Origin of the sequence: Sphaerisporangium sp. NPDC051011 (assembly GCF_040653595.1) — a bacterium.
Lineage (GTDB): Bacteria > Actinomycetota > Actinomycetes > Streptosporangiales > Streptosporangiaceae > Sphaerisporangium.
Window position 1 is genome coordinate 1 of record NZ_JBFAGG010000017.1, and the last position, 41,500, is coordinate 41,500.

The following is a 41,500-nucleotide window of genomic DNA, read 5'->3' on the forward strand; positions in this document are numbered from 1 at the left end:
ACGATGGTCCAGCGGACGAAAGTGCTCGCTCACCAGCGGCTACCAGGCACCGAGTCTGCCCGATCAGCCGACCCGGTAGCTCCCATTAGCGGGCGCGGCGCTCGGCGGACTCGACGACGTTCGTCAGCAGCATCGCGCGGGTCATCGGGCCGACGCCGCCCGGGTTGGGGGCGAAGAACCCCGCGACGTCCTTGACCTCCAGGGCGACGTCACCGGCCAGCTTCCCGTCCAGGCGGGACACGCCGACGTCCAGGACGGCCGCGCCCGGCTTCACCATGTCGGCCGTGATCAGCCCGGGCACCCCGGCGGCGGCCACGACGATGTCGGCCCCGCGCACGTGGGCCGCGAGGTCATGGGTGCCGGTGTGGCAGAGGGTGACGGTGGCGTTCTCGGTGCGGCGGGTGAGCAGCAGGCCGAGGGGACGGCCCACCGTGATGCCCCGGCCGATCACCGTGACCTCGGCGCCCTTGATCGGCACGCCGTACTCCTGCAGGAGCGTCACGATGCCGCGCGGCGTGCACGGCAGCGGCGCGTCCACCATGTGGACGAGACGGCCCAGGTTGACCGGGTGCAGGCCGTCGGCGTCCTTCGAGGCGTCCATGCGCTCGATCAGCGCCTGGGTGTCGAGGTGGCGGGGCAGCGGGAGCTGCACGATGTACCCCGTGCAGGCGGGGTCGGCGTTGAGCTCGTCGATCGCGGCCTCGACGTCGGCCTGGGTGGCCGTCTCCGGGAGGTCCTTGCGGATCGAGGCGATGCCGACCTCCGCGCAGTCGCGGTGCTTGCCGGCGACGTAGATCTGGCTGCCCGGGTCCTCGCCCACCAGGATGGTGCCGAGGCCGGGCGTGACGCCTTCCGCCGCGAGCCGGGCGACCCGCTGCGCGAGGTCCGCCTTGATCTTCGCCGCGGTGGCCTTACCGTCGAGAATCTGCGCGCTCACAACTCGCCATCCTTCCATGCCGCCCCCGCGCACCACGCCCTCAGGGGTTCCGGCTCGTTCCCCGGCTCCACGCACCCGGCCGCGCGCGCACGCCCCGTCCCCCAGAGAGGTGCGGCCGGCACTGCCGAGAACTTCCGCCTGCCAAGGATAGTTTCCGGCGATGCCCGCCCCAACCTCCGCCGACCGCCGCCCCTGGTGCCGTCACGGAGGCCGGGTGATCTCGTGTGCGCGGCGCGCCCCCACCCGCTCCCGGAGAGGGACGGCCCCTTCGTTGCGGTGCTCACGGGGTTTTTGGATGCTTGAACCATGGAAAGCGTGAATCCCCCGCGAGGTCGCGAGCTGCTCATCGCTGCCAGGCACATCGCGGTCGCTCTTGGATACAACGTCGCCGACGTCACGGAACTCGCCGTCACCATGGGCAACGAAGGCCGCCGTGACTGGCCCACCGCCGACCTGCTGCTGACCGCGCTCGCCGAGCTCGCCCTGCGTGCCCCCGGCCGCCGCGAGATCGTCGGCCCCGCCCAGGCGAGGGAGACCCTCGGCGTCCCCCGCGTCCACCGTCTCGCCGGACTGCCGGACGACCCCCGGAAGTAGGGGGACGACCGGCAGGTGCGTGGATCAGTGGAAGAAGTGCCTCGTGCCGGTGAAGTACAGCGTGATGCCCGCCTTGGACGCGGCCTCGACGACCTCTTCGTCGCGGATGGACCCGCCCGGCTCGACGACCGCCTTCACCCCGGCGTCGATGAGCACCTGAAGCCCGTCCGCGAACGGGAAGTACGCGTCCGAGGCGCCCACGGAGCCCTTGGCGCGCTCCCCCGCCCGTGACACGGCGAGCCGCGCGGAGTCGACCCGGTTGACCTGGCCCATGCCGACGCCGACCGTCGCGCCGTCCGCGGCGAGCAGGATCGCGTTCGACTTCACCGACCGGCACGACTTCCACGCGAACGCGAGATCGGCCAGCACCTCGGGCGAGGCCGGGGACCCGGCCTTCAGCTCCCACGTGGACGGGTCGTCGCCGGGCGCGTCCACGCGGTCCACCGTCTGGACGAGCAGCCCGCCGTCGATGCGGCGGTACTCGGCGGCGCCCGCCGGCCCGGCGGGGCAGCGCAGCAGCCGGATGTTCTTCTTCGTCGTCAGCACCGCGAGCGCCTCGGGGCTGAACCCGGGCGCGACGACGACCTCGGTGAAAATCGGCGCGATCTGCTCGGCCAGCTCGCCGGTGACCTCGCCGTTCACGGCGATCACCCCGCCGTACGCGGACATCGGGTCGCAGGCGTGCGCCTTGCGGTGCGCCTCGGCGACGTCGGCGCCCACGGCCAGCCCGCAGGGGTTGGCGTGCTTGATGATCGCGACGGCGGGCTCGGAGAAGTCCCAGGCCGCGCGCCAGGCGGCGTCGGCGTCCACGTAGTTGTTGTACGACATCTCTTTGCCGTGCAACTGCTCGGCGCTCGCGAGTCCGTCCCCGGACGCGGTGTACAGCGCGGCGCCCTGGTGCGGGTTCTCGCCGTAGCGCAGCACGGCGCCGCGCGTCCAGGTGGCGCCCATGAACTCCGGCCAGCCGCCCTCCTCGGGCGCGTACACGTTGGCGAACCACGAGGCCACTGCCGTGTCGTACGCGGCGGTGTGCGCGTACGCCTGGGCGGCGAGGCGGCGGCGCTGCGGCTCGGTGAACCCGCCCTCCTCGACGGCCCGCAGGACGTCCCCGTACGCGCGCGGGTCCACGACGACCGCGACCGTGCCGTGGTTCTTGGCCGCCGCGCGGATCATGGCCGGGCCGCCGATGTCGATCTGCTCGACGCAGTCCTCCTCGGACGCGCCGGAGGCCACCGTCTCCTGGAAGGGGTACAGGTTGACGACGACGAGCTGGAACGGCTCGATCTCCAGCTCTTCGAGCTGCTTGACGTGGGAGGGGTTCGCCCCGTCGGCCAGCAGGCCGGCGTGCACGCGCGGGTGGAGGGTCTTGACCCGGCCGCCGAGGCACTCGGGGAAGCCCGTGAGCGACCCCACCGGGGTCACCGGCACACCGAAGGAGGCGATCTTCGAGGCCGTGCCGCCCGTGGACACGATCTCGACGCCGGCGGCGTCCAACGCCAGGGCCAGCTCCTCCAGCCCCGACTTGTCATAAACGGTGATCAACGCGCGCCGGATGGCGATGCGGGTCACTTCGTGCTCCTCCCTGTGTCCGGGTGGTCCGGCACGCCGGACGGCCCGGATGTTGCGACTGGCTCAGAGACTCTCACGCGCCCCGGCCCTTGAGCGCCTCCGTGCCCTCCCACCGTTCCGCGTCGCCGGCGGGCCGGCCGAGGCGGACGTGACGGCCGGCCATCGTCCAGCCGTACCGGGCCATGCGGCCCACGACGTCCACGAGCAGGCGGCGCTCGACGACCTTGATGCGCTCGTGCAGCGAGTTCTCGTCGTCACCATCCTCCACCGGGACGGGCTCCTGCGCGATGACCGGGCCGGTGTCCACGCCCGCGTCGACCAGATGGACCGTGCAGCCCGTGACGCGCACGCCGTACTCCAGGGCCTGCGGGACCGCGTGGGCGCCGGGGAAGGCCGGCAACAGGGCGGGGTGGGTGTTGACGACGGGGAACGCCTCCAGCACCCGGGGGCCGAGGATCTTCATGAACCCGGCGGACACGACGAGATCGGGGCCGTACGCGGCGATCCGCTCGTGCAGGGCCTCGTCCCACGCGGCGCGAGTCGGGAAATCAGGCACTTTGACCACGAAAGCGGGCAGACCTGCGCGCCGCGCGCGGGCCAGACCCTCGATGTCGTCGCGATCGGCGCCGACCGCGACGACATGGGCGCCATAGGCTTCGTCAGCGGTGGCGTCCATGATGGCCTGTAGGTTGGTCCCGGAACCGGAGACGAGGACCACGAGCCGAGCCGACAGGGCTGCACTCCTTCGGGGCGACGTTGACGGTACGGCTGTCAGCGTATAGGCCCCGCCACGCTCCCCAACGCAGAGGAGGTCAGGTGCTACCACCACCCGCCGAGACTTCGGGGGTCGAGATCGGGCGCCGGGCGCTACTGCTGTCCATCGGCGCGCTGGCGCTGACGTTCCTGATACCGGTGATGGGCCTGGCCCTCGGCGTCTTCTCCGTCGTCGTCTGCGTACGGGCCTGGCGGGCGCTCTCCCGCAAGAAGGGCTCCGTGGTCATGCCGGTGCTCGGGACGCTGGTCTCGCTGGCCTCGATCACGCTGGCGGCGTCGGTGACGTGGCTCCAGTCGTACTTCAGCACCGAGCTGAGCACCTACGCCGAGTGCATGAAGGGCGCGGGCACCTCGACGTCCCAGCAGGTCTGCGTCACCGACCTCCAACGCGGCATGGAACGCAAACTCCCCTTCATGCCCAAGGGCAGCATCCAACTCCCCTTCCCTCCCTGATCCCGCCCGGCCGGGCACGGTCCGCGCGGCTCATGATCGCGCGCGGCGCGCGAGTACGGTGGAAACCGTCCGGATGAGGCCGCCGCGCGGGACGTGGGGTTTCCCGGGCGCGAGCCGGACCGGCGGCGCGGACCTGACCTGGTACGTGTGGGATGTCGGCTCAGGCGGGCCAGGAGGCGGAGGAGCCGGTACAGTCGCGGTGCCCTGTGCCGTCCTCGGGGCGAAAGAACCGAGGCACGACCGCGTGGCCGAGACCGGAACGCCGTACGCCCGTGCATTCGAAGGAGAAGCCGTGAGCGCCTGCACCCACATCAGCTTCGTGCAAAACGTCGAGCCGCACACCGACCTCGGATGCGAGGACTGCCTGGCCACCGGAGGGCGCTGGGTCCACCTGCGCACCTGCCTGACCTGCGGGCACGTCGGCTGCTGCGACTCCTCGCCCAACCGGCACGCCTTCCACCACGCCGCCGGCGACGGCCACCCCATCGCCGAGTCGTTCGAGCCCGGCGAGGACTGGGCCTGGTGCTTCGCCGACCAGGTCCTCTTCGAGCCCTCCCCCAGCGGCAAGGGCGCCCGCGCGCACGTGTAGGCGCCGCGGACCCGCCTGTCGCGGTACCAGGCGGGCGGGCCGAGGTGTCGTGGTCCCAGGCGCGTAGGTTTGCCTGTCGCGGTACCAGGCGCGCGGGTTACCTGTCGCGGTCCCAGCCGCGTGGATCTACCGTCGCGGCCCAGGCGCGGGGGTCTACCTGTCGCGGTCCCAGGCGTAGGGGTCGACGTAGATGACGTGGCCGCCGCGGTCGTCGGATTCGTCCACGATGTCGCGGCGCGGGGGTGGGGTCTTCGCGCGGGGCGAGGTGGACGGGGCGGTGGTGGCCGAGCCGTGCTCGTCCGACCAGTCGGCGCGGATCACCGGGATGGGCCCGGTGTCGCACTCGGTGGCGTCCATCCAGTGACCGGACGGCTCGGGGGCGGGCGGCGCGGCCGGTCTGCCCCTGGCCGCCACGCTCGCGACCTTGGCGAGGGCCTCCCCCGCCCTGCGTACGGGGGCGGGCTCGGCGCGCGCCGCGTGGTACATCAGCCACCAGTTGGTCAGCCCCGCGGAGATGCCGGCGGCGACGCCGACCTCCAGCGCGACCGACAGGGCGACCTCCCAGGCGGACGGGCCCACCGCCGACAGGCGCGCGCCGCCGAGCGGACCCCCGGCGAGGGCCGCGAGCAGCGCCGCCGACAGCCCCGTGGCCAGGCCGCAGACGAACCCCCACAGCGGGGCGGACTCCAGTTGCGGGGTCGGGGCGACGCGCGCCACCACCACCCCCGCGACCGCCCCCGCGAGGAACGGCACCGCCAGCACGCTCATGATCCAGGGGGACGTGACCCCGGAGTCGGGGAGGGCGCCGAGGATCGGCAGGGCAGGCACGCCGCCGAGCTGGACGCCGGTGGGCGCCACGAGGGTGCCCGTGCCGAGGGCGAAGCCGGGGCCGCTCAGGTAGGCCATGCCCCAGACGACGAAGTTGAACAGGTACAGCACCTCGACGAGCAGCAGGAGCAGCCCGCCGACGAACCCCGGCGCCAGCACCCCCGACAGCCGGTGGATCTCGCCGAAGTTCATCACGACCGCCGTGAGGACCAGCACGAGCCCGGCGGCGAGCAGCGTCGAGAGGGCGACGGCCGTACCGGCCACGACCGACCGCGCGCGCTCGGGGAGCAGCCGCAGCATCGAGCGCCAGGGCCCGATCGTACGCGCCGTCGCCAGCGAGCCCGCCACGAAGGCCAGCAGGAAGTGGCTCAGCAGCGCCTCGCCGACGAACGGCTGCGTCACGTTGTTCTGTGCCACCAGCGCGATCACGCCCGCCAGCAGCGCGTACGGGGCCGCCAGGGAGATTCCCGCCTGGGCGATCAGGACGAGCTGGGCGCGGCGGCGGGCGTTGGCCAGGTCCTTGGGGCTGCCCTTGGGCAGACGGGCGGGCAACCTGAGACGGAGGTCGGCGTCGCGGGCCATCCAGATGGCGGCGCGGTAGAGCAGGGCGGCCGGGAGGGCCATCAGGCCGAGCGGCAGCAGGCCGACCCGCCCGTTCGGGATGGCGAAGCCCGTGTGGTGGGCGGCGAGCCAGACCTGGCAGGCCGCGCGGAAGACGCCCGGGAGCCCCTGCCCGAAGGCGCCGCGCGGGGCGGCGATCCACCCGATGAGGGTGAGCGTGGTCAGCACGGCGAGGCCGACCCCGAGCGTGGAGGCGGCGGCGAGCATCCCGGAGACGGGCAGCGGGCGGCGGGTCTCGTCGTCGTCGCCTCCGCCTCCCGTGAGGGGGAGGCGGCCGAGGACTGTGCGGGGAGCCGCCCGGAGCTGATCGAGAAGGGCCGTCACAGTAGTCGATGCTCTCAGGCCCCGGGGCACCGGCGAGCGTAAGGCGACCGCGTGTCGCCCGCTTTGTCCCGCAGACGATCACCTGTCCGGTCCAGGCGAGCACCGTACGGCGGGTCCGCGCCACGTCCCGCGCGGCGAGCCACGGCCTCCCATGCCCTGCGGAAAGCGCCGGACAACGGCCCCGGAAACGCAGAAACGCCCAGCGGGGAGCCGGGCGCTTCTGATGGTCACCGGTCGTGAACGGTGCTCCGGTGGGCGTTCAGAGGGAACGCATGACCTCACGCATGAGGCGGGCGGTCTCGCTGGGGGTCTTGCCGACGCGGACGCCGACCTTCTCCAGCGCTTCCTTCTTGGCCTGCGCCGTCCCGGCCGAGCCGGAGACGATCGCGCCGGCGTGGCCCATGGTCTTGCCCTCGGGGGCCGTGAAGCCCGCGACGTAGGCGACGACCGGCTTGGTGACGTGCTCATCGATGTAGGCCGCGGCGCGCTCCTCGGCGTCGCCGCCGATCTCGCCGATCATCACGATCGCGTCCGTGCCGGGGTCGTTCTGGAACGCCTCCAGCGCGTCGATGTGCGTGGTGCCGATCACCGGGTCGCCGCCGATGCCGACGGCCGTCGAGAAGCCGATGTCGCGCAGCTCGTACATGAGCTGGTAGGTCAGCGTGCCCGACTTGCTCACCAGGCCGATGCGGCCCGCCGAGGTGATGTCGGCCGGGATGATGCCGGCGTTGGAGGCGCCGGGCGAGGCGATGCCGGGGCAGTTCGGGCCGATGATGCGGGTCTTGGCACCCTTGGAGATGCTGTAGGCCCAGAACTCGGTGGTGTCGTGCACGGGCACGCCCTCGGTGATGACCACGGCGAGCGGGATCTCGGCGTCGATCGCCTCGATGACGGCGGCCTTGGTGAACGCCGGAGGCACGAAGATCACGCTGACGTCGGCGCCCGTGCCGGCCATGGCCTCGGCCACGGTGGCGAAGACGGGCAGGCCCACGCCGTCGAAGTCGACGGTGGTGCCGGCCTTGCGGGGGTTCGTCCCGCCGACGACCTTGGCACCGGCCTTGAGCATGCGACGGGTGTGCTTCGACCCCTCGGAGCCCGTGATGCCCTGGACGATGATCTTGCTGTTCTCGGTCAGCCAGATTGCCATTACGCACCTACCGCTGCGAGCTCGGCGGCCCGCTTGGCCGCGTCGTCCATCGTGTCCACCAGTTCGACGCGGGAGAGGCCCGCGTCGGACAGAATCTGCCGCCCGAGGGTGGCGTTGTTGCCGTCCAGCCGGACGACCAGCGGGTGCGTTACGGCCTCGCCGCGGTCGGAGAGCAGCTTGAACGCCGAGATGATGCCGTTGGCGACGGCGTCGCAGGCGGTGATGCCGCCGAAGACGTTGACGAACACCGACTTCACGCTCGGGTCCGACAGGACGATCTCCAGGCCGTTGGCCATGACCTCGGCCGAGGCGCCGCCGCCGATGTCGAGGAAGTTCGCGGGCCGCTGGCCGCCGTACTGCTCGCCGGCGTAGGCCACGACGTCCAGCGTCGACATGACCAGGCCCGCGCCGTTGCCGATGATGCCGACCGACCCGTCGAGCTTGACGTAGTTGAGGTCCTTCTCCTTGGCCCGGGCCTCGAGCGGGTCCTCGGCGGCCTTGTCGGCGAACGCCGCGTGCTCGGTCTGGCGGAAGGAGGCGTTGTCGTCCAGGGTGACCTTGCCGTCGAGGGCCTTCACCTGGCCGTCCTGCGTGAGGATCAGCGGGTTGACCTCGACGAGCGTGGCGTCCTCGTCGACGAAGACGGCCCACAGCTTCTCGATGATCTGGGCGGCGCCGTCCAGCGCGGCCTCCGGCAGGCCGCCGGCCTGGGCGATCTCGCGGCCGCGCGCGCGGTCGACGCCGGTCAGCGGGGAGACCGGGATCTGGGCGACCTTGTCGGGCGCGGTGTGGGCGACCTCTTCGATGTCCATGCCGCCCGAGGCGGAGCAGATGGCGAGGAAGGTGCGGTTCGCGCGGTCGAGCAGGAAGGAGAAGTAGTACTCCTCTGCGATCGCGCTGGCTTCTTCGACGAGGACCTTGTGAACGGTGTGGCCCTTGATGTCCATGCCGAGGATGCCGGTGGCCTTCTGCTCGGCATCGGCGACGTCGTCGGCGACCTTGACGCCACCCGCCTTGCCACGGCCCCCGGTCTTGACCTGGGCCTTGACGACGACGCGACCGGTCAGCTGCGCTGCCGCCGCCCGCGCTTCCTCCACGGTGTGCGCGACGATGCCGCGCGGCACCGGGATGCCATACTCCGCGAAGAGCTCCTTCGCCTGATGTTCGAACAGGTCCACGAGGGTCCGTCCTTGCTAGTCCGGCTGACTTCTTCTCTACGTTGAGGACCAGACCCCGGGGACCCGCGCTCTGCCGCTCTGCCGGGAAGCCTGGCCTCAGAAGCCTAGCCGCCACCGGGATGTGGGGCGCCCTCCGGGGGGCCTTTACCCCCTCGACTCATGTAATGCGATACGGCAAATTTTCCTAAATTTCGCCAAACCGGGTTGATGACGGCCGCGTCCCGCCCGGTCCGTGGTCCGAGGACGACGCCGTCGGACGCTGATCGCCGGACCGCTCCCCCTCCTCGCGAGGCCGCCACCGCCTGGCCCGTCCCCGGGTCGCCGCCCTGCTCCCGACCTGGTGCCCGCCCTCCCGCCCGCCCTGGTCGTCGGCCTGGTCGTCGGCCGGTGAGGTCGTCGCGTCACGATGGGCGATTCGCACATGCCTATATTTCGCCCGGTGGTCGTCATTTCGTCTAAAACACGTCTATATCAGGGATTCCGTGATATCTACATGATCTCGACTGGCGAGAACGCCGGGACCCTCCACCACGGGACAGGGTCATACAACAGGAGGAACCCCTCAATGAGGCGAATGATCGCCCTAACCGCGGTCGCCGTGGCCGCGCCCGCGCTCGCACTGACCGTGCCCACCACAGCGCACGCCACCCCCAGCACCACCACAGTGAAGTCCGCCCTCGCGCCGGCCGGCCCGGTCGACGCCCTGCGGCAGCAGTTCGCCACGAAGGGCTCCGTCCGGATCAGCGAGGACGTACGGATGGCGTTCGACGGAAAAGTCGACCTGCGCTCCCGCATCGAGGGCGTCGTGCGCTTCGGGAAGGCCGGCCCCGACGCCGTCGACCTCAAGATGACGGGCAAGGCGGGCAAGACCGTCGACCGGATGCAGGTCATCACGGTCGGCGGGAAGACGTACATGAAGAGCCCGATGTACGACGACATTCTGCCGGCGGGACGGAGCTGGGTGCGCACGACCGGCGGCGTGTCCACCACCAGCGCCAGCACGATCGACATCCTGCAGCCGAAGATCCTGAAGGCGGTGCTCGCGCACACCACGAGCAAGGCCCCGGGCGGCACGATCGACGGCGCGCGCACCGTCCTGCTGCGCGGTTCGATCAAGCTGAGCGACCTGGCCAAGGCGTCGCCGGACGTCGCCCCGCTCGCCAAGATGTTCAAGACGGGCAAGACCATCAGCCTGCCCTGGAAGCTGTGGGTGGGCGCCGACCAACTGCCGCGGCGGTTCCAGTCGACGTTCACGCTCTCGGGCGGGGACGTGATGGGCGACATGTCGACCGCCACCGACACCCGCTTCACCGCGTGGGGCGCGAAGGTCGTCATCAAGGCTCCCCCGGCCGACCTGGTCGTCGACGAGAAGGACCTGACCGAGGAGCTTCCGGAGCTGCCCAACTTCTCGACCAAGGTCCCCGGACTCGCCTCCCGTGAGGGCTGACCTGGGAGCTGACCGCCCGCGCCCCGGCCGTCCGGCGAAGGACCACCGCTCCCTGCGGTGGATCACCGTGACGGCCGTGGTCGCGGCCGCCCTGGCCGTCCCCACGGCCGCGACGGCGAGCACGCAGGCGGCTCCGGCCACGCCGGTCGGCACCCTCGCCCGGCTCCTGGCCAAGGGCTCGAGCGTCAAGGTCACCAGCCGGTACGCCACCACGTCGAAGGGCACGACGGACGACTGGAGGGAGACCGGCGCGCTGCGGCTCGGCCGCTCCGGCGTCGTCGCCTCCGACCTGACCGGCCGGTACGTGAACTTCTCCGAACGCAACCGGGCCGAGGAGCAGGCGAAGCCCCGGCGGTACGTCACCTTCCCGAAGGTGGAGTACGGGTCGGGTCCTCTCTGGGAGCCGTACCTGCCCATGGGGAAGACGTGGGTGCGCTTCACCGGCAAGGACGCCGCCGCGCCCGGCCTGGCGACCCTCGTCGACATCTTCGAACCGGGGGTGTACCAGGGGCTGCTCGCCACGACCTCGGTCAAGCGGGACGGCGGCAAGGTCGGCGGGGCCCCGACGACCCTCTACGAAGGCGCCATCCCCTTCGGCAAGCTGTACGCGCTGGCACCGTCGCTGCACACGCCCTATTGGAAGCCCGACCGGGCCAGTGCCAAGGTCAAGGTGCGGTGGAAGCTGTGGCTGGGCAAGGACAAGCTGGCGCGGCGCCTCGTCACCACGTACACGCTGGACAAGGGCTTCCAATTCGCCTGGAAGAACGTGGTCGACACGAGCTTCTCGTCGTGGGGGGCGAAGGTCGCCATCACCGCGCCGCCCGCCGATGATGTGGTCGACTACGACGACCTTGGGCCCGACGTGCCGCAGGACCTGATCACGATGGTCCCCAGCGCGGCCTCCCGCAAGCGCTGACGGCACGGGGATCGACCAGACGCGCATGGCGTAGAGGCCCGGTGAGCAAGCTCACCGGGCCTCTACGTCGCACGGACCGTCGCCACGGCCCTTGACCGGCTCGGCTCAGAGCTTTTCGATCGGCGCGTACGCCAGCAACAGCGTCTTCTCGTCGCCGGAGCCAAAGTCGATCTTGACCCGGGTCTTCTCGGCCGCCCCCTCGACCGCCACGACGGTGCCAAGACCGAACGTGTCGTGGGTGACCCGGTCGCCGGGGCTGAGGCTGGGGATCACCCGCCCGCCGGTCTTCGCGGGCGCGGCCGGCCTGCGGGACTCGCGGACGGTGGCCGCGGCCCACGCGGTCTTCTTCGGATCGCTACGCCAGTCCAGCAGGTCGGACGGGACCTCGGCCAGGAACCGGGAGGCGGGGTTGAACGCGGGAGACCCCCACGAGCTGCGCACGGCCGCGCGCGAGACGTACAGCCGCTGCTGGGCGCGGGTGATGCCGACGTAGGCGAGGCGGCGCTCTTCCTCCAGCTCGCGGGGCTCGCCCAGGGAGCGCATGTGGGGGAAGACGCCGTCTTCCAGGCCGGTGAGGAAGACGACCGGGAACTCCAGGCCCTTGGCGGTGTGCAGCGTCATCAGCGTGACGACGCCCTGGTGGTCCTCGCCTTCGGGGATCTGGTCGGCGTCGGCGACCAGCGAGACCTGCTCCAGGAAGTCGACCAGCGTGCCCTCGGGGTTGGCCTCCTCGAACTCCTGGGCCACGGAGATCAGCTCGTTGAGGTTCTCCAGCCTGCTCTCGTCCTGGGGGTCGCCCGAGGTCTCCAGCTCGGTGCGGTAGCCCGTACTGGTCAGGACCTCCTCGGCGAGCTCGGACAGCGGGAGCTCCTTGCCGCGCAGGTCTTCGAGCAGCGCGACGAACTCCTTGATCGCGTTCAGCGAGCGCGTGGCGAGGCCGTGGGCCTCGTCGGCGCGGCGCAGCCCCTCCCAGAAGCTGACACGCTCGCGCAGCGCGAACGCCTCGATCATGGCCTCCGCGCGGTCGCCGATGCCGCGCTTGGGGACGTTGATCACGCGCCGCAGCGAGACGGTGTCGTTGGGGTTGGCGAGGACCCGCAGGTAGGCCAGCAGGTCGCGGACCTCCTTGCGCTCGTAGAAGCGCACGCCGCCGACGACCTTGTACGGCAGGCCGGTGCGGATGAAGATCTCTTCGAAGACGCGGGAGGCGGCGTTGGTGCGGTAGAAGACGGCGACCTGGCCGGGCGTGACGCCCTCGTCGTCGGCGAGGCGGTCGACCTCCTGCGCGACGAACATGGCCTCGTCGTGCTCGTTGTCGGCGACGTAGCCGATGATCTTGGGCCCGGCGCCCTGGTCGGACCAGAGGTTCTTCGGCTTGCGGCCCTCGTTGCGCGCGATCACCGCGTTGGCGGCCGACAGGATGGTCTGGGTGGAGCGGTAGTTCTGCTCCAGCAGGATCGTGCGGGCCTGGGGGTAGTCGCGCTCGAACTCCAGGATGTTGCGGATGGTCGCGCCGCGGAAAGCGTAGATCGACTGGTCGGCGTCGCCCACCACGCACAGCTCGGCGGGCTCCACGGCGCCCTCGCGGCCCTCGCGGACGGGCTCGCCGTCGGCGGTGCGGGCCTCGGCCATGCCCACCAGCTCTCTGATCAGCATGTACTGGGCGTGGTTGGTGTCCTGGTACTCGTCGACCATGACGTGGCGGAAGCGGCGGCGGTAGTGCTCCGCGACGTCGGGGAAGAGCTGGAACAGCGTGACCGTCAGCATGATCAGGTCGTCGAAGTCCATCGCGTCGGCCTCGGTGAGCCGGCGCTGGTAGGCGCGGTACGCCTCGGCGAGCGTGCGCTCCAGGTGGGTCTGCGCCTTGTCCTTGGCCGTGTCGTAGTCGACCAGCTCGTTCTTGAGGTTGCTGACCTGCCCGGAGAACGAGCGCGGCGGGTAGCGCTTGGGATCGAGGTCGAGCTCGCGGCAGACCATCGCCATCAGCCGCTGCGAGTCGGCCTGGTCGTAGATCGAGAAGCTGGACGAGAACCCGAGCCGCTTGGCCTCGCGGCGCAGGATGCGCACGCAGGCGCTGTGGAACGTCATCACCCACATCGCCTTGGACCGCGGGCCGATGAGGCGGTCGACCCGCTCCTTCATCTCTTTGGCGGCCTTGTTGGTGAAGGTGATCGCGAGGATCTCCTGAGGCTGCACATGCCGCTCGGACAGCAGATAGGCGATGCGGTGGGTGAGCACCCGCGTCTTCCCCGAGCCCGCACCCGCGACGATCAGCAGAGGGGCCCCCTCATGGACGACGGCGTCACGCTGCTGCGGGTTGAGACCGTCGAGCAGGGGGTGGTCTACGGCGGGATTCGCGGCTCGGGTGGACACCCCACTAGATTATGGCGCTCCACCGACAACAGACGCCGCTTCGGCGACCCCTGCCGCCCCTGATTCACCACCGGATCGGCTCGATAGTGCCTGCGCTCATGCGAGACGCTGGAAATATCGGGTTGATGCCGTTTGTGACCGGCGTAGCGAACGTAGGAGGATCATCGTGACCGCACTTGACGATGCCGAGGTCAGCACCGTTCTCGTGGTGACCGCTCACCCCGACGACGTGGACTTCGGCGCTGCCGGGACGGTGGCCACGTTCACCGACAAGGGGATCCGCGTCGTGTACTGCGTGGTGACCGACGGCGACGCGGGCGGCTTCGACCGCGAGCTGGACAACGGCGGCATGGCCGAACTGCGGCGCGCCGAGCAGACGGAGGCCGCCAAGCGGGTGGGCGTCAGCGATCTGCGGTTCCTCGGCTACCACGACGGCACCGTCGAGCAGACCCTGGGCCTGCGCCGCGACATCGCGCGGGTGATCCGCCAGGTGCGTCCCGACCGGGTGATCACCTCGAGCCCCGAACGCAACTACGCCCGGATCCAGCCGAGCCACCCCGACCACCGCGCCGTCGGCGGCGCCACGCTGGACGCGGTCTACCCCGACGCGCGCAACCCGTACGCCTTCCCCGAACTGCTGAACGACGAGGGCCTGGAGGCGTGGTCGGTCAAGGAGGTGTGGCTGACGGGCGGGCAGAACGGCGACCACTACGTCGACATCACCGAGACCGTCGACCGCAAGATCGCCGCCCTGCGGGCGCACGTCAGCCAGACCGCGCACGTCGCCGACGGCATCGAGCAGTTCGTCCGGGGCTTCCTGGCGGCCAACGCCAAGGCGGCGGGCCTTCCCGAGGGCCGCTACGCCGAGGGCTTCCTGGTCGTCCCCACCGGCTGACCTGTTCGGGGCGCGGCGGTGTTCTGGAGGAGGAGGGAGGAAGGGGTGAGGAACGAGCCCCTTCCGAGTGACGACGGAAGAACGCCGCCTAAAAGAGCGCCCCGGACCGCCGTGCCGGAGGCGCGGCAATAGGCACAGCCGCCCCGGCGCGGGCGAGCCGGCGCGCGGCCCGTCCGGCGACGTACCCCAGCGTGTTGGTGGCCAGGTGCAGCAGCGCCGGCGCGAGCAGTCCGCCGCGCCGGCGCAACTCGTGGAACGCCACCCCGGCCAGGCCCGTGGCGGCGACCGACCCGGCGACGACGCGGACCGCCCCCGCTCCCTGCCGCGCGGAACCCGCCTCAGACCCCACGGAACCCGCCCCGGGCCGCGCGGAACCCGCCTCGCCCGAGGCGAGCCGGCCGAGGGAGGGGTTGGCGGACGCCATGTCCAGCGAGGGCAGGACGTGCCACAGCCCGAACAGCGCCGAGGCGCCCGCGACGGACGCCACCGGGCCGCAGACGCGGCGCAGCGCGGCGGGCAGCACCCCGCGGAACGCGACCTCCTCCAGCAGGACGGTGCCCAGCGGCACCTGGACCAGGACCTCCTCGGCCAGGCGGGCCCGGGAGAGCCGCAGCGCGCGCTCGTCCAGGAACAGGGGGCGGGTACGCGGGGTCAGGACCCCGGCCGTGTAGACGACGGCGACGGCGGCGGCCAGCACGCCGCCGATCTTCGCGCCCCGGGTGGGGTCGGTGAAGCCCATCTCCTGCCAGGTGAGGCCCGCGCGCCGGGCCAGCGCCACCAGCGTGCCCGCGGCCACGGCCGAGGTCAGGGGCGCCAGGCGCCGCGCGACCCGGTTGTTCAGCACGTTGGCCGCCACCAGCACACCCACACCCGGCACCACGACCCGCGCGAAGGCGGAATCGGTCTTGAGGGCGGGCGTGAGCCGGGCGCCGGTCTCCAGGCGCGGCGCGAGGACGCTGAGAAGGTCAGCGGGCATGACGCGGGCACCGGTCTCCAGGCGCGGGGCGGCGACGCGCCCGAGAAGGGAATCGGTCACGAGGCTCGCCGGCCCCAGCCCGGGGGGAAGCGCAGGCTGCGGCGCTCGGCCGTGGTCAGGCCGCCCCAGATGCCCTCGCGCTCGCCCGCGCGCACGGCGTAGGCCCGGCATTCGAGGATGACCGGGCACGAGGCGCACACGGCCTTGGCCTTCGCCTCCTGCTCGGGGAACGGCGCGTCGGGGAAGAACAGCTCGGGATCGGCCGCCCGGCACGCCCCTCTGCTCGCCCAGCCCGCCTCGCGAGCGGCCCGCGTATCCATGAACCACCTCCCGGCCCGCGCGGCCCCCGCTGGTGGCCCCCGCGTGCGTCGTCTCCCCTGCCGACCCCCTTGGCCCCCGGGTGCGGGGCCGCCTGCCAGACCGCCAGACTACGGGCCCGCCGGGCGCGGCACATCCGTCCTCAGGATTAGCCGGTCCGCGCCGCCAGGAGTAGCCGGGCCCGGTCGCGGCTCACCGTCGCGGTGTAGGCCGGGCACACTTCAGCACGCGTCAACGCCGTTGTTGAAGCCGTTGGCGAAGGACTGCTGCCGCTGGGCGGGGGTGCCGTGGGCGTCGGGCCGCAGCCACTCGTCGGTCGGGTCGCCCGCGGCGGCGAGGTTGGCGAGCAGTTCCTCGTCGTCGCCCGGCTCGGCCTCGATCTGCCCGGCGTCGATCATGCCGGACAGCGCGCCCCCGGCGTAGCAGTCGGCCTGGAGCTCGCGCTGGACGTTGAGGGTGAAGTCGCTCATGAGCTGAGCCTGGACGGCGTGTCCCAGCTCGTGCGGGATGATCACGTACACCGCGCCGTCGCCGCCGTTCTCGTACAGCTTGCGCATCCACGCCTCGTCGTAGGCGACGAAGTGCCCGAGCGGGCAGTAGAAGGCGTTCTCGGGCACGGCCGGCTGGTCACCGCAGGCCGGGCCGCCCTCACCGGAGTACGCCTCGAAGGCCTCGATCGGCCGGTAGACGCGGCCCGCGGCCTCGAACCTCCCCTGCCAGAACCGCTCGGTGAGGGTGCGCGCGAGCTGCACGTCCTCCTCGAAGTTCTGCCCGAAGGAGCTGCTCGGCGAGGAGGACGCGGGGGCGGGCTCGGCGTCCCCGCCGGGGCCGGATTCCTGGACGGCGGAGCCGCAGCCCGAGGCGAGCAGCGCGGCCAGAAATAACGGGAGAAACGGGAGGAGGGTGCGGTGCTTCACATATCCCATCCTGGCGGACCCGCCACGCCCGCGCGCCGGACTCACACGAGACTTACACGAGACGCCGCGCCGTAGCCCAGCGAGACAGCTCGTGGCGGTTGGAGAGCTGAAGTTTGCGCAGGACGGACGAGACGTGGGTCTCGACCGTCTTCACCGAGATGAAGAGTTCCTTGGCGATCTCCTTGTAGGCGTACCCCCGGGCGATCAGCCGCAGCACCTCCCGCTCACGCGAGGTCAGCGAGTCCAGCTCGGGGTCGATCGACGGCGCCTCGGTCGAGGCGAAAGCGTCCAGCACGAACCCGGCCAGCCGCGGCGAGAACACCGCGTCGCCCTCCGAGACCCGGACGATCGCGTCGGTCAGCTCCCTGCCGCTGATCGTCTTGGTGACGTAGCCACGCGCGCCGCCGCGGATCACCCCGATGACGTCCTCGGCGGCGTCGGACACCGACAGCGCGAGGAAACGGACCTGCGCCCCCGAGCCGAGCACCCGGCGCAGGACCTCCTGGCCGCCGCCCCCGGGCATGTGGACGTCGAGCAGGACCACGTCGGGCTTGAGGGATTCGATGGCGACGACGGCCGACTCGACGTCCTCGGCCTCGCCGACCACCTCGATCTGCGGGCCCAGCTCGGCGCGCACGCCGGACCGGAAGAGCCGGTGGTCGTCCACGATCAGTACCTTGACCATCGTCACAGCTCCCTCGCACACCGGGTCGGATCGCAGATCACGATTTCTCCCGCTTCATCGTCAGCATTACCTCGGTCCCGTCGCCGGGCTCGGTCTTCACCCGCGCGCTGCCGCCGTGCCGCTCCATGCGGCCGATGATCGACTGGCGGATGCCCATGCGGTCGTCGGGAACGTCGTCCATGTTGAACCCCTTGCCGCGATCCCTGACGAACACGGTGACCTCCTCCGCCTCCACCTCGACATAGACGGAGATGACCGGCGCCTCAGCGTATTTCGCCGCGTTGACCATCGCCTGCCGGGCCGCCTGCAACATCGCGCGCAGCCCGTCGTCCAGGTCGCAGTCGCCCACGCAGACGATCTCGATGGGGATGCCGTGCTCGTCCTCGATCTCGGCCGCCGCCCGGCGCACGGCCGCCGCGATCGTCGCGTCGGCGTCGGACTTGGGCTGGTACAGCCAGTTGCGCAGCTCGCGCTCCTGCGATCGGGCCAGGCGCGTGACCTCGAACGGGTCGTGCGCGCTGCGCTGGATCAGCGTGAGCGTGTGCAGGACGGAGTCGTGGACGTGCGCGGCCATCTCGGCGCGCTCCTCCTGGCGGATGCGCTCCCTGCGCTCCTTCTGGAGCTCCTTCCACAGGCCGGTCAGCCAGGGCGCGGCGATCAGCCCGATGCCCCCGACGACGACGGCCGTGAACACCAGCCCCGGGCGGGCCTCGGCCAGCTTGCCCTGCGCGGCCAGGAAGCCGATCGCGCCGATCACGACCAGCACCAGGCCGATGCCCGTGCGGATCCAGGACCTGCGCACCTGCCGGACCGCGTCGGTCATCCAGCGCTGGCGGCGGCCGGGGTCGGCCTGCTGCCAGAGGATCAGCGCGCCGATGCCGCCCACGGCGATCGACCAGGTGCCGACCCCGCCGGTGGACGCGCCCGTGAGCCAGCCGAAGGACGTCAGGGCGATGCCGAGCACGCCGTACGCGGTCGCCTGGGCCCAGTCGCGGCTCGGCGGCTCCCCGGCGGGAAGCGGCTCGCGCGGCGTGAACATCCACAGCGCGGCGTACGCCAGGACGCCCAGCCCGTCCAGCACGCTGAGCAGCACGAACGCGAGCCGCAGCACGACAGGGTCCAGGTTGAGCTGGGCGGCGGCCCCTTGGGCGACGCCCGCGACGACCCGGCCGCGCAGCGGGCGGATCAGGCGAGGGTAGGCCTCGGGAAGGGTGGGGGTCTCAGACATCTCTCGAGCATCGTCACATGTGGAAGGCCCGGCACGCATCAGGGCGCTCCCTGACTCATGCCCTGAGAGGTCCGGGACGAGTCAGGGGTTCCCCGGATGGTGAGCCGGAGGTGGCGGCGGCCACGATGGTTCCATGACCGAAGCAGGCGGTGCCGGCACGACGCACGAGACGGGGGAGGCCCCGGACGAGCGACGCGTGCTCCAGCGTAGCGACGAGGGACGGATGCTCACAGGGGTGTGCGCCGGGCTCGGCCGCTACGTGCGGATGGACCCGGTGATCTTCCGGGTGGGCTTCGCCGTGCTGGTCGTCGGGTCCGGCATCGGCATCATTTTGTACGTCGCTGCCTTCCTGCTCATGAAGAACACCAACGGCGGCCCCGGCTACGTCGAGCAGTGGAGCCGCCGCATCTTCGACGCCGAGACCGTCATGGCGATCCTCGCCGCGATCCTGGCGCTCGGCGTCGTGATCAACGTCGCGGCGGACGGCATCGGCACCTCGACCATCGCCGTCGGCACCCTGCTCGCCATCGCGCTGCTCGCGGCGCACGGGCGGGGCGTCGACCTGCTGGCCATGACCAAGAGCCTGCCCGAGCGGGTGAAGGGCAGACCCGGCGTCGAGCCGGTGCCGGGGCCCTGGGCGCACGGCCCGCAGGACCCGGGCGCGTACGCCCAGACCGTCGCGCAGAACCTCGCGCAGAACGCGCAGACCTTCACGCAGAACTTCACGCAGAACCTCGGTCAGACCCTCGGGCGGACCTTCGGGCAGAGGTCCGGGCAGCCTGAGCAGGCGCACGGCGCCACCCCGGCGGACGCTCCCGTGGACCAGCCCGTGGACCCGCCCGTGAACCGGCCCGTGAACCGGCCCGTGGACCCGCCCGTGAACCGGCCCGTGGACCCGCCCGAGGACGCCCCCGCAGGCTCTCCGCCGCCTTCGGACGCGCCCGCCGACCCACGGCAGGCCGCCCCCGGCGCGCGAGAGGCGTACCAGCCTCAGCCTGAGTACCGCCGCCTGTCCGACATGGCCCGCGAGGCCCGTCCCGGCGGGTTCGACTCCTCGGGCGAGCCCTTCGCCCCGCACGGCCCGTACAGCTCTCAGAGCTCCTACGGTTCCCAGAGCTCGTACAGTTCCCAGAGCACCTACGGTTCCCAGAGCCCCTACAGCTCTCAGAGCCCCTACGGTTCCCGCAGCACGTACGGCCCGCCGCAGGCGTACGAGCCGCACGATTGGGCCTACACCAGGCGCGCCGCGACGGCCCCGGCCCGGCCCAAGCGCCCGAAATCTTTCATCGGCGGCATAACGGTATTCGCCGCTTTCGTGGTCGGAGGGATCATGGTCGCCACGCAGTCGTCCTCCAGCACGCTCAACTTTCCCGTGGTGGGCGCAGCCGTGCTCATCACGATCGGCGCCGGGCTCCTGATGGCGACGTGGTTCGGCCGGGGCGCGGGCCTCGTGGCGACCGGCACATTGATGTCAATTGTCCTGGTGGCGGGGTCGACGGTGAACGGTATTCCGAAGAAGATCGGCAGCTACACATGGGAGCCGCTGGACAGCTCCCAGGCCGTCCGCGCCTACACGGTGGGCATCGGCGACGGCACGCTCGACCTGCGCGACACCAAGTTCGCCCCCGGGTCGCGCACGCGCTTCGAGGCCTCGGTGTCGATCGGCGAGCTGAAGGTGATCGTCCCGGCCACGGCGCGCGTCGAGGTGTACGGCTACGCCAGGCTCGGCGACGTCAAGATCGAGCACGCCGTGCAGGGCGGCACGGACGTCCAACACGACAAGATCCTTGAGCCGGACGTGCCCCCCGAGGGCACCCCCGCCGTGATCGAGCTGCACGTCAAGGCCGGCATCGGCGACGTCGAGGTGCGCCGTGCGGCATAAGACCGACTGGCTGTCGCTGCTCTGCGGCCTACTGTTCGTGGGCGTCGGCATCCGCTACCTCTCCGGGCCACCGCCGGACATGCTGCTCATGGCGCTGATCCTGCTGGTCGGACTGGGTTTCGCCGGGTTCGTGGCGATCATCGCCAAGGCGGTCCGCAAGCGCTGACGATCCCTCCCCGCGGCCCCGGGAAGGACGCCGCGCACGTGGGTATGCCCAGGGCCATGACCCACCTGACCTGGGAGGATCCACGATGGCCTCGATCACGCCGCCGTTCACCGAAGAGTCCGCGCGGGCGAAGGTCCAGGCGGCGGAGGACGCGTGGAACACCCGGGATCCACACCAGGTGGCCCTCGCGTACACACCGGACTCGGTGTGGCGCAACCGGTCGGAGTTCATGACCGGCCGCGAGGAGATCACCCGGTTCCTCACCCGCAAGTGGGCCAGGGAGCTGGACTACGCGCTGCGCAAGGAGCTGTGGGCCTTCACCGGCGACCGCATCGCCGTCCGGTTCCAGTACGAGTGCCATGACACGGACGGCCAGTGGTGGCGCAGCTACGGCAACGAGCTGTGGGAGTTCGACGAGGCGGGCCTGATGCGGCGGCGCGAGGCCAGCATCAACGATCTGCCGATCGCGGAGGCCGACCGCCGCGTCTTCGGCTCCCGGCCACCGGCGGAACTGGGCCGGCCGTTCCCCCTCGAATGACCGCCCCATCGTGGAGCGACCGCCCCCGACGGGACGATACGGAAGCGACCTGGCCGGACGGCCGCGCCCTCCGGCCCTGGGGGTTGACCGTGCACCTCAGGGGCGTACGTTCGCTTTGTCGGCTCTCACAACGTCGAATCTCTCACCGTCAGTGCGCTCGCCACCATGTGACCTCTGGGCACCCCACGGCGGGCCGCCTCCCGCGAGGGGCGCACAGTCCGGCGCACGGCGATGGACGTCCGGCCCGCGTGCTTGGAGGAGCGATGACCCGCATCACCGTCACGGTCGACGGCGTCGTGCACGAGGAGGAGGTGGAGCCACGCCTGCTCCTCGTCCACCTGCTGCGCGACCGGCTCGGCAAGATCGGCACCCCGATCGGCTGCGACACGAGCAACTGCGGCGCCTGCACGATCATGATGGACGGTAGGAGCGTGAAGAGCTGCTCCGTCCTCGCCGTGCAGGCCGACGGCAGCGACCTCCTCACCATCGAGGGCCTGGCCGACGGCGCCACCTGGCACCCCATGCAGCGCGCCTTCCACGAGGAGCACGCCCTCCAGTGCGGGTACTGCACCCCCGGCATGATCATGGCCGCGATCGACCTGCTCAAGGACGACCCCGACCCCTCCGACGAGGCGATCCGCCACGGCCTGGAGGGCAACCTGTGCCGCTGCACGGGCTACTCCAACATCGTCAAGGCCGTACGGCGCGGCGCGCGGGCCATGGGCGACCAGGAGGTGACGACGTGACCGAGGAACTCGACGACGGAATCGCCGCCCGGCGGATCGCCGAGAGCGGAGAGCCCGGCGAACCCGCGCGGGACGCCCACGAGGTCGGCGCGGCGCGCAGGCGCAAGGAGGACGCCCGGCTGGTGACCGGGCGCACACGGTGGACCGACAACATCCAGCTCCCCGGCATGCTGTACGTCGCGTTCCTGCGCAGCCCGATGGCGCACGCCCGCATCACCCGCGTGGACGCCTCCCCCGCCCGGCACAGGCCCGGCGTCGTGGCCGCGTTCACCGGCCGCGACCTCGCCGGCGAACAGGGCAGCCTGCCGTGCGCGTGGCCCGTCACCGAGGACATCGTCGTCCCCGCGCACCCGCCCATGGCGGTGGACGAGGTCCGGTACGCCGGCGAGGCCGTGGCCTGCGTCGTCGCCACCGACCGGTACCGGGCGTACGACGCGCTCGAGTCCATCGAGATCGACTACGAGCCGCTCCCCTCCGTGCTCGACATGAACGCCGCCCTCGAAGACGGCGCGCCCCGCGTCCACGAGGAGGGCAACCGCGCGTACGTCTGGAAGTTCGGCACCGGCGACATCGACGCGGCGTTCCGCGGCGCGCCCGTGGTGGTCGAGCGGACGTTCGTCCAGCAGCGGCTGATCCCCACGGCGATGGAACCGCGCGCGGTCGTGGCGCAGACCGACGGCGACGCGTTCACGCTGCACTCCTCCACCCAGGTCCCGCACATCCTGCGGATCATGCTCGCCACGGTGACCGGGATCCCGGAGCACAAACTACGCGTGATCGCCCCCGATGTCGGCGGCGGGTTCGGCTCCAAGCTCCAGGTCACGGCCGAGGAGGTGCTCCTGCTCCTCCTCACCAGGCGCCTCGGCAAGCCCGTCAAGTGGACCGAATCCCGGTCGGAGGGCAACCTGACCGTGCACCACGGCCGCGGCCAGATCCAGCGCCTCTCACTCGCCGCCGAGGCCGACGGGCGGCTGCGGGGACTGCGCGTCGACCTGCTGGCCGACATGGGCGCCTACCTGATGCTGATCACGCCCGGCATCCCGATCCTCGGCGCCTTCATGTACAACGGCATCTACAAGATGGACGCCTACGACTTCACCTGCACGGGCGTGTTCACCACCAAGATGCCCACCGACGCCTACCGCGGCGCGGGCCGTCCCGAGGCGACGTTCGCCATCGAGCGGCTGATGGACGAACTGGCCGCCGAGCTGGGCCTGGACCCGATCGAGGTCCGGCGGCGCAACTGGATCACCCGCGAGGAGTTCCCGTACACCACGGTCGCGAACATGACCTACGACTCGGGCGACTACGAGGCCGCGACCGAGAAGGCGCTCGCGCTGTTCGGCTACGACGAGCTCAGGGCCGAGCAGGCCGGCCGCCGCGACCGGCACGACCCCGTCCAGCTCGGCATCGGCGTCTCCACCTACACCGAGATGTGCGGACTCGCCCCGAGCCGGGTGCTCGGCTCGCTCAGCTACGGCGCCGGCGGCTGGGAGTACGCGGCCGTGCGCATGCTGCCCACCGGCAAGGTCGAGGTGGTGACCGGCGTCAGCCCGCACGGCCAGGGCCACGAGACCGCGTGGAGCCAGATCGCCGCCGACGCGCTCGGCGTGCCGTTCGAGGACGTCGCGGTGGTGCACGGGGACACGGCCGTCGCCCACAAGGGCATGGACACCTACGGCTCCCGCTCGCTCGCGGTCGGCGGCGTCGCCCTGGTGCGGGCGTGCGACAAGGTCAAGGAGAAGGCGCGGCACGTCGCCGCGCACATGCTGGAGGCGTCCGCCGAGGACATCGAGTTCTCCGGCGGCACGTTCCGCGTGCGCGGCACCGACGCGGGCACGACGATCCAGGAGATCGCGCTGGCCGTGTTCGGCGCGCACGACCTGCCCGACGGCGTCGAGGCGAGCCTGGACTCCGACGCGACCTTCGACCCCGAGGACTTCTCCTTCCCCCACGGCACCCACCTGTGCGCCGTGGAGGTCGACACCGAGACCGGCGCGACGAGGATCCGGTCGTACGTCGCGGTGGACGACGTCGGCAAGGTGATCAACCCGCTGATCGTGGAGGGCCAGGTGCACGGCGGGCTCGCCCAGGGCATCGCGCAGGCGCTGTTCGAGGAGGCCGTCTACGACTCCGAGGGCAACCTGCTCACCACGACCATGGCCGACTACCTGCTGCCGTCCGCCGACGACCTGCCGGAATTCGTCACCGCCAGGACCGAGAGCCCGGCGACGGGCAACCCGCTCGGGGTCAAGGGCGTCGGCGAGGCGGGCACGATCGCGTCCACACCCGCCGTCGTCAACGCCGTCGTGGACGCGCTGCGCCCGTACGGCGTGCGCGACGTCCCGATGCCGTGCACGCCCGAACGGGTGTGGCGCGCGGTCCAGGGAGCCGCCTCGTGAACGCCCCGGCCCACGAGCCCCTTCGCCGGGCGCGGCGAGCGGCGGATGGAGCCCACCCGCCGACGCGACGCCCTGTCCAGGTCCGGGAGGCGGCCGGCCCGGGCGCCTTGGGATCCCGCCCACCTACGACACGTCCTGTCGAGGCACGGCCAGCGGTATGCGGAGGTATGTCATGATCCCGGCGAGTTTCGACTACGTGCGCGCGTCCTCCGTGGACGAGGCCGTCGAGGTGCTGGCCGACGCTGGCGAGGAGGCCAAGGTGCTGTCCGGCGGACAGTCCCTGCTGCCCCTGCTGCGGCTGCGGCTGGCCTACCCCAGCGTGCTGGTCGACGTCGGACGGCTGCCCGAGCTGCGCGGCGTCCGCGACGAGGGCGGCCACGTCCACATCGGCGCCACCACCACCCTCGACGAGGTCATCCGCTCGCCGGTCGTCCGCGCCGGATGCCCGCTGGTGGCGCTGGCCACGGCGACCGTCGCCGACCCCGCCGTCCGGCACCGGGGGACGTTCGGCGGCTCCCTCGCCCACGCCGACCCCGCCGGGGACCTGCCCGCCGTGGCGGTGGCCCTGGACATGGAGTTCGTCCTGCGCTCCACGACGGGCGAGCGGGTGGTCGCGGCGGCGGACTTCTTCACCGACTACCTGGAGACCGCGCTCGAACCGGGCGAACTCCTCACCGGGGTGCGCGTGCCCAAGCTCGGCGAGGGCTGGGGTTTCCACTACGAGAAGTTCCACCGCACCGCCCAGGCCTGGGCCATCGTCGGCGTCGCCGCCGCCGTGAAGGTCTCCGTGTCGGCCACGGGCACCCGCCGCGTCGAGGAGGCCCGGGTCGGCCTCACCAACATGGGCCCGACCCCGCTCCGCGCGACCGTCGTGGAATCCGCCGTCCAGGGCGCCGAACTCGCACCCCCCGGCGCCTCCACCACCGTCCCCTCCTCCACCTCGGCATCGTTTCCCGCGTCCATCTCCGGGCCCGTCTCCCGTAACGGCTCGACCTCCGCGAACGGCTCGACCCGCCCCGACCCCCTGCGCGAGGCCGCCTCCCACGCCGACGAGGACACCTCCCCGACCACCGACCTCCACGCCACCCCGGACTACCGCAGACACCTCGCCCGCGTCCTGACCTACCGCGCCCTGCTATCCGCCACTGCGGCCGCCTAGGACATCGCCGACGGCGCCCCGGGATGCGGCGCCCCATGGCGTCTGGACCTCAAAGACGGTCTGCCCCATCACCGTGAACGTTGATGATCGTCCCGCTGTCCTTTCCTCGGTGGCGAGAAAGACTCCGCCACCGCGCTCGTTCATGACCACAGCGTTCCTGAACTTCTTCACGCCAGGCGGAGACGGGTCGATCATCTCCATGCAGCGATCACGTCGTCGGGTCCCCATGCCAGGTCGAGGTCCAGACCTGGTGTCACTCCCGACAGGGAGACCGCGACCAGTCCACCTGAGTCGTGGCCGGGGACCTGGGCGGCGGCCTCGCGGAGTCTGGCGAAGTCGTGGTGGTCGAAGGCCGCTCCCAGCCATTTGATCGAACCGGCGAAGCCGATCCGGCGGGCGATCGGTGCCCGGTCCGCGCCGACCAGGTCCACCTCGGGGTCGAACCGGCGGTTCCACCATCCGCCCACGGTCTCCACGTCGCTCCAGGGAAGGTGGCCGGCCACCGCGGCCATCGTCAGCGCCTCCCGTACCACCGGTTCCACCGCACGGCCACGCAGGGAGCACCATCGGCGCTCGACGAGCCGGATCGCGGCCTCCGGCTGACCGCGCCGCGACCTGTCGGCCGCGGCGCGGAAGACGCCGAGATACAGACGCAGGTTGTGATCGGCGACACGGTACAGGGCCGGTTTTCCCGGCCGCGTGGACAGTGGCTCATCGATCGCCAGCACCCGTTTCTCTTCCGACAGGCGGCGCAGTAGAGGCGAAAGCGAACCGGACGACAGGGCACCTTGGCGTCCGCCGGCGGTCGCCGCGATGTTCGCCTGCGTCCTATCTCCACTGCCGACCGCCTCCAGAACGCGACGAGCCTGATCCGGCGTGGGAAACTCGGCGAGCAAGGCGGATTCGGGCACGTTGAAAACCGGGGAGGCGGGGTCGGCACACTCCTGCCTGATGAAGTCGAGGGCAGGGGTGCCGGTCGGCCAGACACGGAGTATTCCGGGCAGTCCTCCACATGTCAGGTAGGCGTCGATGGCGTCACCGCCGGTCAGGCCGAGCGCGTCGGCGGTCTCGGCGGGATTCAGTGGTCCGAGGACCATGGCGTCTGCCCTGCCGAAGAACGGACGATCGTAGGCGGTGAAACGCTCCATCATGTGCAAGTCGCTGCCGAGCAGCAGCAACAGGACCGGCTTTGTGGCCAGCAGCCTGTCCCACGCCGTCTGGAGCGCGCCGTCGAACAGCTCATCCTGCTCGGCCAGCCACGGCAGCTCATCGACCACCACGATCGATGGCGCGGTCGGCAGTGCCGATGAGAGGATCCGGAACGCGTCAGGCCAGCTTCCCATGCTCGCCTGCGGAACGGACTCCGGCTCGGAAGGGAGCAGGGACTCCCTCAGTTCTGAGCAGAAGGCGTCCACCGACTCCACAGGAGACATTCCTTTGGTGGCGGTGAAGAAGAAGTAGGGCACGCGGGCAAGGTCGCAGAACTCCTGAACCAGCCGTGACTTTCCCACTTGGCGGCGGCCACGGATCGTGACCGCCGCGCCGTTCCCGCTTGAGCGGACGCGTTCCAGCCGTTTGGCGAGCGCGCCCAGCTCGGTACCACGGCCGACGAAGCCCGTTCCCGCCATGCCCCTCCTATGTAGATGGCTTCTAGGTAGATGAATCCTACATAGGAGGGGACGCCGGTTCTCGAACTCTGAGGTCAGACATCCCTGGACGTTGGATGTCAAGCAGCGAGGTCGTGGTTGCGGTGTGACCATGCGGTTGCCTGGTCGTAGATGGTGTGGGTTTTGGGGCAGCCGTGGAGGATGCCCACCAGGCGGTTGCCGACCCGCGACGACGTGCTGAGCGGGGCGGAGCGCACCACGCCGCCCGAGGTATCGGCGCGCGAGGTCCTCCAGCAGGCGGTCTGGCGATGGTCGGCGGGCGGCGGTCCAATAGGATCAATACCGTGCTGCTCATGACGCTGGGCGCGTACCCCGACGGCCCGTCCGTGCCGGTCTTCAGCGACGCCGAGGCGCTGCGCGTCGCCGGTGAGGCTTTCCCAGGGCCGGATCCGCTGATCGTCGTCGACGGGGAACGTCGCCGGTTCCTGCGCCGGGACGTGACGGGCGCCTTCGTCGCCGTCCAGGAGCGTCCCCCGGTCGCCGAGGCGCTGGGCCTGCTGCCCCACCCCGAGGGGGGCTGGTTCCGCGAGACCTGGCGGAGCGCCGCGTCCTTCGAGCCGCCCGGCTACGGCGGGGTGCGCCAGAGTGCGACGGGCATCTACTTCCTGCTCCAGCCGGGCGAGGAGTCGGTGTGGCACGTCGTCCGCTCCGACGAGGTCTGGCTGTGGCACAGGGGCGGGCCGCTCGCCCTCGTGCTCGGCGGTACGGGCGAGCGGCCGGGCGACGAGATGGCGATCACGCTCGGCCCGGGGGTCGAGAACGGCGAGGTGCCGCAGGCGCTGGTCCCGGCCGGCACGTGGCAGGCCGCCCGTCCCGCCGGGGACGAGGGCGTCCTGGTGAGCTGCGTGGTGTCGCCTGGTTTCGACTTCGCCGACTTCAGGGCCCTGTGACGCGGGCCCGGCCTTCGGTGTCCTCGCCGGAGCGCGCGCCCCGGCGCCCGCGGGCCGGAGGCGCGCTCCCCGCGGCGGGGCCGATCAGTTGATCCGCTGCAGATAGCCGTTGTCGATCAGCCACTTCACCGGGACCTCGTCCCGCATCTGGGGTGCCTCGGCGATCAGCCTGCTGACCAGGTGGTACTCCCACAACGCACAGGCCGCCGCTGGCGACGCCGAGGATGAGGCCCAGGACGTCGAGATGTGGCGCGAGCACCACGACCCGCGCGGCATAGAGCGTCCGGACTACCGGCTGCCAGACGTTGCCGAGCTTGAGCGCCTGCGCGCTGGCGAGGAAGGGTGACGGTTCAGCCGAGGGCGGTCAAGGGCTCGGCCTACCGCTAATTTCTGCGCTCAGACTCCTCGGAGGCCGAGGCGATGATGGCGATCGCCACCACGGTCTCGGCGTATTCCACCGGAACCGCCGTCGACGGCGGGGGATCTGGGTTCTATCGCAGTCACCCGGGCCCGACCCGCCGATGTAGAAGCGGTCGAGCCCGTCGGCGGACACGTACCGCCAGAGCTTGGAGAACAGGCGGAACGTGCCGGTGTCTCGGGTGTGCCAGGTGATGTCCACCTGGATCCATGGCCGGCTGCGCCCCACCTTGACGGCAACGAATACATGGCCGCCGGTGTCCGTGGCCGGGTTGACCAGGGTCCGCCAGCCGTGCGCGCGGGCGAGGTCGAGCAGCTGCCGCGCCGGGCCCGGCAGGTTGACCACCCACAGCCGCCAGTCCGCCGACGCCTCCAGGTGCGTGCTGCCGTTGACGAAGGAGGGGTGCTCCAGCACAACCTTCCACGGGTCGCGCTGGACCTCGGCGACGACGCCGAACGGTTCGTCGCGCTCCCCGCCGCCGATGTCGCGCCCGGCGATGATGTCGCCGGGCTTGATGTCGCCGATGGGGGTGAGCGCCTCGGGTGGGGTGGTCACTGCCCACCCTCCAGCTTGACGCCGCTGTTGACCTCCCGCACAGCGCGGCCGGTCGCCTCGGCCTGCTCGCGGGTCGCCAGGCTCTGGTGGCGGGGCGGACCGAGGCCCTCGCGCAGCGCGGGCAGGCGGCAGGCGCAGATGGGCCAGGACTGGTAGAGCACGCCGCCGTCGGGCAGCTGCTCGGCAAGGGCGAGCGTGACATCGCCGTGGCCGGCGTGCGGGTCGTCGGTGGTCATCGTGGGTGGCCTTTCGTCGTGGCCCTGCGGGCCGGAAGCGAGTCGGGGGGCGCGTGGCCCGCCTCGCGTGTCCGGCCCGCAGGGGGCTCATCAGGTGGTAGGGCGGTGGTGCAGGTCTCCGGCGTCATCGCCGTCGGCGTGCGCGTCGATCCAGACCTCGGCGAGGCCAGAGCGCTCCATGGCGGTCAGCAGATCGGCCAGGGCCTCGACCTCGGAGCAGGTGAGCAAGGTGGCGAGGTCGTGGGCGAGATCGTCGTCGAAGTGGTCGGTGAAGTTGTCGGCGACATCGGCCGGGATGACCATCGGCTGGTCAGGGGTGGGCATCGTGGTCGTCAGCGCCGGTCAGCGCGGGGTTGTAGACGTGCAGCCACTCCCCCTCGTACTCGGTGATCGGTGGCCCGCCTGGCGTGCGAGGTCGCCAGTTTAGGAACGATCGTTCTTGACTGATCGTTCCTAAACCTGCTACGGTCACCATATGGGCCGACCGAGAGGTTTTGATGAGACCGAGGTGGTGCGAGCGGCGGCGGCGCTGTTCGCTCACCGGGCATACGACGGCGTCTCCATCGACGACCTGGTCGCCCACCTCGGCATACATCGCAACAGCCTGTACAAGACGTTCGGCAGCAAGCGGGGCCTGTACATGGCCGCCTTGCGGTGGCATGTGGAAAACCAGGTGCGTCCGCTGATCCTCGCGATCGGCGAGGCCCACGACTTCGCCGAAGCGGCGCGCCGAGCGCTGCCCGGCCAAGGGGACGGTTCGGCCCTGGACCTGCTCCTGATGGCGGCGGTCGAACGCGCACCGGCGGACCCGGAGGTCGCCGCCGAGGTCACCGCGGTCCTGGACGCCCTCGACGAGGCGCTCGCCGTCGGCCCGACCGGCGGAATCCCCACGCCGGGGCTGGCGGGCGCCCTGACCTCGGCGCTGCTCGGACTCCGGCTGCGGGCCAGGACGGCGTCATCCAGTGCCGGATCCGAGCAGGCGGGCGCCGCTCTGGCGCGACACCTTGCCCCCCACAATCCTGACCTTTCCCCATAAGGAGCACGAAGTGGCACGAGTGCACATCGACGGCGACACGCTGGTCGTCGTCATCGAGGGGCTGGACAAGCTCTGGGCGCTGAAGAGCCGTCTGACCATTCCGCTCTCCAACGTCCGCGGCGCCACCGACGATCCGGGCGTGATCAACGAATCCAAGGGCATCCGCGCCCCGGGGACGCACCTGCCCGGCGTGATCACCGCCGGCACCTTCCACCTGGACGGCGAGCGGGTCTTCTGGGACGTCCAGAACCCCGCCAAGGCCATCGTCATCGAGCTGGCGGATGAGCGCTACGCCCGCCTCATCGTCCAGGTCGACGACCCTCGCGCCGCCGTCGCGCTCATCGAAGGCGCCATCGCCAGGCCCTGACCGCGCCTGCCTGGTCGCAGGCACACACGACCAACTCGGACCTACCCCCCTAGGGAACCCCCATGACCCGACGCCGAATCGCGCTCACCCTGCTCCTGACCGCCGCCACGACGGTCATCGCCGCCATCCCCGCCCAAGCCGCGCCACGCTACGTTCAGGCCGAGGACCGCGAGGTGGTGTTCACCGTCGAGGGCACCCGGACCTACGGCACCCTGCACGTGCCCGCACACCGCAACGGGCAGCGACTGCCGGCCGCGCTGCTGCTGCCCGGCAGCGGACCGACCGACCGCAACGGCGACCAGCCACCGGTGCTGACGCCGCACACTCTGGCAAAGCTCGCGACCGCACTGGACGAAGACAAGATCATCACGTTGCGCTTCGACAAGTACGGCAGCGGCAAGACCGGCCTGGGCGCCTACACGGAGCACCCGGAGAACATCGACTATCCGGCTTTCGTGCGCCAGGCGGCGGCCGCCTACACCCTGCTGCTCCGGCAGCCCGAAACCGACCGGCGAGCCCTGTCCGTGATCGGGCACAGTGAAGGGGCGCTCACCGCCCTGATGCTCGCCAACGAGGTACGGCCGCGCCCGGTGGGCCTCGCGCTCCTGCAACCGCAGGCGCTCCGCCTGCTGGATGTGGTCGCCCTCCAACTGCACGATCAGATCGCCAAGGCCACCCAAGCCGGGCAGCTCACTCCCGAGCAGCAACGCGCCATCGACACGGCCATCGACCGCGCGATCGTCGACCTGCGCGCCCGCCGCCCGGTCGACACCACCGACCTGCCGGCGCCCATCGTCCAACTCTTCCAGGCGTTCCAGGGGACCAACCGGCGCTTCATCGAGTCCGACGACGCCGTCTATCCCCCGGACGTCGCACGCCGCCTGCGCGCCGGCACCCGGGTCCTGCTGACCTGCGGAACCAACGACCCGCAGGTCCCCTGCGCCACCACCGACGCGCTGACCGAGGCCCTGCACAAGGCGCACACCACTGGCCCCGGACGCGTCGTGCTCCAGGGCGTCGACCACAACCTGCGCGACGCCGCCCATCCCGATCTCCTCGCGGCGGACGCTCTCTCCGCCCTGCGAGCCTTCACCTCCCGCCGGCGTCACGCCGGGTGAGGAAGCCCGAGGCGGGCGCCGCTCAGCCGAAGGGCCGAGCGGCGCCCGCCTTCGGCGGGCCGCATTCTCCAAAGCTCAGTCAACGCCGTCTTTCAGAAGGGCTGGCTGGAGCCGAGGCCGCCAGGGGTCCTGAGGCGGAGCTTCTGCGCGCCCACGCGCGCGCCGCTCGGAAGGACCTCCAGCGCGCCGGCGCCGTACACGCCCGGCAGGCCCGCGATGACGTCGGCGCGGCGGTCACCGCGGACGTCCGCCAGGCGCAGGCTCGTGCCGTACCTGGTCTCGTAGGTGTCGTGCGCGTACCGCTGGATCGGCTCCGCGCCCACGCCCGTGGCCGTCCCGGCGTACAGCACGGCCCAGTCGTGGTCGCCCTCGGCGGCGATGTGGACGGCCAGGTCGGCGCGGCCGTCCCCGGTGACGTCGCCGAGGCCCACGTTGGCCGGGTAGCCGTCCCCCGTCGCCACCGTCTGCGCCGGGGCGAACCCGTTCCCCTGGCTGAGCTGGACGAGCACCCGGAAGTTCTCGCCCTCGGCCGAGGTGATCCGGACCAGGTCGGCCTTGCGATCACCGTTCACGTCCGCGACGGCGAGGTCACGGGAGGCCCGCTCAGTGGGAGTGATCGACCAGGCGTTCTTCAGCGAGAGCCCCGAAGGGGAGCCGGGCACGACAGTGATCCGCTGGGGGCCGACCGCGTCCGGCACGGCCACGCGGTGCTCGGTCGTCACGAGGTCGGGACGCCCGTCGCCGTTCACGTCGCCGGCGGCGAGCCTCGCGCCGAACTGCGGGGCGCCGTTGGCCAGGCGGCCGGCCACCCGCAGTCCGGCCTTGCTCCCGCGCAGCACGACGACCTCCTTGTTCCCGGCGACGGCCACGTCCCCGTAGCCGTCGCCGTCGAAGTCGGCGGCCGCCATCGCTGGCTCGGTCACCGGCCAGGAGATCACCTTGGCGTCCGCGCCGCGCAGCCCGGTCGCCGACCCGCGGAAGACCACGAGCTTCTTGCGGGCGGACGCCAGGACGTCGGCGTAGCCGTCCCCGTCGAAGTCGCCCGAGGCGAGCACCCGCCCGAGGTTCTCCCGTGCGGCGGGACCGGCGAGCGTGACGACCCGCCCCTGAGTGGAGACCTGCTTCGCGCCGCCGAAGTAGACGACCACGCCTCCGGCGTCACTCTTCCCTTTCACCTTCAGGAGGGGCAGCCCGGCGATGACATCGACACGCCCGTCCCCGTTGACGTCGCCCGCCACCGCCGGCCTGACAGGTTTGGCCTCGGCGGGCGCGGCGACCCCGGCCAGCCCCACCGCGACGGCCACGACAAGGCCGCCCTTCCCTACGCGCATGACCGTCTCCTTCGGAGTCCCTGTCCCATGGGACGCCCATCCGGGCCCCGATGTTGGCGACCTCCCGAAGAATTCACCTTCGGGCGCCGCACCTCGGCGATCTTTGAAGGCGAGGTGCTATGCAGAGACTCCGAGCACGCGAAGCTTCTCGTCCAGGTCACGGACGTGTGTATTGGTGGCCCACGGCTGGAGATCGCGCCGCGCCGTCTCAAGCCGGTGGACGAGGCGTGCGGAACTGTGCCGGCTCGCGATCGAAGCCACCTCGCCCAACTGACGGGCGGCTTCCGGAACCTCGCGTCGCTGGGTGAGGGCTGTGCCGTACTCCACGAGAATGAAGCCGCGTTCCCTCAGCCAGTCAGCTTCATGCTCCGACAGTGATCTCTGTGCCGCCGCCAGTGCTTCTGTGGTCTGCTTCAACGTGACCAGGCAGTAAAGCGAATGACGTTGGACGCGGGGTGGCGTGCACCAATAGAGGTGGGGCGGGTCGGCTTCGGTGCGAGGTTTGGCGGCGGTATCCGTCGCATACGCAAGCGCTCTCGCACTCGAGCCGCTTTCTCCCGAGTCCGCGAGCACCCGAGCACTGATGAGTGCTGACGCCGCATGCTGGAGCGAACTGGGACTTCTCCTGACCCAGCCCTGCACGGCGTACACGTGGTCGAGCGCCTTCGTGCGCTGCCCTTGGAAGCTGGCGACGTTGGCGAGGAGACCGTGGGCGTGTGCCAGCAGGGTCGGATCCTCCAGTTGGCGCGCGGCCGCCAAGCCCTCTTCGTAACGGATGACGGCTTCGCCATAATTCAATACATCGAAATGGAACCAGCCCGCGAGATGTGAAGCTGCCCAGTAGGCCCGAAGGAGACGATCGCGCAGGGCGGGGGCCGGATTTTCGTGCCGCAGGAGACGGTCTACGAGATCCCGCTGAGCGTCCGCGATGGACAGCAACCTGCTGGGGCCGTAGATCTCGTCCAGTTGCCAGCACTGGGCGATCAGCTTCTCGATCGCGGTGACGGTCGCGACATCGACGCGGGCGGCGCCTCGGATGACGACAGCGAGGCGCGTCTCTTCCTCGGGGGTCAAATGGCGCAGTAGGCGCAACGCTGGGACGCCACCAAGGATCACTGCCAGTTCAAAGAGCAGTTCGCGTCGCTTCACGTCGGCCTCCTCGGCGGTGAGGGCGCGGAACAAGGCGGCGCAGTCCCCAGGATGTACACCAGATGGCGCGACCGAGGTCTGCGCTCGCCATGCTCCAGCGGTAGATTCCATGCTGGCATGGGAGATTTCCGGCGCGGCAGCCATGAGGTGGATGCGCTGGCAGGGGTCAAGGTGACGGTAGTCAACTGCGTCGATCAACTCACGATCGCGGGCGTCATAGCTGCTGTATGTCTGGTCGGTCACCAGGCGGCGGGCCGTGGTCTGGTAGATCTGGGCCAGCAGATCGAGTACCCGAGGCGAGGGGCGACGTCTGCTCTCGGGCCAGCCCTCCAGGTCGTACAGCCGGGCGGTGCGCATCGACGCCGAGCCCGCCGGATCCAGATCATTGAACGCCGCCACGACCTGAGCGGCGGTCAGCCCATGGGCGTATCGATGCAACAACAACGGACTGTCATCAAGATCCAGAGCGAGCACATCCGCGATCTGCTCGAACGTGAAACCCCTCCCCCGCAACACCTCACTACGCCTCCGGCAAGCGAGCAGGACACGGTGCCCCTCAGTCATGACTCCCCCTCGGCGAGGACCGCACACGGACGCCGGTTCGCCATGTGACCTGGACCACTTTACTAACGGAGAGTGCCCATTTGACTACCGAATCGCCTGCTCCGCGAGCGGTACCCCGCCGACACACGCGTACGGTGGACGCCCTTCCGCGAAGAAGCGCGGTAGGGCGTACGGTGGCGCCCCTGAACGGGCTTTGGGGTCATAGAACCAGCTCCCCAGGGGTCCTTGGCTGCCCCTCAAAGTCAAGGTGACCACGTCCGACGACTGGTGATCCGCGTGCCGTCCGAAGGTGCCGCGGGGGGTGGGCCATGACCACGGGCCGGGCGACAGTACTCCTCGGCGCGGGGTGGTCCCGCGATCACCGGCAAGGAGGTGGCCGCCATGGCAGATCCCACGGTCGACATCACGGTCGGTCCCCGTGTTCAGGGGGAGGTGGCTACGCGCGGTGGCATCGTCCCCACCGGGAAGATGGTGTGGCGCCGCGCGTTCGCCGGGCTCGCGGAGGAAGCCCCCAAGGCGCGCGCCTTCGTACGGTGCCTGCTGGCCGGCACCCGATGGGTGGACGACGCCGAGTTCGCCGCCGCCGAACTCGTGAACAATTCGCTGTTTCACAGCCGCTCGGGGAGGCCCGGCGGCTACTTCGTCGTCGAGGTGACCCGCCGCCCCCGGAGCGTGCGCGTCGGCGTGTACGACCTGGGCGGCGTCGGTGTGCCCGACCTCAAGGGCCTGGCCACGGCACCGCTTACGCGGGCGGGCGGGCCACCGGGCGACGTCACGGACGTACGGCAGGGCGCCCGGCCTAGCGGTTCAGCGGGAGAAGGGCCGGTCGAGCCGTTGGGTCGGCGCGGGAACGACTTCGTCCCGCCACTCGGTCGGCGCATCGAGCGTGCCCAGCCGCTCGGCCGGCGTACGGAAGTCCTCCTGGACGAAGACTTCTTGGAGGAGGTGCTCCGCGAGCACGGCCGTGGGCTCGACGCCGTCACGCGACTGGCCCTGCGCGTGGGCTGCAAGGGCAACCCGGTCACCGGCCACCTCGTGTGGGCGCTCTTCGCCGACACCACCACACGAGGCGGCGACCATCATGACCACCTATGAGGCATCCCCACGTGCCAGTGCCCCGGCTGGTCAGGGCAGCCGCGTCCTGCCCTCCGCCTGTCAGGGCCGTGAAGTCCTACCCCCGACCGGAGCGGAGACGTCCGGTCCGCCGGACCAAGGCGGGGACGTCCGGCGAACGGACCACTCACGCGGGCGAGTGCCCGGGAGCTACCGCTACGAGGAGGTGGTGCGGTCGGAACTGGCCAGGTTACGCGCCGACTTCCCCCGGCTCGGCTTCCTGGTGATCAGGCACTGCTGGTACGCGATCCAGGGGCGCAACAGGCTTCTGGTCTGTTCCGGCCCTCACGAACTACGCCGGGCGCTCGTGCCGTTCCTTCACGTGCACGCCACCGACACTCATCACCGCCAGGCGGACTCATGAACGGAGTTCCGGCCAGGAGACCGGCCATTACGGTATCCACCGAGGCGCACCGGGTTCCTCCCTGCAGAACGGTGTGCTCGGATCCTCAGATCGACGCCGGACGCCGATTTCCGGCCGGTCTCGTCAGGACAGACCGTATCTGTGAGCTATTGATCTGGCTTCGTGGTCGGTCACTTCGCGGGGGGTGCGGGCCAGGGCCAGGCGTAGATCGGAGAGGATCTTGTCTCCGGAGCCGCGGACGCGGGTGCGGTAGTGAGCGAGCTGAGTGTCGAAGCGAACGGCGGCCGGTCCCGTCCAGACCCCACCCGAGTGAAACGCCTGGAAGGGCCGCTCGATGTCGTCATCAACCTCGCGAATCATCGTCTCCACCGCCCGCAGGGCCTCCTCCAGCGCCGCGCACAGCGGGTTGGGCACCAACTCCGACATCCCCCGCTCACCCCTCCGTCTTCGTCGGCGAAGGAGAAGCCCCCTCCCCGGACACCCCAGGCGACGGCGCACTAGCATCAGTGATCAGCTTAGGCGCAATCAATTTCATAAGCGCCACCACATCAGCCGCGTTATCCCGCCCCGCGACCCCGACATACAGTTGGACGCTGAGTATGGCCTTGCCACGCACAAGCAGAGCATTCGCCCGGTTGTACTTTCCATCAGGGGGCTTGAAGTAATAGCCGATTGCCCCTGGAACGATCTCCGGCAACGGTGAGGCACCGGCCGATATCTGACCCTCTACTAATTCTCGGTATCCACCCGGCGCGAGGTCAACAAGCAGCACCTTGGACTCCTCACCCGCCGACCGATATATCGTGCAGGTTCCTGCGCCGATCCCGCTCCCAAAATTCAGATCAAAGAATCCTCGTGCGATTGGATCGTGCACACCGGTGATGAGTTCCACTGCCTTAATAGGAACATAGTCGCATGCGTATGGTGGAGCCGCTACCGCAGGGACAGGCGTGCGATCAACTCTGTCACCATCATTCTGACATGACGTCGATACGGTAAGCGCACAGAGTATGGCCAACGTCACGGGGAACAGCCGTTTTTTCATGACCCGTGAGATCTCACAGAGGCGCCGAAGCTTACGTCCAACTGATTCTCGATATTTAGCCACAATCGCCCCGAAAGCCCTTGGTCCAGCCACCGCTTGTAGGCCTCGACCCGCCGGTACATTTCGGTTGCACTGGAAGCGTTCTTGTCGATCATCTCGTCCATCGTCATCAGCGTCCGACCATCGTCCTTGAGAAAATTGTTAGGGTTTTGACGCGGGTCATCATACTGTTGGGTACCTTCCAAAGTTGCCCAAGGGTGAGTCGGAGCAGGAGGGTCCGCCGGACCAAAGAGCCCATGCTTGAGCATCGCTTGGGCGGCGAGATCGTGGACAAAGCGCCGAGTGAGATTAAGCGACTGGTCGGCCGTAATGCGGGCCTTGTCCTCCCCGTGTCCCTTGTTCATATCCTCAACAAATCCTGTCCACGCACCGATCACACCGGCGACCCGCGCCGCGGCCACAGCCTGCGGCCACGCGAGCCCCATATCGGCCAAGGCCGCGAAAATCTTCATATTTCGCGCTTTTTGCTCATCCATTTCCTTACCCTGCTCGATCTCCGCCAGCCCAGCGGAATCCCTGAGCAAAGCGAAGCCCGCCGCCACCTGCTTCACGCTCGCGCCAAGTGCGTCACCCTTGTCTCCAGGCGCAAGTGCAGCCGCATGATCGAGAAGATCTCCCGCCCAGGCGATCTGGGCGGCCAAGACAATACTAAATGCCTTTTCATCTGCGAATGCCCGTTTCATAACCTCGTTCAGAGAGACTGGATCAAACTGCGCAATCCCCCACGGATCGCGCTTGGCACTCAATGGGTTGTCCGCACCAGAGACCACACTCGGAATCGTGATACCGGATCGAGCAGCACTGTTTATATCGTTGATGTAGCCTGCGAAGATACGGCCGACCGCGATAGCCGATACATATGTATTAAAGGGGTTGTCCGCCATGACGCTATCGATTTCGAGCTTGACAGTCTCCGACGCGAGTTTGGCCGACAGGAAGCCACGCGACGGGTTTTGTGGTGTGCCGTCGTGGTCACGGAAATGGAGCGTGGCTGCCTCGATCGCCATGCCCAACGCCACACCGCCATCGAAGAGGTTTCGTTCGGTCATGTAGCGTTTCAGCATGTTGGGGTCGCTCAGGAAGAAGTCTTGAGCCGCCTGCGGATTATTGCCGAGCGCTTCCATCAGGTTTCTCAGGTGTGCCGGGTTAGGCGCGGGCATCTGTCGATCCAAGGCGTCGAGCTTCTTTGCCACTGAAAGCAGGAAGTCGGCGGGGAAGGCGCCATGCTTCAGCGCCAACGAGAGCGCATACGCCTCCTCCCAGCGCACAAGTCCTGATGTGAGCTCTTCACGCCAGGCAGAGTTCAGCTTGGGGATCGCCGTACCCAACATCTGGCCGAGCGCGGCCTGCAACCGTTCCATTTCCGCGCCGCCGCCGTTCCGCACGAATTGGGTCATCAGCACGGTGAAATTAGCAGCGCCAACTGTGTTCATCAGAGCGGTGGCGAAGCCAGGGTCCTTGGCGCGTTTCTCTAGTTCCGCCAGTGCGTTCGCATCCACCTTGCCCTGCGCCGCGCCCTCCGTCAGCTTGGCAACTGCGGCGTAGACGTCGGGGTCGTGGGCGGCCTTGCCGTAGAGGGTCTCGTCGAAGGCGGTCAGGCCGCCGGGGAGGCTGGGCGTGGCGCTCCACTGCGTGTGCTCGGCGCGGATCGTGGCGCTGCGGCGGCGTAGGTCGGGGCGGGTGGCGGCGAGCCAGCCGCGCATCTCGTGCAGGACGTTGAGTCCGGAGGTGTCCAGGTCGAGTTGCTGGAGAGTGCGGCGGATGCGGGGCTCGTTGCGGCCGAGGGTGTCCTCGGCGTGGCCGAGGCCGCGTTCGAAGGCGTCCATCGAGGTGGGGTCGATCCCGGAATAGCCGCCGTCCACTCCTGGGGAGGAGCCCGGGGGGTGAGGGATCGGGGTCGGCCCGGTACTCGTCTGGGGCGTCGGAGCCGTCGTGGGCTGCGCGCCACTGGGGGGAGCGATCGGTGAGGGCTCGGGGGAGGGAGAGGGCCGGTCCGTAGGCGACGGATGATCCTCGGACGGCAACCGGTCCGCAGACGACGGCCGGTCTGTGGGCGACGGCCGCGTGGTAGGCGCGTCGTGGGGCGCTGGAGACGGTGTGGGGGATGGATGGGTCATGAGGTCGAGAGGCTCCAGCGCGGCCGGCGACGGCGACAACTCCGACGGGCAGATTAATTGCGTTCTCGTGACAAGTAAAGATCTCAGTGAATATGGATATGCCCGCCGAACACCGCTGCCATTCCCGAATACGGCACAGGCGCATGACCGGAAATGGCCGCGTTGAGAGGACGAGCAGGTTGGTCAGATCCGGCGGATCCGACCAAAGCACCACTTACCACACGTCCCGAGCTGAACGAGGCACCGCGCCCAGCCCCTCTGCGGAAGCCGCCGACCACTCCGACGAGGACGACAAAGAAGATCATCAGCGGATGGCCTTCTCCCCAAAGAGCGACCGGGCTCCCAAAGACGACCGCGCTGTCAAGAACGCCGCACCCCCGAGGACGAGTGCGAACACTTCCCCGCCGCCTGCTCAGCGTCCGCCGCCCGCGGGGCGGCCCTGCGCGTCTGGGACACCGCGACCTTCCACCGTGCCCCCCTGCGTCTGGAACAGCACGAACTTTCGCTGTGTCCCCGTCGCTGGGCGGGCTTCGCCTTCGCTGGGCGCTGAGCACCGCCGGGGACCGTCCGTGGGGGTGCCCCGCGGACGCGTGACGTCGGCGGGAAGGGTAGCAAGGTAGGAGGGAGGGAGAGGTTCTCGCGCGGTGATAATGGCGTGAGGGCGATAAGGGCCGTTCAGCCGTGATCTGGCTGGAAGTCACCTGGAACAGGAGCGGCGCCATGACGATGCGGTTCGAGCACGAGTTCACGGTTCCCGTGCCGGTCGAGCAGGCGTGGTCGGTGCTTCTCGATGTCCAGAGGGTGGCTCCCTGCCTGCCGGGGGCGGCGCTCGACAGCGTGGACGACGACGTGTCCACCGGCCGGATGAAGGTCAAGGTCGGGCCGATCACCGTCACCTACCGGGGCAAGGCGTCGTTCGAGTCGGTGGACAAGGACGCGCACACGCTGCGCCTCAGGGCGTCGGGCAAGGAGATGCGCGGTACCGGCACCGCGGGCGCGGTGGTCGACGCGACGCTCGCCGGCGAGGGCGCCTCGACGCGGGTCACGGTCGAGACGTCGTTCAACGTCACGGGACGTCCCGCGCAGTTCGGGCGGGGAGTGATGGCCGAGGTCGGGGCAAAGCTGATCGACAGGTTCGCCGAGAACCTCGCCGCGCTGCTGCGCGAGACCCCCGAGCGGACCCTCACAGTCGTGCCCGACGAAGCCGTTCCCGAGGCAGCCGTACCCGAAGCAGCCCTACCGGAGACAGCCGTACCCGAAGCAGCCCGACCCGACGAAGCCGTGCCCGAAGCAGCCGTGCCCGGCGAAACCCTGCCCTGCGGGACGGTCCCGGGGACGGCCGAGGCGCCTCCCGCGCCGGAGCCGGCTGGCGAGGTCGAGCCCGGCGCCCTCGTGGAGCCCGCCACCACGCCGTTCAACACGCCCGAGCCGTCGCCGGCCGCGAGCGTCCCGGGCGCGGAGCCCGTCGCCGAGGTCGTCTCGCCCTTCGGGGCGCCCGCCGAGGCCGGGGGGCTGGAGGGGGCGGAGGAGCCGGAGGGGGCGGCGCCCAGGTCCGGACCCGACGGGGAGGCGGACGGAGAGGCGACGGCGCAGCGGCATCTCACCGCCGTGCCCGACTCCTACGCCGAGAGGGCGGCCGGGCGGGAGGCGCACCCGGCGGGCACCACCCGTACCTCGCGGACGCCCGACGAGGAGGCCCTGGACCTGCTGCGGATCGCCGGCGTGCCCCTGCTCAAGCGCGCGGCCCCGCTGGTGGCGGCCCTGGCGGGTGTGGTGCTGCTCGGCTGGCTGGTACGACGGCTGCACAC

Annotated in this window: 42 protein-coding genes; 20 read left to right on the forward strand and 22 right to left on the reverse strand. The window is 70.5% G+C overall.

The genetic code is table 11. The annotated features are described in order from the left end of the window. Positions 1-85: 85 nt before the first annotated feature. The gene (locus tag AB0H21_RS32155; protein WP_358524236.1) at positions 86-937 is read right to left on the reverse strand and encodes a bifunctional methylenetetrahydrofolate dehydrogenase/methenyltetrahydrofolate cyclohydrolase; all 852 of its coding nucleotides are present in this window, start codon (positions 935-937) and stop codon (positions 86-88) included. 306 nt (positions 938-1,243) lie between these two features. On the opposite strand from AB0H21_RS32155, the gene AB0H21_RS32160 reads away from it, so the two are divergent. Next, on the forward strand, positions 1,244-1,531 hold the full coding sequence (locus tag AB0H21_RS32160; protein WP_358524238.1) for a hypothetical protein: 288 nt from the start codon (positions 1,244-1,246) through the stop codon (positions 1,529-1,531). Positions 1,532-1,555: 24 nt separating this feature from the next. On the opposite strand, the gene purH is transcribed toward AB0H21_RS32160, so the two are convergent. After that, on the reverse strand, positions 1,556-3,100 hold the full coding sequence (purH, locus tag AB0H21_RS32165) for a bifunctional phosphoribosylaminoimidazolecarboxamide formyltransferase/IMP cyclohydrolase (protein ID WP_358524241.1): 1,545 nt from the start codon (positions 3,098-3,100) through the stop codon (positions 1,556-1,558). A 73-nt stretch (positions 3,101-3,173) separates the two neighbouring features. Continuing rightward, a complete protein-coding gene (gene purN, locus AB0H21_RS32170; RefSeq protein ID WP_358524584.1) occupies positions 3,174-3,833 on the reverse strand; it encodes a phosphoribosylglycinamide formyltransferase in 660 nt (219 codons plus the stop codon). A gap of 83 nt (positions 3,834-3,916) precedes the next feature. Here purN and AB0H21_RS32175 point away from each other — a divergent pair, with 83 nt between their 5' ends. Together AB0H21_RS32175 and AB0H21_RS32180 are read left to right on the forward strand one after the other, a co-directional pair. Beyond that, complete coding sequence (locus AB0H21_RS32175; RefSeq protein WP_358524244.1) at positions 3,917-4,327, forward strand: hypothetical protein; 411 nt, start codon at positions 3,917-3,919, stop codon at positions 4,325-4,327. 292 nt (positions 4,328-4,619) lie between these two features. Next, positions 4,620-4,916 carry a UBP-type zinc finger domain-containing protein gene (locus AB0H21_RS32180; RefSeq protein WP_358524246.1) on the forward strand — a complete coding sequence of 99 codons (297 nt, stop codon included), beginning with the start codon at positions 4,620-4,622 and terminating at the stop codon, positions 4,914-4,916. Positions 4,917-5,069: 153 nt separating this feature from the next. Here AB0H21_RS32180 and AB0H21_RS32185 read toward each other — a convergent pair whose 3' ends face one another. The 3 genes from AB0H21_RS32185 to sucC all read right to left on the reverse strand — a co-directional run bounded on the left by AB0H21_RS32185 (position 5,070) and on the right by sucC (position 9,014). Beyond that, a complete protein-coding gene (locus tag AB0H21_RS32185) occupies positions 5,070-6,689 on the reverse strand; it encodes a DUF6350 family protein (protein WP_358524248.1) in 1,620 nt (539 codons plus the stop codon). 259 nt (positions 6,690-6,948) lie between these two features. After that, positions 6,949-7,836 (reverse strand): succinate--CoA ligase subunit alpha, encoded by an 888-nt coding sequence (gene sucD, locus AB0H21_RS32190; RefSeq protein ID WP_358524251.1) that lies wholly within the window; start codon positions 7,834-7,836, stop codon positions 6,949-6,951. After that, complete coding sequence (gene sucC, locus AB0H21_RS32195; RefSeq protein ID WP_358524253.1) at positions 7,836-9,014, reverse strand: ADP-forming succinate--CoA ligase subunit beta; 1,179 nt, start codon at positions 9,012-9,014, stop codon at positions 7,836-7,838. The genes sucD and sucC overlap by 1 nt, the downstream gene beginning before the upstream one ends. A gap of 574 nt (positions 9,015-9,588) precedes the next feature. On the opposite strand from sucC, the gene AB0H21_RS32200 reads away from it, so the two are divergent. Both AB0H21_RS32200 and AB0H21_RS32205 read left to right on the forward strand, forming a co-directional pair. Continuing rightward, the gene (locus AB0H21_RS32200; protein WP_358524256.1) at positions 9,589-10,461 is read left to right on the forward strand and encodes a hypothetical protein; all 873 of its coding nucleotides are present in this window, start codon (positions 9,589-9,591) and stop codon (positions 10,459-10,461) included. Beyond that, on the forward strand, positions 10,451-11,377 hold the full coding sequence (locus AB0H21_RS32205) for a hypothetical protein (RefSeq protein WP_358524259.1): 927 nt from the start codon (positions 10,451-10,453) through the stop codon (positions 11,375-11,377). Before AB0H21_RS32200 ends, AB0H21_RS32205 begins: the two co-directional genes overlap by 11 nt. A gap of 105 nt (positions 11,378-11,482) precedes the next feature. On the opposite strand, the gene pcrA is transcribed toward AB0H21_RS32205, so the two are convergent. Then, positions 11,483-13,711 (reverse strand): DNA helicase PcrA, encoded by a 2,229-nt coding sequence (pcrA, locus tag AB0H21_RS32210; RefSeq protein ID WP_358524587.1) that lies wholly within the window; start codon positions 13,709-13,711, stop codon positions 11,483-11,485. Between the two features lie 202 nt (positions 13,712-13,913). On the opposite strand from pcrA, the gene AB0H21_RS32215 reads away from it, so the two are divergent. After that, complete coding sequence (locus AB0H21_RS32215) at positions 13,914-14,645, forward strand: PIG-L deacetylase family protein (RefSeq protein ID WP_358524590.1); 732 nt, start codon at positions 13,914-13,916, stop codon at positions 14,643-14,645. An 88-nt stretch (positions 14,646-14,733) separates the two neighbouring features. Here AB0H21_RS32215 and AB0H21_RS32220 read toward each other — a convergent pair whose 3' ends face one another. The 5 genes from AB0H21_RS32220 to AB0H21_RS32240 all read right to left on the reverse strand — a co-directional run bounded on the left by AB0H21_RS32220 (position 14,734) and on the right by AB0H21_RS32240 (position 18,769). Further along, complete coding sequence (locus AB0H21_RS32220) at positions 14,734-15,681, reverse strand: CPBP family intramembrane glutamic endopeptidase (protein ID WP_358524262.1); 948 nt, start codon at positions 15,679-15,681, stop codon at positions 14,734-14,736. Beyond that, positions 15,678-15,941 (reverse strand): WhiB family transcriptional regulator, encoded by a 264-nt coding sequence (locus AB0H21_RS32225; RefSeq protein WP_358524264.1) that lies wholly within the window; start codon positions 15,939-15,941, stop codon positions 15,678-15,680. The genes AB0H21_RS32220 and AB0H21_RS32225 overlap by 4 nt, the downstream gene beginning before the upstream one ends. Before the next feature lie 219 nt (positions 15,942-16,160). Next, complete coding sequence (locus AB0H21_RS32230) at positions 16,161-16,901, reverse strand: neutral zinc metallopeptidase (RefSeq protein WP_358524267.1); 741 nt, start codon at positions 16,899-16,901, stop codon at positions 16,161-16,163. 7 nt (positions 16,902-16,908) lie between these two features. After that, entirely contained in the window at positions 16,909-17,541 is a 633-nt protein-coding gene (locus AB0H21_RS32235; protein WP_358524269.1) for a response regulator transcription factor, read from the reverse strand. 37 nt (positions 17,542-17,578) lie between these two features. Further along, positions 17,579-18,769 carry a PspC domain-containing protein gene (locus AB0H21_RS32240; RefSeq protein WP_358524271.1) on the reverse strand — a complete coding sequence of 397 codons (1,191 nt, stop codon included), beginning with the start codon at positions 18,767-18,769 and terminating at the stop codon, positions 17,579-17,581. A gap of 133 nt (positions 18,770-18,902) precedes the next feature. Between AB0H21_RS32240 and AB0H21_RS32245 the strand changes: the two genes are divergently transcribed. The 6 genes from AB0H21_RS32245 (at position 18,903) to AB0H21_RS32270 (ending at position 25,662) form a co-directional block, all read left to right on the forward strand. Next, a complete protein-coding gene (locus AB0H21_RS32245) occupies positions 18,903-20,651 on the forward strand; it encodes a PspC domain-containing protein (RefSeq protein ID WP_358524274.1) in 1,749 nt (582 codons plus the stop codon). Next, positions 20,641-20,817: a hypothetical protein gene (locus AB0H21_RS32250; RefSeq protein ID WP_358524276.1), complete on the forward strand. Its 177-nt coding sequence runs from the start codon at positions 20,641-20,643 to the stop codon at positions 20,815-20,817. The genes AB0H21_RS32245 and AB0H21_RS32250 overlap by 11 nt, the downstream gene beginning before the upstream one ends. 85 nt (positions 20,818-20,902) lie before the next feature. After that, entirely contained in the window at positions 20,903-21,355 is a 453-nt protein-coding gene (locus AB0H21_RS32255; protein WP_358524278.1) for a nuclear transport factor 2 family protein, read from the forward strand. Between the two features lie 263 nt (positions 21,356-21,618). Further along, entirely contained in the window at positions 21,619-22,101 is a 483-nt protein-coding gene (locus tag AB0H21_RS32260) for a (2Fe-2S)-binding protein (RefSeq protein WP_358524281.1), read from the forward strand. Then, on the forward strand, positions 22,098-24,503 hold the full coding sequence (locus tag AB0H21_RS32265; RefSeq protein WP_358524283.1) for a xanthine dehydrogenase family protein molybdopterin-binding subunit: 2,406 nt from the start codon (positions 22,098-22,100) through the stop codon (positions 24,501-24,503). Before AB0H21_RS32260 ends, AB0H21_RS32265 begins: the two co-directional genes overlap by 4 nt. 172 nt (positions 24,504-24,675) lie before the next feature. Further along, positions 24,676-25,662: a xanthine dehydrogenase family protein subunit M gene (locus AB0H21_RS32270; RefSeq protein WP_358524284.1), complete on the forward strand. Its 987-nt coding sequence runs from the start codon at positions 24,676-24,678 to the stop codon at positions 25,660-25,662. Here the strand turns inward: AB0H21_RS32270 and AB0H21_RS32275 are convergent. Continuing rightward, entirely contained in the window at positions 25,639-25,863 is a 225-nt protein-coding gene (locus AB0H21_RS32275) for a hypothetical protein (RefSeq protein ID WP_358524286.1), read from the reverse strand. The two genes, AB0H21_RS32270 and AB0H21_RS32275, sit on opposite strands and share 24 nt — an antisense overlap. Further along, positions 25,854-27,392 carry an ATP-binding protein gene (locus AB0H21_RS32280; protein ID WP_358524289.1) on the reverse strand — a complete coding sequence of 513 codons (1,539 nt, stop codon included), beginning with the start codon at positions 27,390-27,392 and terminating at the stop codon, positions 25,854-25,856. The genes AB0H21_RS32275 and AB0H21_RS32280 overlap by 10 nt, the downstream gene beginning before the upstream one ends. Positions 27,393-27,613: 221 nt before the next feature. On the opposite strand from AB0H21_RS32280, the gene AB0H21_RS32285 reads away from it, so the two are divergent. Together AB0H21_RS32285 and AB0H21_RS32290 are read left to right on the forward strand one after the other, a co-directional pair. Next, positions 27,614-28,219 (forward strand): cupin domain-containing protein, encoded by a 606-nt coding sequence (locus AB0H21_RS32285; protein WP_358524292.1) that lies wholly within the window; start codon positions 27,614-27,616, stop codon positions 28,217-28,219. A gap of 109 nt (positions 28,220-28,328) precedes the next feature. Further along, positions 28,329-28,565, forward strand: a complete 237-nt coding sequence (locus tag AB0H21_RS32290) for a hypothetical protein (protein ID WP_358524295.1) — start codon at positions 28,329-28,331, stop codon at positions 28,563-28,565. A gap of 18 nt (positions 28,566-28,583) precedes the next feature. Here the strand turns inward: AB0H21_RS32290 and AB0H21_RS32295 are convergent, their stop codons facing one another. The 3 genes from AB0H21_RS32295 to AB0H21_RS32305 form a co-directional block, all read right to left on the reverse strand. After that, the gene (locus AB0H21_RS32295) at positions 28,584-29,192 is read right to left on the reverse strand and encodes a hypothetical protein (protein WP_358524297.1); all 609 of its coding nucleotides are present in this window, start codon (positions 29,190-29,192) and stop codon (positions 28,584-28,586) included. Continuing rightward, positions 29,189-29,428, reverse strand: a complete 240-nt coding sequence (locus AB0H21_RS32300; protein ID WP_358524300.1) for a hypothetical protein — start codon at positions 29,426-29,428, stop codon at positions 29,189-29,191. Before AB0H21_RS32300 ends, AB0H21_RS32295 begins: the two co-directional genes overlap by 4 nt. Positions 29,429-29,518: 90 nt before the next feature. Then, positions 29,519-29,752 (reverse strand): hypothetical protein, encoded by a 234-nt coding sequence (locus tag AB0H21_RS32305; protein WP_358524302.1) that lies wholly within the window; start codon positions 29,750-29,752, stop codon positions 29,519-29,521. A 151-nt stretch (positions 29,753-29,903) separates the two neighbouring features. Between AB0H21_RS32305 and AB0H21_RS32310 the strand changes: the two genes are divergently transcribed. From AB0H21_RS32310 to AB0H21_RS32320, 3 genes are all read left to right on the forward strand, one after another. After that, positions 29,904-30,464 carry a TetR/AcrR family transcriptional regulator gene (locus AB0H21_RS32310; protein WP_358524305.1) on the forward strand — a complete coding sequence of 187 codons (561 nt, stop codon included), beginning with the start codon at positions 29,904-29,906 and terminating at the stop codon, positions 30,462-30,464. A gap of 10 nt (positions 30,465-30,474) precedes the next feature. Further along, a complete protein-coding gene (locus AB0H21_RS32315; RefSeq protein ID WP_358524307.1) occupies positions 30,475-30,831 on the forward strand; it encodes a hypothetical protein in 357 nt (118 codons plus the stop codon). Between the two features lie 62 nt (positions 30,832-30,893). Next, entirely contained in the window at positions 30,894-31,949 is a 1,056-nt protein-coding gene (locus AB0H21_RS32320) for an alpha/beta fold hydrolase (protein ID WP_358524310.1), read from the forward strand. Positions 31,950-32,041: 92 nt separating this feature from the next. Here the strand turns inward: AB0H21_RS32320 and AB0H21_RS32325 are convergent, their stop codons facing one another. Both AB0H21_RS32325 and AB0H21_RS32330 read right to left on the reverse strand, forming a co-directional pair. After that, positions 32,042-33,280, reverse strand: a complete 1,239-nt coding sequence (locus AB0H21_RS32325) for a VCBS repeat-containing protein (protein WP_358524312.1) — start codon at positions 33,278-33,280, stop codon at positions 32,042-32,044. Between the two features lie 117 nt (positions 33,281-33,397). Continuing rightward, positions 33,398-34,993, reverse strand: coding sequence for a hypothetical protein (locus tag AB0H21_RS32330; RefSeq protein WP_358524314.1), 1,596 nt, complete (start codon positions 34,991-34,993; stop codon positions 33,398-33,400). Between the two features lie 381 nt (positions 34,994-35,374). On the opposite strand from AB0H21_RS32330, the gene AB0H21_RS32335 reads away from it, so the two are divergent. Together AB0H21_RS32335 and AB0H21_RS32340 are read left to right on the forward strand one after the other, a co-directional pair. Continuing rightward, on the forward strand, positions 35,375-36,088 hold the full coding sequence (locus AB0H21_RS32335; protein ID WP_358524316.1) for a hypothetical protein: 714 nt from the start codon (positions 35,375-35,377) through the stop codon (positions 36,086-36,088). A gap of 157 nt (positions 36,089-36,245) precedes the next feature. After that, a complete protein-coding gene (locus tag AB0H21_RS32340) occupies positions 36,246-36,470 on the forward strand; it encodes a hypothetical protein (protein ID WP_358524319.1) in 225 nt (74 codons plus the stop codon). Positions 36,471-36,593: 123 nt separating this feature from the next. Here AB0H21_RS32340 and AB0H21_RS32345 read toward each other — a convergent pair whose 3' ends face one another. The 3 genes from AB0H21_RS32345 to AB0H21_RS32355 form a co-directional block, all read right to left on the reverse strand. Continuing rightward, complete coding sequence (locus AB0H21_RS32345; RefSeq protein WP_358524322.1) at positions 36,594-36,896, reverse strand: hypothetical protein; 303 nt, start codon at positions 36,894-36,896, stop codon at positions 36,594-36,596. 7 nt (positions 36,897-36,903) lie between these two features. Then, a complete protein-coding gene (locus tag AB0H21_RS32350; protein ID WP_358524325.1) occupies positions 36,904-37,362 on the reverse strand; it encodes a hypothetical protein in 459 nt (152 codons plus the stop codon). Positions 37,363-37,511: 149 nt separating this feature from the next. Beyond that, entirely contained in the window at positions 37,512-39,437 is a 1,926-nt protein-coding gene (locus tag AB0H21_RS32355) for a hypothetical protein (protein ID WP_358524327.1), read from the reverse strand. Positions 39,438-40,412: 975 nt separating this feature from the next. Between AB0H21_RS32355 and AB0H21_RS32360 the strand changes: the two genes are divergently transcribed. Then, positions 40,413-41,500 (forward strand): SRPBCC domain-containing protein (locus AB0H21_RS32360; protein ID WP_358524330.1); only part of this gene is annotated, 1,088 nt, incomplete at its 3' end.

Coding starts and splice junctions, on each gene's coding strand:
- AB0H21_RS32160 (WP_358524238.1), top strand. CDS start 1,244: ATGGAAAGCGTGAATCCCCCGCGAGGTCGCGAGCTGCTCATCGCTGCC.
- sucD (WP_358524251.1), bottom strand. CDS start 7,836: ATGGCAATCTGGCTGACCGAGAACAGCAAGATCATCGTCCAGGGCATC.
- AB0H21_RS32200 (WP_358524256.1), top strand. CDS start 9,589: ATGATCGCCCTAACCGCGGTCGCCGTGGCCGCGCCCGCGCTCGCACTG.
- AB0H21_RS32225 (WP_358524264.1), bottom strand. CDS start 15,941: ATGGATACGCGGGCCGCTCGCGAGGCGGGCTGGGCGAGCAGAGGGGCG.
- AB0H21_RS32235 (WP_358524269.1), bottom strand. CDS start 17,541: ATGGTCAAGGTACTGATCGTGGACGACCACCGGCTCTTCCGGTCCGGC.
- AB0H21_RS32240 (WP_358524271.1), bottom strand. CDS start 18,769: ATGTCTGAGACCCCCACCCTTCCCGAGGCCTACCCTCGCCTGATCCGC.
- AB0H21_RS32245 (WP_358524274.1), top strand. CDS start 18,903: ATGACCGAAGCAGGCGGTGCCGGCACGACGCACGAGACGGGGGAGGCC.
- AB0H21_RS32255 (WP_358524278.1), top strand. CDS start 20,903: ATGGCCTCGATCACGCCGCCGTTCACCGAAGAGTCCGCGCGGGCGAAG.
- AB0H21_RS32260 (WP_358524281.1), top strand. CDS start 21,619: ATGACCCGCATCACCGTCACGGTCGACGGCGTCGTGCACGAGGAGGAG.
- AB0H21_RS32270 (WP_358524284.1), top strand. CDS start 24,676: ATGATCCCGGCGAGTTTCGACTACGTGCGCGCGTCCTCCGTGGACGAG.
- AB0H21_RS32275 (WP_358524286.1), bottom strand. CDS start 25,863: ATGGAGATGATCGACCCGTCTCCGCCTGGCGTGAAGAAGTTCAGGAAC.
- AB0H21_RS32300 (WP_358524300.1), bottom strand. CDS start 29,428: ATGACCACCGACGACCCGCACGCCGGCCACGGCGATGTCACGCTCGCC.
- AB0H21_RS32305 (WP_358524302.1), bottom strand. CDS start 29,752: ATGCCCACCCCTGACCAGCCGATGGTCATCCCGGCCGATGTCGCCGAC.
- AB0H21_RS32310 (WP_358524305.1), top strand. CDS start 29,904: ATGGGCCGACCGAGAGGTTTTGATGAGACCGAGGTGGTGCGAGCGGCG.
- AB0H21_RS32320 (WP_358524310.1), top strand. CDS start 30,894: ATGACCCGACGCCGAATCGCGCTCACCCTGCTCCTGACCGCCGCCACG.
- AB0H21_RS32325 (WP_358524312.1), bottom strand. CDS start 33,280: ATGCGCGTAGGGAAGGGCGGCCTTGTCGTGGCCGTCGCGGTGGGGCTG.
- AB0H21_RS32330 (WP_358524314.1), bottom strand. CDS start 34,993: ATGACTGAGGGGCACCGTGTCCTGCTCGCTTGCCGGAGGCGTAGTGAG.
- AB0H21_RS32335 (WP_358524316.1), top strand. CDS start 35,375: ATGGCAGATCCCACGGTCGACATCACGGTCGGTCCCCGTGTTCAGGGG.
- AB0H21_RS32345 (WP_358524322.1), bottom strand. CDS start 36,896: ATGTCGGAGTTGGTGCCCAACCCGCTGTGCGCGGCGCTGGAGGAGGCC.